Source organism: Roseburia zhanii (genome assembly GCF_014287635.1).
Classification (GTDB): domain Bacteria; phylum Bacillota; class Clostridia; order Lachnospirales; family Lachnospiraceae; genus Roseburia_B; species Roseburia_B zhanii.
The window spans coordinates 115,344-172,778 of the sequence record NZ_JACOPH010000007.1 but is presented as its reverse complement, the minus strand read 5'-3'; the positions used below and the strand labels follow the sequence as shown (position 1 = coordinate 172,778).

Sequence of the window (57,435 nt, the reverse complement as noted above, 5' to 3'; positions counted from 1 at the left end):
GGTCGGATTTTTCTCCGGCAGTTTCAGTTCCTTTGGCTCTTTCGGTTCTTTTCTTTCCTCTGTCTGTTCTTTTTCTACAGACTGCCGTCCTTTCTCCGCTCTTCCCGGTTTTCTTTTTGTCTCCTGTCCTTTTCCCCGTTCAATAAGCTGCCCCTGTTCTCCATCCAGCAGGTAGCTTACCGCCTCCGGGTAGGACATCCCAAAGAATTCCTGCATGAAATCAATGGCATGGCTTCCAACCTGTCTGCTGTGGCGATACCAACTGCTCCCCCGGAAAGTCACACTCCTGTGCCGTTTCCAGCGCCATTCATTCCCGGAACGCTCCACCTCCTCATGCTCCCGGCGAAGGATGTCCGCAATATGTACTGCATTGGCACGCTCCTTCTGTTCCTCTGTAAAGTAAATAAAATCTCCCAATCGTACCTCCTCTCATCATTTCTACCACTCCTCCAGTGATCACTGTGTCTGTACCATGTTCTCATGGTCATCCACGGCATGTCCCTGTGCAATCTTCTTCTGCCGGATTTTTCGTGCCAGCTTTCTGTCAATCCCCTGCCTGCGTCCTCCACTCTTTCTTCCAGCCACATTCTCTTCGATGATATGTTCCAGATGCCGCATGAGCCTTGTTGCCATTAAGAACAGATCGGGGTGTGGCATATCATTCCAGTGTTCTAAAAAATACGCTGCATAAATATTTCCCTGCTCTGCGGATTTTAAAAAATAATCGTATGCCAGTTCCTTGTCCTGCTGGACATCCTTTCCGATCAGATACACTTTCCCAAGGGCATATTGTGCATACTGGTTTCCGGTGTCTGCCGCCATCTTCAGATAATGCAGTGCCAGTTCCGTGTTCTTTGGCAGTTCTTCTCCGGCAAGATAAAGTTTCCCTAACCTGTATGCTGCAAATTGATTTTTCTGTTTCGCAGCCAGTGTCAGATACTGTATGGCTGCCGGAATGTTTTTAGTGTCCTCTTCCAGATATATTTTCCCAAGCTGATACTGTGCATAGCTGTTTCTGGCATCTGTGGCACGTTTCAGGTGGAACACTGCTTTTTCCATGTCCTCTGCTACCAGTGTGCCTTCCCTGTACAACCGTCCGATTGCATAATCCGCAAACGGATTTTCCTGTGCGGCTGATTCTTCCAGCCACTTTACCGCTTTTGCAATCTTTTCAACATCCAGCTCTGTCCCAGACTCCCCGCTTAACTTTTGGCTCTCCTGTCTGATATAGAGTCTGGCAAGCTGATAGGAGGCATGGGTGTTGCCATAATCAGATGCCTTTGTCAGATAATGTTCCGCTTTCGTTTCGTCTGCCTCTGTCCCGATCCCATGCAGATACATGCAGCCGATACGATACCAGAGCGTATCATCCTTTGATCTTTTCTCAAGATTCAGAAAACCTAGAAAGGCTGCACGATAACAATTTTCCGACTTTTCCTGATTTTTCTCTGTTCCGCATCCTGTCTCATACAGTTTTCCAAGTTCATACGCCGCATAGGGATTTCCCTTGCTGTAAGAACGGAACAGCAGACTATATGCGGTTTCCTCATCCTGCTCCACTCCTTTCCCCTGCAGATAGAGCATGCCAAGGGAATAGAGCGCATACTTATGTTCCTTTGCTGCCGCCTTGGAAAACCACTCCGCTGCCTGTTCCAGATTCTCGTCTGTGCCAAGTCCGTACTGATACATTTTTCCGATGCGGTATTCCAGATAGGTATTTCTTTTCTTCTGCTCTACATAATGCATTGCCGCTAATGCTTTTTTGTACCACACATCTGCCATTTCTTTATCTGCCTCACAGCCAATGCCCTGCGCATAAATCTTTCCCATGTCGTGCATGGCATACGCATTTCCCTGCTCTGCCTCTTCCAGCATAATCTCATGGGCTGCCTCCTCATCCGGTTCTTTTTCCATTGTGCCGTAGAGATATTCCCTCGCTTCTTTATACCGGTCCGTCCATCTGGCAAAATAAGAAGCGGATTCCCCATGCTCTTCTTCCTGCCTGTCTGGTTCCTGCTCCTCCATCTGTCCAGGCAGGATATCCGGCATGTCCTCCCCCTGCAATGTGGCAAGGCTTTCTGTCTGCTGTTCAGATATCTCTTCCAGCCGTTCCATTCCCGTTTCCGCTTCTTCCAGATACAGATACCCTTCTCCAAAACGGACTGCCTCACGGATGACCATATTTTTAACGCTCTTTAGCTCCTTCTGCTGTGACAGCGGTATCCTCTCTATTTCCGAATCTTTATAGTAATGCTGTATCTCCTCCCTGCTTTTTTGCCATGCCTGATAGCATTCTGCCACACGCTCTTCCTTTGCCAGTTCATCTACAATGTCATTTACGATGGCCTTCACATCTGCCTTTAAGTATCCATATACCTTTTTCCCTCCGGTATTTTTTAACCGTCTGGATAAAAGCTGCATCTGCTCTGCAATCTTGAGATTATGACAGACTCCCTCCTGCATTTGCTGCAACAAAAAAAGCAGACTTTTTTCTGCCTGCTCTTTTAACTGGTTTCTCTGTTCGGTTGCCTTCTCATAGATGCTTAGAAACTCCTGCCGGAAAATATCATGTGCGTATGCAGAACGCATGGCATCAATTCCCTTTGCCGTCAAGTATCCCTCGGACGGATCAGAAGAATAGACCACCAGATGCACATGGGGATGATGGGATTCATTGTGGAATGCCGCATACCATTTCAGGTTCCGGCTGTCTATCTTACAATTCTCACACAGCAACTGCACCCTGCTCCTCAACAGTGCCTGCCACTGGGCGGCACTGTCATAGCCTAACCGCTCGGCATCCTCCCTCCGCAGGCTGATGACATTCGTCCAGATCACACCGGGATGATTTGCCACCTCTTCTGCCACACGGGACAGCACCACTGGTTCTCCCTCATTTGAAAACAGACCGTGAGTACCTATGATTTCTACTCCCGGTCTGTTTGCCAGATAATCCATATAATTTTTCTTTTTCGCTATGATGTCAAGGTTATTTTCCAACGCCTGCGTAATAAACTCCGATGCATTTTCTCTGGTTGGTCTTTGGATATAATCGTGATACTCATGCATCCGGTTCGCATCGGGAATCTTTGCCAGAATATCTTCAATCAGACTTTTCTGCCGGTCGGTGGCTGGCAGTGAAGATGTCGTGCTGCCTACCTTCTCCACGCCCTCACGGGTGCCGATGTAATTGATGTAATTAGCAAGGTGTGCGGGCGGGGAGTTTTTGAGGTAGTTGCAGCGTAGGATAAGTTTTGGCATGGTGTCCTCCTTATTGGTCTGTCCCTAATTCCTTTTTCAGCTTTTCTGCTATTTTATTGAAATAATCTCTTTCTCCAATAAAGTGCATATCGCCAACTGCCTGATATATATTCAATATTTCCAGAACACTCTTATAGTCGTTGCCATCTCTTTTATTTCCAACAAGTGCTTTCACAACATCATCAAATCTGCTCTTATCCTTTTTATAGGCAGCCAGAAGCATCTCCAGATCATCTATTGTCATGATATAACATTCTGGGTCCTGCTCAAATATTTCCGGCAATGAAGCCATGATCATCTGCGTATTAGTCATACTCTCATACAAAAGAAAAACCTTTATTACTGGTTTCTCCCCTCTATATTCCTGCTCTGATACTTTCAACTGCTCATATGCCTCTTTTATGTTCCTGTTATAAAATGTATCAATCTGCCCAACATCCGGCACCTGCTGTTTTGCTCCCAGTCCAAGTAATCCTGATTTTAACTCAAACAAAAATACCGCTTCATCCACTTCAACATAATAATCTGCACTCTTTTTTCTTTCCTCTGGAATCTTATGCCATGAATTCTTGGGCAGATATAAACCTGCCAGTTCTTCAAAGTAATCCTCAAACATCTCTCCAAAAGCATTTATAAATTTTTGTCCCCAATGATTATTGTGATAGTAATCCCGAATCAGCCAGTACAATCCATCTGCTATCATCATCTGTACCAAATAGAAACTGACCGCAATCGTTTCTTTTGTCTTTTGCGTAATCACAAATGGTTTGTTGTAAAAAATCTGTTTTCCCAATGATGAGTTTCTCACCTGTTCATAGGTCACAGAATAATAACTTATAACCTGCTCCAGATTTTTCTTTGTCAGAATGCTATTTTCTTTTTCTCTATATAACTCTTCCGGTGCGCTTAATGGATCTGGATGAATAGAACACAGCCACCAGATAATACATTCTACTTCCAACAATTCCTCTGCTGTAAGTCCAAATAATTCATTTGTAATCACATTGATATCAACTATTTTTTCCCTGTTAATATTAGGCGAACCGATCAGCATATGGTAATTGCGGTTATAGTTCTGATATATCCATGCCGGATTTGCGTATTTAAATTGTTCATATGACATTCCCATCAAATATTTGAATATACTAGGCAGTCCATTATTTCCAATATATTCACTTCCTGAATGCTTATTTTCATACCCACGATACAGGTTGACCACTCTTCCTGCTAATTGTTCTGTCATAATATCATTTCTGTAATCATTGGAATTCGTGATAGAAAGATATGCCATGTTTGGAATATCCCATGCCGATAACATGACTTTTGCCTGCTTATGTATAAAACCATGCTGAATAATGTTTAAAGGAAATGTAATATTACATACCAAATGTTCATCTAATTTTTCTACTTGATTTTTATATATTTCAATAGATTTTTCTGCAAAAAAATAGATAAAATCTCTGGTAGCATAGTTCTTAATGAACCCTTCAAAATCTTTCAACTATGTTTCCTCCTCATAAATTCACAGCTTTTAAGAGTACAGAAAAGACCACTACCGAAGTAATGGTCCTGTATTCCCTTCTGATAATTAATTTTTTTCTAACTCTCTCAACAACTCGTCTGGGAGAATTACTTTTACTCTTGAATGCTTAAAATCAGCCGGATTTCGTGTAACAATATAATCTGCCATGGCCTCAACTGCACATTCTTCCTGCAGACCATCTTCAAAATCTGAAAATGCATTGTTTTCCAATGCAGCTACTATCTTCTTTTCATTCAAATCAGAAATCTGAAATATCTCACATAAATTTTTCAGAAGAAATCTTCTTTCTTCCTGACTGAAATTTTTTCTAAGAATATAAAACAAGTTTGGTATGCTATGTGCCGCAAGTATTCCTGTGATTTCCCTTGCCGCACATTTTTCCATAATTCTTTTTGCATCATCAGCATATGGTTCCCGATTGGCAAGTGCATCTATAATAATATTTGTGTCAACCAATATTACCATACTTTTCCTCCCTTGCCTCCTGTAATTCCTTATCTGCGTCAAAATCTTCCGGTAATCTTCCGCTGAACTTCAGCACATTCTGGAGTGCTTCCATTGCCTGTTTCTTATCTGCAGGTCTGTTGGATGACATTTCCTCAAGATTCTGAAGAATATTGATCACATAAAACATTTTTTCATCTGGAATACGTTCTATCAGCTCAACTGCCCGTTCCTTCATCTGTGTCATCATGCACCACTCCTTCCTTTTCTTTTATCATACTGTAAGTCTTACCGCATTTCAATAAATTATTTCTTAAAAACGATCCCCCTGCTGATATTGATATGCATCCTCAAATCTCACTGCTCCATTGATCCGTTTCACCTCTTCTGCACACTTTGCCTGCAGCTTTCCGAGTGCCTGCTCATCCACGCCATGGCTGTATGCAATCACATGGGACAGCTTGGAAGTTTCCACTGCAAGTTTATACATTGCACGAGCCATGCGGTTCTCGCTGTCCTTTACCGTTGCATGCATGACAGAGGAGATGGTTGTCAGCATATAATTTTCTATTTTTTCCGAAGTGAGATATCCGATATAAAACCGCAGTGCCTGATTGACAAATTCATTTCGTGAACGCACATCTGCCTGTGGTAACAGGGCATCTACCTGCCCCAGCAGTTCTTCTTCAACGTAAAATGCTTTTCTGACTTTTTCCATTCTCCTCCATCTCCTTACATCTGCTGGCTCATTCCTGTACTCTGCTCCTCAGTTTGTTTCTGCACAGCCTTTAATATCATGCTCCTGTATGCTTCTTCGTTTTCCGCACTGATCGACATTTCAATTCCGTCCATCATATTTTTGACTCTCAGATTATCCGCAGCATAATAAAAGGTTTCACCACTATACTCTCCCCTTTCTCCATGCCTTGGAAATCCTATGTCACAAAATTCCTGCAGTTCTTCCTCTCCCTCCCGGAAATGGAATGATACCGTATCCTGTTCCATATCGATTTCAATTCCAAATGATGCCTGTTCTTTCACTGCAAGTTGAAACATCTGCTCTTTTTTAACCGCAGTAAACAATTCTTTTCCCTCTATTTCTTCCGGGAACAAATAATTGCCTTTCGTCTGTTCCAGCATTGGTGCTGCACATAATCCTTTTTGTGGAGACATCGGGTCATTCAGCACACCTTTTAGACTATGCAGAAAATCAGCTACTGCAAAAGGGTAACTGAAACCTCCCGCATGTTCCGAAAAGAAATAGTGTTCCTTTCCGTTTTCGTGAACGGTATAAATTGCTTTTGTATTCATTTCATCCCTCCTCACAAATATCTACGATATGCTCACACAGTTTCTGCGGTATCACACTGCGCTCCCTCGAACCTTTCAGTCCCTGCGTTCCTGTCTTGCTTCCCCTCGGTGCCGGTACATGGCATGAATCACCGTTATGACACATCGGCAGAAATTCAGGGTTCGGATGATTCGTCCAGATATCAGTCGGTTTCATTCTGTTATCTCCATACTGGCAATAGGTCACTGTATATCTTGGCAGGTTCTTCATCCATTCCATCTTGCGCATGCCGCCTCTCGGATTCTCTATAAAATAATACTTTGGCTGTAGCTGCTCAATGAGTTCCAGCACATGTTTGTCTACCCTGTCACAGAATTTTGCATATGCACTGACCGGTTCAAGACTTCCTGTCTCTGGATTCTTTTTTCTGTGATGGCTGATCGCTGCAATACTAAAAGTAGCGCAGTCAGGACTCGCCCAGATGACATCCGGTTTTCCAAAAAGTTTTAAGATATCCTCCGCCGTCACCTTGCTGATGTCCTCATACAGATCAATGTTTTCAAAATCTTTCGACCATTCCACACTGAATACTTCATGTCCCCGTTGTTCAAAGGCTTTCCCGATACTCCTTGTTCCTGCAAATAATTCCAATACTTTCATCGTCCCATTCTGGTAGTGGTGCGCACCTCACCCCATGGGACTACTCATTTCCTCCTTCTTTTTCCTCTGTCTATAGACTTTTTTCCCTGTTTCCGCAAAAGGCATAACTTCTGCCGGCCTCTACTGCCTGATTGCGCTGTATCAAAAATAAAAATGGCATAACCTTTCCGAAGCTTCCCAAAAAGTTATGCCATGCTTAGAACTGCCCAACGGCTCTGCCGGTGGGCGTCTGACGGGTTAAGCCGCTCTTTTGCGGCATAACCCCTTTAACCTGCACTATTTTCGACCCTGTTTTACAGCCCCCTTTCATCCCCATTTTCGGAGTCTTATATGCCTCCGCACTCCGGGTTTTCTGTTAATTCCTCCAAATTGGCTCACACAGGGCAGAATACTGCCTAGTCGGTTACTTTATCCAGTTTTGCAGAATAACGGCACACGTTGCCACACGCAGGCTCACACGGCGGTGTCTGTTCCGTTTCCTTTCCATTGTCCTGCCACTTTCTCAAAAAGCGAGGATGGTCATATGCGGCTCCAGTTCCGGCTCCTGCCCTGTAAACTGCTCAATCCCTCCAAATCGTCTGGTATATTCCTCGATCTGCTGCTCTGTCAGGGAAATGAAATCACCGTCCGGGGTATCCCCACAGATAAAAAATGGACCGCAGATGATGTCAGCACCATTCCTGCGGTTCGGCTGCATTCCATTTAGTTTCCCTTCAGCGTTGATTACTGCCACACATCCATCTCCAAAACCAACGCACTCAATGTCCCCCTCCACCTCTGCCTGACTTGCCTTAAAGTCATTCGCAATCTCTTTCACACAGGGAGGTTCCCCCGGCTCTACTTTCAGAATCTTTATCTTGTCCATGCTTCCTCCGTTCCCTACTCATTCTCCGCAGCACTGCCGGATGCCACACTGTTTTTGCCCTGCTGGCGGTTTGCCTTTTTGATTGCAGGCGGCACATCCCCTCTGCTTTCAATGTACTCACGGACCGCCTGCGGCACATATTTCTCATACATTTTCCCAAGGACTTCCTTCAGCTCCGCATCAAAATCTGCGTCCTTTTTTCCCATATACTGTTTCACAGCATTTAACTTTTCCTCATCATATTTGATCGTAACGACTGCCTGTTTCATCACTTTACCTCCAAATTTAAACTCTCAGTTGAAATTATTTTCAGAAAAACACACTATTGATACAGCACCATTCCTGCCTGCTCTTCCTGCACGCTCCCCGGTATGACAGACAGCCTGTGCGTATCCCTGTCATATCGGTAAATCTCATCGGACAGATAGTCTGTCTCCGGGAACGCCCTGTTTGCTCCATATACCCCATCCCTCAGCCGTTCCATGTCCAGACCTTCCCTCTCCACCATAAGATACACATCGTGGATGGATGCCGGAAGGACGATCAGATTTCCATCCAGCTTTTCTGCTGATTTCTGCAGCGTTGCCTCGTCCATCATGTACACCGCCCCATGATCCATGTTGTTGGTAAGGACATAAAAGTCGGCATCCGTCCTCCAGATTCTCTCCGTTTTTTTCTCCATCGCAAGGATATTCTGGTCATAGTTATGCCCGTAGGCATCCTCAAAGTCCATAAGGACCGGCGGACGTTTTGCAAACATATTTGCCCATGCATCCTGAAAAAGCACCTCTTCTTCTATCCCCCAATGCTCCATCTGCTCTCTGGTGACAAGTCCGCAGTCCCTCTGAAACTTTTCGTCATACCCGCTGAGACGGCATACCAGCATGAGGTTTTCCTTCTGCTGATGCGCCAGTCCGTCCCATTCCTCTCTGCCTGCCGCATTGCACACTTCCAGAAACAGACGGTCTTTTATTTTCTCTTCATATCCGTTCACTGATCCGCCTCACATTCCCATGCTCATCGTATTTTCTGCTGTCTCTTCCACAGTTTCCGGCACCGGCTCTCTCGGCTGCTCTTCCTGATTCTGTGTCTCCCTGCTCCGTCTGCCGGATGCTCTCTGCTGTCTTGTGCCTCCCGTTCTCTGGGATTCCTCCTCCTGATTTGCTGTCTCCTGTGGAGTTTCCATTCTGCTCTCCACAAATTTTCTGACCTGTGCAGGAACATTTTTCTCATAAGATTTATCGAGATGGCTCTTCAACAGCTCCTCCACGGTTTTTCCTCCCTGCTCTGCCAGAAAGAAACTTAATGCCTCCAGTTTCTCCCCGGCAAATGTGATTTTTATTTCTTTTTCTGCCATATCGCTCCTCCTTCATTTCCATTTTCTGGCGGAAAACAGATGCCTGCGGCATCAAAAAATTTACTGCGGCCTGCCATACAGTACCTGCTTATCGTTATCAAACAGGGGACGGTACACCACCTTCCCTTTGGAATAGGACGCATCCACGACCATGCCGTCTCCGGCATAGATGCCCACATGCGTGATGTTCATGTATCTTCCGTTTGGTTTGTGGCTCCAGAACACAAGGTCCCCCGGCTGCAGTGATTCCTTTGCAACCGTCAGGTTATGCTCCACCATATATCTTCCCTGCTCTGCCGCCGTTCCCGGCAGGGAGATTCCTATCTGTCTGTAGCACCACAGCGTCAGGTAACTGCAGTCGACATAATTCCCGGTTCCGCGGAGTGCCTGCGAGTACGGATGCCCCAGTCTTGATAATGCAAGCTGTACGATATCACTTCCATTCCCGTTGGCCGGCAGATCATACACAGGGATATCTCCTGCCACGTTCCAGCCGCCCCAGTCGGAAAATTCATCCCCCTCTGTCGGGGCCACTGTGTCATACTTTGCCACATACCACACATTGACTGCATTGGACTGTTGTTCATAAGTTGCGGTAACTCCATAGTCAGATGCAAGTTTTTGGAAGATTTTTGTCTTATCCCCAATGGCAACTGCCACGGTATATTTTTCCAGCGTGACGGTCCCGTCCTCCTGCTCTATGTTTTGTATCCGTTCCTCATAATCCACAAAACAGTCTGCGAATTTTTTATAATCATCCGTCTCAAGCCGTACCCGGTCTGCGCCGAAATACAGAGAATAAAAAACGGATTTGACCAGATACCTGTCGCACAGTTCCCCTTCTGTCATGCCATCGATGTCATCTAATATGGCATCCAGCTCTGCAAAACTTTCCTGCATCTGGCGGACATAAGCCTGATAATCTGCAGGCATTCCATCCGGCATTTCCCCTCCATCGAATGCCAGATGCACTGCCGCCCGGTTATGTTCTGTTCCGCCGGAGGCAATGCTGATGTAGCACATGACGGCAAGGATGACCGGAAGGCACAGGGCTGCCAGTACAGAGGCAATCCCTGTCCACACTTTTTTATTGGTCCCGGCTGCTATGGCTGCCCTTGCGATCAGAGCGGCAGTTGCTGGCTCCATGGTGCTTCCTCCATTCTCTCTGCTTCCATCTCCTGTTTCATGCGCTCCCTGCTCTTTTCAACACCTGCCATCAGAACATCCTCATCAAATCCTGCCTCCTGATATCCGGTGCGGATGGTAGCAAGGTAATGTTCCGAAGGGACTCCCATGGCATACCCATCCGTCATGGTATATGCCATCATTTTCTCCCGTTTTCCATCCATCTCCACTTCCAGCATTTCTTTTCCATACAGTCTCGGATATCCCTCATAACGGTCCAGGTTAAACTCATCTCTCGGACTGATCTCCCAGATCAACACCGGCACACTCTCCCCTTTTTTCGGCTCCACCGTGGCTACCGCCCCGTTTCTGTTTCCACGGAACAACAGCTCATAGTCCTTGATTTCCCCGGTTCCTACCACCTTTGCATCGGGGCAGCGCAGTGCCATCTGCCCCCGGTTTAAGTTCGAGCCATATGCAATATATCTTCTTCCTGTCATGTTCATATTCTTGTTTCCTTTCTCTGCGTTTTGTTTTTACATGGTCATGTTCATTCCCTGTGCATCCTCCGGCACCTCTTCTTCCATGCTGTCTGCCTGCTGTGCATGTCCGGTTTCCAGTTCTTTCTTTTCTTTCATCGCACTCAGTCTTTCCTTCTGCCGCACTGCCTGTTCCGGGTCTTTCCATGCAATGCCGCCCTCCAGATTTTCCAGAAGAAACTTCCGCGCCGTCTTAAATTCATCCCCGATCATTCCCAGCCTTAACAGCCAGGTACGGAATGTATATTTTTCGTTGGTGCTGGCAGTCTTGATGCGGCTGGCACATTTCTGGTTCAATGCCTGCGCAGAAATGGCAAGGCAGAGCTGGATATATGCCTTTATTTTTCCTGCATGGGTGGTTGAGTTAAACAGCCGGAACTCAATCGTACCTTTCTGGAACACGCTGTGCAGATTCAGGCAGTGGTAACGGCTTTCATGGTAATGCCTGTGCCTTCCATCACCCCCCTTGTACCAGATCCTGCTCACTTCCTCCAGACTCTTTGGTTTCTTCCGGTTCAGTTCCTGCAAAAAGTCCTCTTCCACCTTCTGGCAGTAGCGGTGCTCCCTCTCTACATCTACCTGAAGTGCCTTATAGATCAAATCTTCCTTGCTGTACATGATGTTGGTGATGTTCCGCAGTGTCCTTGCATCATGGGGTGCCGCATTGATATGCACATGGATGCCTGTATTCTTTCCTGCCACTGCACCTGCATGCCGGAGCTGCCGGATGAGTTCCTGTATGACAGGGATATCCGCGTATTCACAGATAGGGGAAACAAATTCTACCTTGTACTCACTCCCCGCATAACCGCCGCCCTTTTTCTGCGCCTCAATGCTGGAATCATACATGACTTTCCATCTGCGGCCTGCCGCATCCCTGACACTGTACACTTCATAGCTTCCGCCGTCATAGCTGGCCGCAGAGGAAAAATAGGCTGCCATGACCTCCGCAGCACGCTGTCTGGTAATGCCTGTCATCTCGATCTCAATGCCGAATTTCTGCTCCCTCATGTCCATAGTCTGGCATCCCTCCTTCCTTCATCCCTGTCTTACCGTCCTCCGGCACTTCCGAACAGTTTCTCCTTGTACTCCGGTGCATGTACCATAAGGTTGTATCGTTCATTGCCGCATTTATAAAGGCACACGCCCCTCTGCGGATAGCGGATCAGGTTGTATTCGCTCTGCTCAAGCTGCAGGGTGTCGATATAAAATCTGGAATCGATGTTTCCCGCATTGAACAGGAATACATGGGTTGGGATGGAAAACAGCGGTTTCGTGTACTCCCGGATTCCATCGATATTGAAGTCCTCCAGATTCTGGCTGGCAAGGATGACGGCACTGTCCTTTTTACGCACACGTTTCATAAAGTTGCGGATATATTCCACGGCGGTCAGGTTGGTAAGGAACAGATAAAACTCATCGATGCAGGCTGCCGTATGCCCGTTGGTCAGAAGTTCATTAGACATGTAGGAAAGCACATTAAACAGCATGGCATCCTTCACATTTTTGCTCGCCTGAAGCAGTCCCTTGACACCGAAAGTCAGAAAACTGCTGTCTGTGATATTCGTATGTCCGTTAAAAAATTTGGACTCCGCTCCCTTACACATGGAGTGAAGTCCAAGACAGATTTCCTGCAGAAGCTCTGCGGTATACAGTTGTTTCTTCTTCGCATCGTAATGCTTATATTCCTCTTCCATCAGATCGTAAAGGTCAGACAGGACCGGGTAATCCTTTGGCGTAAGCCTGCCAAAGTCCGTATCATCCCCTATGTTCCACTTCTCATAAAGTTTCGCCAACATGATTTCTATCGTGTCAAGCTGGCTGTCCGTAAAATTCTTATAGCTTCGGAAAAAGTCTTTTAAGAAGGAGATATGCTGGCTTAATTTTGAGGAACAGCGGAACGCATAGGGTGCCTCCGTATCCTCCGGGCTGCCGTTTTCATCCCATGTTTTGGGTTCTAACACATTGATGATATACTCCCCGCTCATCAGATCCACAAAACAGCCTCCCAGATTTCCGGTCAGGTCAACATATTCATGCTCCGGGTCCAGGCAGATGACTTTCATCCCGGACTCACGCAGGATGGTCTGTATCAGTTTTAACAGGTAGGATTTTCCCTGCCCGGAGTTTCCAAGGATGAGGATATTGGCATTGGTCTTGTCATCCGCTCTCTGGTTGAAATCTACAATGACATTGCTTCCAAACTTATCCCTCCCGATATAAAATCCGTTCTTATCGGTCTTGCCGGAGTAGTTGAACGGGAACAGGTTCGCCACACTCGAAGCCGGAAGCGCACGTTCAAACTGTTCCAGAAAGACATTCCTGCCAGCCGGATGCACACATAGGAACCCCTGCTTCTGGCGCAGCAGCAGCTTATCCACGTTCAGTTTGGAACGGATGAGTTCTGTCAACACTTCGGTCTGCAACAGCTTCAACTTATCCATGTCCGCTGCGGATAACTCCAGATACACAGCCGTATGCAGCAACGGCTCCCTGTTGCGGTGCATGGTCGCAATGATGTTGGTCACATCCTGCAGGTTGCTCGCTGCCGTGACTGTCTCCTGTAAATTTTCTGTATTTCCCTGTTTCATGCGGTTCTTGTTTGCCGCATTGCTGATGATTTTTTTCTCCTCTGCCGGTGTGACCTGTCTGGTATAGATACGCAGTGTCACGCCATCCTTTTCCCCAAGATGGCACAGGATTGCCTGCTCATCCGTTGCAGTCGGATATTCCCTGAGTGCCCAGACACTGCGGAACGTATTCCCGCAGATATAATGATCCGTGTAAAACTGGATGACGGACGGTGCGATCATATCAAGGAAACTCTTAAGCCTCTCTTCCCCCGGTGTCTGTGTCTGTGTTTTTTTCTTTCTGTTGTTATTCATTTAAAATGATCCACCTCTCTCCATCAAATTCTTCAAATTTTTCCGTTGTGACATTCTGTTCAAAGTAAACAGCCAGTATCCTCTTCATGTCCTCCTCATCCGCTCTTTTGGATGTAAATCCCTGTTCCACCAGCATTTTTTCGATACGGTTTAAGTAAGCGAACACCTCATTCTCCTTCTGGTTTCTCAGCCGGATAATCAGTAAAAACTCCCTCGCCGTTGCCATCTGCACCTGCATCCGGTCAAGGTGTCCTGCATCCAGTTCCAGCAGTTTCCGCACAGTCGGGTTGGTTTCTTCCTCCGCGCGGTTCTTTAAATATCTTTTATTGTCCTCAAAGTTTTCACGGGAATTTAAACACATCATCTCAATTTCCGTGATGCCTTTTAAGACCGTCATGAGCCCATAGATTCTTGCGGAAAGGCTCTCCTCCGACAACACGGACAGGTTGCTCGGCTGGATCAGAAAATAGACCAGCTCGTCCTTCCGGTAGGTGCGGATGCTGTAATCCGACAGTTCTTTTGTCCCCATCAGCTCCCTTGTGGACTGTTCATTCTTCCGTTTCATTTGCGGTATACCTCCATTCATAATGCTGCTGTTCCACCAAAAAATACGCACATGCATAGCGGATAAATTTTAAGATGGTGGTATCCTCCACCTGTATCGTTAAAAATGCGTATACACCTGCTATCACCATCGGGAACCACAGTTTTGCATAGGCAAATGCAAACACGGATATCAGTACGATGATTCCTGTCACTGCAAGGTCTTTTAGCTCCCACAGCCACATGCTCGCTTTCGATTTCAGATTATCCGGGTATATGTACATCCCGTTCTCCCTCCTGTCTTTCTAAAAAATAAGCAATGCCACAGAGGATATATTCCACACACGGCACTGCCACGCTGTTTCCCAATGCCCGGTACCGGACACTGTCACTTGCTCCCGGAATGTCCGTCCAGTGGTCCGGGAATCCCATAAGTCTTTCACACTCAAGCGGTATGAGTTTCCTCACACGCTTTTTTCTCTGCAGGTCATCCGTGTATGCCACACAGTGCCTGTCCTCTGTTGTCAGCGTATAACTGACTCCCTGCTGATAGCCGCAGCCGTTTCCCCCGTTTTTATCCTGACGGTTGATGACATTTCCGGCGATGCAGTAGGGTTCTCCATGGACAGCAAGCGGCGTATTGTTGCCTCCCGTCCCCAGTGCAGAAGTAATGGTCTGTGCCACTTTCACCGGTCCGCTGTAGCGGGTGTCCGGTCCGTGATTGTCAAACAGGATCGGCTGGTTATTGCCTGCCATCCCTGCCGCTGCTGTAATGGTCGGACAGTATCCGATCCCGATTTCTGCATTTGCCTGACTGCTCGCCATGATAATGGGCGGTGTGCTTGAACTGTGTGCCAGAAGTGTACCGATAAGGTTCCGGTACACATCCATCCGCTGTCCTCCCTGATCCATCAGACACACTATGTCGGCTCCTGTGCCTGCATCAAAAGTGCCGCCTCCAAGATCGACGGCAGCTTTTTTCCTCTGTTCCCTGCTCTCCTGATAATGCCTCCACACGCTTTCGGACTCAAATAATATCTCTCCGGCACTGTGGCCTCCAAAATCTGCGATAAGGAAGATTCTTCGGCGTCTCTGGGGGACTCCCCAAAATTGAGCGTCCAGTACCCTCCAAGCAACAGAGAATTCCTGTCCCAGAATAATCCCGGCAGGAGTCCATGCCCCATCCGGCGGTCCAGGTAAAGATACGGACTCCTCCGATATACCACAGACTTCTTCGAGGACTCTCTTAAAATCTGCTCCTTTTGGTTCTCCGCTTGAGAAGGCTCCCGGCACATTTTCCCAGACCATATACCGAGGTCGAACAGGGACATCTGTTCTCCTTCCACTGCTGTTTTTCCTCCTTTCCTCCTGCCTGCGCATTTCTTTTATGATGCGTACCTGCTCTAAAAAGAGACCGGAACGCATCCCCGCAAGTCCTGCGCGTCTCCCGGCAATGGATAAGTCCTGACATGGCGAACCCCCGGCTATCACATCCACAACCGGGAGGTTTTCCCCATGCAGTTTTGTAATGTCTCCCATGTGTTTCATCTCCGTGAACCGGTGCATGGTAACTGCCATGGGAAACTTTTCTATCTCACTCGCCCACACAGGCCGTATGCCATTTCTTTTTGCTGCCAATGGAAATCCCCCGATCCCATCGAACAGACTCCCCAGCTTTTTCTCCATCCTTTCACCGCCTTATGCTGCCACTGCTTTGACAACCGTTTTTGAAATGTTGATGGCTGTCTGCGCTGCATAAACTCCGCTCATCAGGTTTGCCTTTGTGCTGGTGTCCAGTCCGAACTGTCCGGCAATCCTCGGCACCTCCGTGGAGGAAAGCATGACACCCAGACCAAGCAGAGGATGGTCCTTGAAGATCATGAGTCCTGCCGTGAGCATGGTGGACTGCAGGAAAGCGGTGAGACAGATTCCAATGACCTGCTTGCACCACTGGGTAAAACCGTCAATATATCCTCTTGGAACAGAAAACATATAAAGGCTTCCAACTGCGATCTGTATGAGCAGAATGCCTCCTCTTTTCAGGTTTCCGAAAAACACTTTTATCACGGCATACCCCATCATCACAGCACAGAATATCTGCAGGATCGGATTCCCCACTCCCGGCATGGCGGCTGACATAAGCACCTGCTGTGCAGTCATCCCGATGCTTTCCGCATCTGTAATGCCGGATAATGCCGATCCGAAGGAACTCTGCAGCGACACACTTAAGGAGTATAAGTTGACCGGAAGAATGGAAAACAGGCTGACCGCCATAAATCCCTTGACATAGTTTAAGGCAATATCCTTGATACTGCCCCTTCCTCCCTGATACTCTATGGCACATTCAAAAGCTCCGACCACCAGCCCTACCACAAACAATGCCCAGCCAAGCCATCCAAAAAAAGTGGTAATTGCATTCACCCACGGCAGGTCAAACAATTCCACTCCCATATTGTTCATCATTGCAAAAAAATCATTGAGAAATCCAATGATCTTCCCATACAGCCAGTCGATGATCTGGTCTAGTACGGTTTCCGCAACAAAATTAAATATAAACATCTGACACCTTCTTTCTCACCATCCCCTATATGCCAAGGATTTTCCAGATATAGGTCGGCGCCGTCAGCGTGAATACCAGACACGCAAACAGGATTGCGGGTGCCGCCCATTCAAACTGCCCGTGTTTTCGGTAATCGAAGTATGCCGTACCCAGCTTTGCAAAGAAGAATACGGCAAGTATCAGGTCGATTGCCGGGAACACCACCTTATTGACTACTGTCTTGATCTGTGCGGAGGCATCCTGCCATGTACCCTCGATTGCGCCTGCCACATCCCCTTTCCCTGACGCATATACCGTAGTTCCAAACATCATCGTAAGTGCAAGCACCATCACTGCCATCATCATCCATTTCTTTTTCTTCATCTGATCTTCCTTTCCTTTTTTCTGTTTTTTACTGCATTTTCATTTCACTGGTCTGTTCCGGTTCTTCCAAAAGGTCTGTCATCTCATAAATGACAGGATTCTCCCAGAACTTTAAATCTCCACGGTATCCGAGTTTTAAGTGGCTGAACTCTTCCGCAAGCTCCCTTACGGACTCCGGTGCATTGGGTGGAAGTTCCTGATTCCAGATCACCCATTCCCCGCTCTGGTAGCGCGGGGTAAGTTCTAAAACCACATAATCCTCCGGTACAAATGCCGGGTAACGCTGCAGCCTGCCCCTCGCATCATAATAAGCTGCTCCCTCCTGCATCACCGTGAGTGACATAAGCCGCAGCGTATCTGCAAGGGATTTTGTGAACCATGTTTCCCGGTCACAAAATTTCCGTATCCTTCCATCCCTTAAGATGGATTCCAGATTTTCTTTTCGAGTGTAATGGTAGAGCAGTCCTTCCGGCTTTTGGATTCTCTCATATCCCATTTCCTACCCCACATTCTGTGGTGCGATATGCCAGTCATCCCACAGGCTTCCCGATATCTGCACAGCGTCTGACAGGTTCATGGAAAGCATTCCATCCGGTGTCCAGCAGTCAAGCAGACAAGTATATACCCGGTACTCCCCGTCTGGCATCCAGACCGGTGTGAAATGTGTCCTCCGATAATAAGTGGAATACTCATTATTCTTAAATTCAAAGACCGCACTGTATCCATTTCTGGTTCTCTCTAAAAGCCGCCAGTAGGTTTCATAGTAAAATTCTGGAAAATAACTGACTGCTGTCTGCGGTGCTGTTGTTGCGGATGTCTGGCTGCTCGATGCCCTTGCACTCAGGGAAACATTCACACCATACCCGCTTTTGGTAACCATGCCGTCCGCTGTCGGTGCCTTTTCATCGGTGACCAGATGCATATCCGCAGTCAGGGATGCCGAATAATGTTTCTCTTCAAATTCCCACCAGCCTTCATCCACATACTCGCCATCATCCTCCCAGTGTCCATGGCTCTGTGTACATCCTGCCTCACAGCTTGCCGAATGGTCCTCTGACTCCCAGTTCCAGTCACTGTGCCATACCCATTTTTCCTTCCACTTGGCTTTCCAGACACTCCATGCCGCCTGTGTCTTTTCTGGATTTACAGGCATCACTGCATTTTCTTTCCGGTAGCTGTCATTTCTGTCATCTGCAACAGGATTGGGCGGTGGATTGTCATCCATATCCACAATGTTCGCCGTGATGGTTCCCCGGCTCACGGATGCACTGCCTCCGCTGGCGGTCACGCTAATCGTGATATGCTGTTCTGTGGACGGGGTATGCCATTTTACCCACACGAGCTGCTGTCCATCCTCCGGGTAATACACATTTTCAACCTTGTAGCTTCTTCCCAGGATAGAAAATGTCACGGTGACAGAGTTGTCCGGATCGCTCTGTCCCCCACTGACCGTGACCGCCGTTATCACATCCGTATCCACACGGTATTCATAGTCCGCTTCGATGACTTCCGGTGTGATCACCTCATTAAACCGCACGATGCCAAGTCCTAATGCGCGGATGATATCCTCATCATTTGCTTTCTCTGTCTTAGAACCGCTCCACGCCGGATACCCTAAATCCGATGTTTCTAGGAACATGGCAAGCGGCAAGTTTTTATGGGAAAGGGACGGCATTTTCTTTCGTAACATGCCGCCCCTTAACTGGTTGTATTTTGCCGCTTCCGTGGCGGTAAACGCAGTTCGGACTCCCTCAAACGTCACATATGCGATTGGCTCTAATAACAGCTTGTACTCTCCGTTTGTCAGCGTCTGGAAATCCATGCCGACATATCCTGCAATGGCTCTGATCACCTGCTCGTCCGTAAAGTACTGTTTGATGGCTGTAAGGTTTGCCCCGCCTCTTGAAGTGCTGATGATCTGTGGCAGGGACTGTGCAGGATTGATGTATTCATACGCACTGGTTTTTACCATCAAAGCCGTTCCGTTTTTATATGCTGTCTTAGATACTTTTCCAAACTGCACCACGATGTTATTTGGCTGCTTGTTTGTGAGGTCTATAGATTTGGATGCGACACTTCCATCACTGGCTCTGACTACCGTCACACGCACACCCTCATCGTGGCTGCTCCAAAAATTAGTTCCCGTTCCTGCTCCCATACCTCCACCGCCATTGTCGATGTTCCCTTCCCCGGCTGCATAAACCGATACCGGCATCGCCATGGCAAACAACAGCACAAAAAGCAGGATTTTCTGTTTGATATATTTCATCTTTTCTCCTTTAAACACAGACAGGCAGATATGGCACACTGCCCGTATCTGCCCGCAAAAAAAGCACAACATTTCTGCTGTGCCTTTTCCTTATGTTCCGTTTATTTAGTCCATGATCCCGATCTTATTGCCATTTTCATACATATCATCTGCGTAGGTTCCTTCTCCTCCACCGCCTTCATATGGAACCCAGCCAAATCCTTCCACGTACATCATTCCGTCTTTTATATCACCTGTCTTTGGTGTCTGGTTCTCTGCCGGAGCCAGTTCCTCCTGTTTTACCTCCTTGTAGGACGGCGGTGTATCCGGCTGGTCCGTGGCTGTTCCCTCCGACAGTGCAGGCGGCTCACTCGGTTTTTCCTCTTCTGTTTTCTTCGGGGTTTCCTGAATTTCCTGCTCCCTGTCATTTACGGAAGTCCCTGTCTCCGTCTCGATCACAAGCGGCTCTTCCGTCTCTGCTTCTGTGCTTTCTGCCTGCACAGGTTCCGGTGTTTCTGTCTCCACAAAAAGTTCTGTCTCCTCCGATTCTCTCTCCACGGCCTGTGCCTCCCTGTCCGGCTCATGGTAGAGCACCCTGCTGATTCCAAACACAAGCACCGCACATACTGCTAGAAGTCCTGCGACTGCCAGCCACTTTTTTGTCTTATCTTTCATGGCATTCCCTCCTTATGTTTTTTTGATTGATTTTCGTAGTTCACACGCTACCATAGAACGTCTGGAAAGTCTATGGAAATGTAATAAGTCTTACGATATCTGTAACATGTTACTAAAATTTCTCCCGGTAGGCTGCTCTCACCTTCAATCTGACCGACATATTCGACAAGATTTTTCCTGCGAAACGCACAGGCACTTCCATCGTGACCTCTGCATCCGCATAATAAGTGCCTCCCGGCGATGCCAGTGCCGTGTTATGGATGTCCACGGAAAGATTTTTGAGCCTGTACTCCAGCTCACCGCTGTTATTATAGCGGACATAACTGTTTCCATCCTCTTCCAGTCCAAGCAGGAAACACATCCTGCCATAGATATCCCCATGGTCCACGGATGCCGCAAATCCCGTATCGTCCGGCTCATATCCTGCGGCATATCCTTCCCTGACGCCATGGTAAACTTCATTGTAGTTGTCATTTACCACTGAAACCACGGCAGATTCCATGGCATCCTTAATCCCGGCTGCCGTGATGACAAGGCGCATGTATTCGGAAACTCCAAGGATGATAAGGAGCATGGCTATCGCTGCCGCCACAGCAGCCGGGGCCATGCTTCCCTCCTGCCCTGTCAGAAGTCTCTTGAAACTCTGATAGCATTTTCTCATTTCCAATACACCTCACTCTTTCCTGATGCCCTCGCCCTTATGGTTACCGGGAACGACCTTAACTTTCCAAAAAGTCCGAGGTCTTTCTGTAACGTCAGTGTTACCGTCACCTCTTCATTCAACTGGATTTTTCCGGTCCCTGACCAGCTTACGGCTGGATGTATCCCTGTTTTTTCCTCCAAGGTTCTCTGCCTTGCGGTTGTCTCACTCCCAACCCTGCCGCTGATCTCTGCCTCCCTCACCAGCTCATCTGCAAAATTGTCAAGCTGTATCTTCGTGATAAAAACCGGGAATATCCTGACGCCAAGGGCAATGACAAACATCACACAGAATACAACGACTGCCGCATCGATATATCCCTCTCCCTTTTTGTCCCTCATGATTTTATAAATCCGTTTCATTTTTTGCCTCATTTCTGCGCACGCTTTTTGCGCATAACGAGTTTGTGTCAAGTGCGCGCAGACACAAATCTCGCGATTGAAAAATTTTATTTTTCAATCTTTCTCCTTCCTGCGCTTTTATCAGAACAGTGTTCCCATGGACTTTACGATCTCATAGCCGATGATGGCAAAATAGGTTGCAAGGAAACATAAGAGCATGGCAAAAGAAAAGACACGGATTTTCGGCGGGATTTTTGCCGCCTTTGCCTTTAACCTCTGCAGTTCTGCCTGCTTGAAGTCGTGTGTGAGCATCTGGAAATACACTGCACCGTCATCTCCTCTTAACACACCGATCAGTCCGCGGACCACATCGGAGAGCTGCGGGGAATTGAGCCTTGCCTCGAAACGGGTGAGTGCTGCCTCATAGCTGCTGGAGCGCATGTCGGCACACACAATGTCCAGTTCCTTCTGGAACATCTCCCCGGCATTTTCCTTATAATGCTCCAGCATGGAAAGTACATCCCTGCTGTTTTTCAGCTCCTGTGTGATGGTGGAAACAAAACGGTACAGCTCTCCCTCGATCTGCTCTCTTTTTTCCCTTACCAGCTCTTCTGCTTTTCTTGTCTCCTTATAGTAGACCATGACTCCTAAAAGCACGAGCATGATGGCAAGCAGCGGAAATACATGCAGTGCCGGAAGGATCAGGAGAAAAATGCTCCCTGCCTTCAGATAGGCATACGCCATATATGTTTCCGGTGTCATCTTAAGTCCTGCCGCATTTAGGACATTCTGCATCCTGCTTTTTTTGTAGGCATTCATCCCGATGTATTTTCCTAAGTATGCCGCTCCGTCCATGTAGAACGCATCCAGTGTTTTCTGCAGTTTCTTTTCTTTCTTCCCTGACTGCATCATCGCCCTGCCGGTCCGCAGTGTCGGCAGCTTTAAGATGCCCGACAGCAGAAGGAACAGTCCGCATGCCGTCAGGATGAATACAACTATCAGTACGATTTTCAATTTATCCCTCCCCCTTATGTCCGGTATTCAATCGGCTTTGTCAGTTTTATGACGCATGCCGTGGAAACAAAAATAATTGCGCCGGTAACTGCCAGCATAATCTGTCCGGGGATGGTATGCATGAGCGTATCGTACCAGGACTGGTTCAGAAAATATAACAGCGGGATATTCCCCACTGCCAACACCACCATTGTGATAAATTCCTTTCTGGGTTCAAATACCAGATACTCCAGCTCTGCATTCACGATGCGCATGTCCGACAGTTTCGCCACGATCGGTGTCAGTGTTGTCTTTAATGACCGGTCATACAGGCAGGACTTTAAGGCATCCACCCATTCCATGAACACATCATTTTCAATCTTTCCCTTAAGCTCCTCCAAGGCTGCCTCAAGGTCTGGATCAATGATCCGGATTCTTGACACAAAATCTGCAAACACGGTCTTGACCGGCGGATTTAAATATTCAAGGTTTTCCTCCACCGAAGTCAGAATGTCCTCACTGCGCAGATACGCCGTTGTAATAATAGACAGTGCGGTTTCCAGTTCCGATGACACATCCTTTTTGAAATGGGATGCGGTCAGCCTGATGTACCAGAACGGCAGAAATAAAAATCCGCATGCCAGCACCGGAACCAGAAAAACATTTCCGATCATGACCGCAATGGCTGCTCCTGCGGCAAACAGCAGAAGGGATGCAGTGCATAAAAGCGGGAACAGCTCCTCCCTGTCCGTTGTTTTCAAAATTTCCTGTACTTCCTCGATCTCCCTGCGGAAATAGGATTTTTTCCTGCGCTTGGTTTCCTCCAGTATCTCCTCACGGATTCCTTTCGGTGCGTCCAAAAGCCTGTGGAAAATGTTCCCCGTAAAGTCATTTAACCGGATTTGGAACAGCAGGAATGCTCCTGTAATGATCCCGATGCAGGCAATGACCTGTAATGTCAGCATACTTTCTTCCCTCCTTTTTCAATTCTTTCCAGCACATCTTTTGGCATGCCGTTTTCCAAAAATCTCTTTTTGAGGCTCTCGGAAATTCCGCACACCTTCTTATGCGTGCCGTTAATGATAAAGCGGTCCCCTTCCATCCGGTTTTCGGTGATCTCATAGCGGTACAGCGGGTTGAACTTCCGCTTTCCGTCTGCCGTGATCTCACACTCCATGATTTCCATGAGTTTCCTCTTGCGGTTCTCAAGCTGCTTGGTGAACACCACGATAGGGAATGCCTCCGTTACAAGGTCCATCAACACCTCGTCATCCATGTCATATTTTCTCTTGCACAGTGTCCTCATTCGGCTGTAAGTGGATTCACAACTGTTGCTGTGGATCGTGGTAAGCACCGTGTGTCCGGTTCTTGCCGATTCCTGTGCCGTGTACGCCTCCGAACTACGCATCTCCCCGACACAGATGATCTCCGGGTTAAAACGCAGTGCCATATCAAGGAGCATGTCCTGATCAATGTTCTGCTTTTCATTTTCGCTGTATCTGGTCAGCGTATGGATGACACTGTTGGTCACTTTTCCATCCTTTTCCCTTACGAGTGCCAGCTCACGGCTGCCGTTTTCGATGGTAAAGATACGCTTTCCATCCGGTATGGTGGTAAGCAGCCAGCCTGCAAGTGTGGTCTTACCGGAACTGGTGGCTCCTGCGACACAGATGCTGATGCCATAACGCAGACACTCTGCCAGAAAGTCCAGCATTTCCCCCGTTGCGGTGCCGCCATCCACAAAGTTTTCCTTTTTCAGGCTCTGCGGATTGACAATACGGATGGATGCTGCAATCCCCACATCTTCATCCACGAGCGGCGTCTTTAACACGGCGATTCGGATATTCTTGCTCAGATGTCCTAACACCGCAGGGGAGGCATTGTCCAACACCATGCCCGACACATGGAGCATGCGCCTTATGACATTGACCGCATGCTCCGGGGACTCGAAGTGTTCCTCCAGCTTTTCACACCTGCCGTCATTGTACTGTATCTCGATATCCCGCCAGGAATTGATATCAATTTCCTCTATCCCTGTTCCAAAAATGTACTTGGTGAGGAAGGAAAACTCTGCCATTTCCGTGTAAAGGTCATCGATCAACTGTTCCTGTGTTTTTCCCTTTACCGTGATACGGTAGTCACAGATGTACTTTGTAATGTACCGCTTGACCTGCTGTTTTACTTCCTCGCTCCCGCCTTCCACCATGAGCGTGGAATATTTGCTGGAGATATACTCCTGCACCTCTTTTAAGACATCCGAAAATGCCCTTCCCTTTTCCTCCGGGGAAAAGAACAGATTCTGGTTATTTTTCATACCCCGAATACCTCCCTGCTGATTTTCTCTATCTCCCTGCGGAATGCCCGGCTCTCCTTCAGGCCGAGTTTCCCAAGCAGTTCCCCTTCTAAAAACTGTGCTTCCACCTCACTGCTGTGCGGAATCTGGAACGACACACTGCCAAGGATTTGTTCCATGTGGCTGCTTGCCTCCTGCTGTCTGATATTGGACACGGCCTTCAACTGCTTGTCGGCATCCCATTTGTGGTCTGATAGCAGTGGAAGCTGGGAGGATAAGTAACTGATGGATTTTAAGTCACACCCTGCCAGCCTTAACACCGTATCTGCCTCCATCAATGCGACCGCCGACAGGATATCCGATGCGATATTGCTGGTGCAGTCCACGATGACATACGGTGCGATCTGTGCTGCAAGCTGGAGCAGTTCTGCCGCCTGCTCTTTTTCATAGGGCGGATAGGTGAACACATTCTCCCCCTTTAACATCCCGACCATGGAAAGATAATCATTCTTCCGGTAGAACATGCAGTTCTTCTTGATGAGGTTTTCCGTCACATGGGATGCGGCAAGAATGCTCCCCAACGACCTTTCCTGTTCAATGTCTGACGGTGCGCATAAGTAAGGCAGCGGCGGAGTGACCATATCCGCAAGGATTAAAATGACATTTCTCTTTTTCTTTGCCAGATGCTCTGCCAGTTTCACAGACACCACCGTCTTGCCGGAGGAAGGGCTGCCCCACACGGCAAGCACGCCTCCCTCTTCCGGCATCTCTTCTTCCCTTTCCTGCTCCAAATTTCTCTGGAACAAAGAATTTTTCATGAAATTCAAACACTATTCCTCCATATCCGTATCATTTTTCTCGTCTGCCGAGGTTTCTTCTGCCGTCACTGCATCCGCTTCCCCTCCTGTCCTCGGCACCTCATTTTTTACAACAGATACCTCTTCTTCCTCTGTGGTTTCTTCCAGAAGCTCCTCCAGCACCAGATCCTGTGCTTCAATGAACTGTGCAGCTTTCTGGCTGTCTCCCCTGTATACCAGTGACAGATGGATTTCTCCCTCTGCTTCCAGCCTTGCCAGCAGTCTGCTCTGCTCCGGTCTGACTAACACCGTGACGGTGGACGGAAGCTCCTTCTCCTCTTCCTGCTCCTGTGTATTAGCATCATAGCCGGACTTTGCCGTCACTGCGATGACCTCCACATATTTTAATTCTGCCGGGATCACTGTCTCCCCACTGCCCAGGTAATCCGGTGCGATGACCGACACAATATCCCCGCTCTTTAATTTGCCGGAGAGTCCTTCCGCAAAAGAACTGATGGTGATGGAGATTGCCTGTTTCTCCCCGTTTAAGTTGTAAAGGTATTTATTTTCTGCAGCCGGCTCGTCTGCTACTTTTTCTGCTACGATATAATCCCCTGCATAAACATCCGCGGTCAGATATTTTCCTTCCGCCTCCGTGATGCTCCTTAACACATTTTCGGGCAGGTTGTAACCTCCCACCTCGACTTCCTGCAGCATTCCTTTTTTGATCTCTTCGCCTGCCTTAACGTCCTTTACAAAACGCACGATTGTGGTCTTTTGGGACAGTCCGGCATTGACAAGCGGTGTCACTGCAAAACAGATGAGCAGGGACACTGCAATGCAGAGTACCCCAAGAACAGTACGGTTTTTTAACAGTTTCATGATTCTCTTCTCCTCCTATCTCGATGTCTCCGTATATTTTTTCTTTCTTGCTGCCATGACAGTTCCTGCAAGCAGTGCCACAATCCCTGCCAGTAATAATTTCTTTTTCAATTCTTTAACCTCCTATCCAGATACCAATCAGCATTCCTGCAAAAAGAAACGGAACAAGCGGGTATGCCTGTTCCTTCTCCTCTTTTTGTTTCTTTCTGTTCTTTTTTCTGCCCATGTTCCCTGCCGCATGCCACAGCACCAGCAGGCACAATGCAAGAAACAGTCCCGTAAGCGCTTGGCTCGCTCCAAGAACCAGGCCGCATGCCCCCATGAGTTTCACATCCCCTCCGCCGATTCCTCCTATGGTAATCCCTGCGAGGAGCAGCGGCAGTCCTGCAAGAACTCCCAAAAGATTGGGCTGTCCCGGTGGCAGCATGCTGGTAAGTGCCACCAGAACGACCAGCCAGTCCGGGATGGTCCTTGTCCTCATATCCATGACCGCCGCCAAAGACAGGGCAGAAAAAAAGAAAGCCAGCCTGATCATGCTACATTCCCATGTTCATGCCACTTTCTTCCTGTTCCAGCTCCTCTGCCTCCTCCGGTTCCTCATCCAGATCCGTCTGCTGGTGCATAAAAGTTTCATATGCTTTCTGTACCGTCTGGTCAAATCTTTCCTTGATTCCCCTGTCGGCAAAGAACACCGTATCCTTGTACTGTTCATTTGCTCCTGCCTTTGTTTTCGGCATGGCAACCGTCAGCCCGTAGTCATCTTCCTTGATTCTGACATTTCGGATCGTCATGAAATCCCCGATTTTTACATCGGCAAGGGCAAGGACACCCTTTTCCGGCTGTGTTTTTGTGATGGCAGCCTCCATCTGCATGTCTGCCCCTGTATTTGCCTGCACTGCGGCATTTTCCTGTACTGCTTCCTGCTGTGTCTGTGTGTTTGCTCTTCTAGGCATCTGTTTTCCTCCATATCATTCTGTTATTTTTCCTGTTTCCCTGTCTTGGACCGGTGTTCCTTATCCTGCATAGTTGAACATGTCCTGAATCCTCTGGGTAAGGGTAGGCATCACCACATCCCCGAAGAGTGCATAAAGACCTGCCAGGAGCAGTGCGCCGAGAACGACTGCGATCAGGATTTTGACCGCCGTATCCACATAGTTCTCGCCCTTGGTATCCTTCATTAACATCCCTGCTCTCACGGCAACTGCCTTTACATTCTGTGCTGCTTTTTTCATCATATTTCTCATATTTTTTTCCTCCAATTTTTCTCATGATCTGCCGGACCGTTTCTGTGCGGTCTGCTCTATGTTCTCTGGTTTTATCCTGTTACATTCCTGCCATCTCCATCGGCTGTCCTTCCGGTGCCTGCATCCCATGATGCTTTGCTACCGTATCCTGCCCCTGCGAAATTGCCTGCTCATAAGCTCCGATGACTGCTTCATGGAGCTGTTTTCTGCATTCCTGCGTGATAGGAAAACAGATGTCCTTGTACTCATTCCCAGCCTTATAGCTTGGCATGGAAACAAACAGTCCATTGCTTCCCTCAATGATCTTGACACCCCGGATTGCAAATGCCCCGTTGATGTTTACGGATGCCGTTCCCTTGATGCTGTCCCCCGGACGGATGGACTGGATGCGCACATCAAACTGGAGCGGGGTGTTTTCTTTGTTCCCTGCTCCGGATGGCGCGTGCTGTTCTGTGGTTTCTGCCCGGCTCTGGGCAGTTTTTGCCTTTGGCATAATGATCCTCCTTGTTAAAATCTGATTTCCTCATACCCGGATGGTTCGATGTAGAAAAAGCGGCTGTTTTCCCCATCCGCAAACTCGATCACATCCGAAATGGACAATGCATGTCCCTGAAACCCTTCCGGTACTCTTCGTCCGTATTTTTCCCAGACTTCCTCCAGACTATAGTTTTCTATCTCCCCCTCATAGACTCTGACATATTCCTCCCTGCGCGGTCTGTCATACCCTCTCTTTTTTCTCTCTGCCAGACTGATAAACCGCATCATGATCGGACTGTCCTGTCCCAGTTGATAGATTCTAAGCCTCCTCCCTTCCCCGATGCTGGTCTCCGCTGTCTCTTTGACACCACCTCCCTCCGACAGCCGGTCATACACACCCTCACGGAATACGTGTTCCAAAAACCCCAGTTCTTTCACAAACGAAACCAGCTCCTCTTTCTGGAACATGCAGTCGATGACTGCTTTCCCATCTCCCAGATAGCCAGCCGGATTCCCATAAAAAAATACGATCCCGTTCTGAACATAAATTCTTTTCATACGCTTTCCCCACCCATGCTGCGCAGGTAAGGGATCAACTGCCTGTCTAAGAATGCCTTGTCTCCGCAGAATACAAACATCTTGGAGAGTCCGATCAAAAACGGTTCGCCCTCCATGGTGTGCAGGGTGATGATGCTTCCCTCACTGCAGTGCCGGATAAATTCTGCAATGGAGCAGAGATTCCCGTCCACCAGCGTCTGGCTGACCTGATCGTCCCTGATTTCAAATGCCCTGTACTTATTTCTTAACAATCCGTACCTCCCTCCTGCTGTGCGAATTTCAGAATCCTTGCCGCAAGTGCCACCTGTTTTGCCGGACTCATATGTTTTACCGCCGCATTTACATACGCTTCCACTGCCTGCGGGTCCTGACTCCCCATCTCCACGATATCTACTTTGGATACCATGATCTTTCCACTGCTCACGGACAGCTTTACGATATCCCCGCTCTCAAGCTCTGCCATCTGGCGGAATTCTTTCGGGATCAGGATGCGTCCTTTTTCGTCTAACAGCTTATACACCGGTTTTTTCATCCGTTCCCTCCTCTGTGGTCCGCAAGATGATGTTTACCTTATCCTCCGTGATGCCAAGCTCCCTGCAGATGGCAAGCAGTTCCTCCGGCACTTTCGTCCCCTGCACAAGTTCTGACGGCAGAATGATAATGCGTCCTTCCTGACACACAATATCAAGGTCTGCGTCCATCGGGATTCCGGCATCCCTTAATAATTCTTCCGGTATCTGGAACGCAATGTTTTCCTCCTTTGCCAGTTCCTCTGCCACATCCTGTCCTGCCCTTGCAAGCAGGAACTCCTTTGCCGTGTTCTTAAGTTCCCCGTCCTCTGCCATATACACAAGTTTCACGGTGTCACCTGTACAGATACCAGCCTGCTCTAACACCACTGCGGGAATCTCAATACATCCGTTTTCCGTCATCTTTCCTTCCATTTCTACTAACTGAAGCATGTTTTCCTCCTTCTTTCCTTTTTTATGTGTCCTGTGGCTCTTCCTCTGTCTCCTTTCCCTTCCACCGGACCGTTTTCTGTTCCCCGTACAGTTCAAACAGATTCATCTGCATCGGCATGCTTTTTTTTCTTTCCTCCATGTCATAGTTGGCAATCAGCACTTCCGGGAACTCACTTCCGTTGTCATACCTCTGTGCAAGGTTGTTGATTCTTGTCACCGCTTCAATCTGGAAGTCCTGATACAGCTCACGGATATAGGCACAGTCGTTATAGGAAACCATGAATTTTCCCTGTATGCCTTTTAAGGTATCCCTGAGCCTCACATGATCTTCCTTGCGGAACACCACCTCATAGTGTCCTTCGGTTTCAAAATACGGCGGATCGCAATAAAAAAAGGCATTCGGTCTGTCATATTGACGGATGAGTGCCTCAAAATCCTTATTCTCGATCACGGTATCCTTCAGCCTGCGGTTTGCCTCCCAGATGATGGTAAAGGTTTTGCGTATGTCAAAAGGCTGGCAGCCATAAGAGGTGCATCCGCTTCCATAGCTGTAACGGATAATCTTATAGAATGCCGCCGCCCTCTTCACATCCCCTACTGCGGCACGCTCCATGAGGATGTCACGGATTTCTGCCGCCTCCGGTTCTTTTAAGAAGTGCGTTGCAATCTCTAATTCTTCTGCAAGATGTTCACTCTTAAATTCTTCCATGGTCAGAAATTTCCGCAGCGTTGTAAATTCATCTCTGGAGTTGAGCGGCAGGAAGGACAATTCCCGAAGCAGTGCCATTGGTCTTTCCTTGACACAATAAAAGAGGTTTGCAAGATTTGAATTAAAATCATTGTAAACCTCCATGCATTTATCCGGCGGTTTCCCGAATAAAACCCAGCCGCCACCGCCAAATACTTCTATGTAGCGGTCATAGTTTTTCGGCATGCGCAAATAGATCAGATCGCGCAGTGCCTTCTTGCCGCCAACCCAGCTTATGATGCTGTTCAAATTTTTTTCCTCCTATTTTTGTTCATTCATATGGAAAGCCTCCCCTTCCACCAGCAGTTCGTCCACCATCCTGAGGATGTCTGCCACCTCTTCCGGCATCTGTGTAAAATCCACATGATGGTCCCTTTCCACAAGCGGCGTGTACCAGTAGTCGTATGGGATATAATACTCTGCCAGTGCCTGTTTCTGTTTTTCACTCAAAGAGCTGCTTCCCTGCTCCAGCAAGCCGCCCGGCGTCATGAAAATCGTTCCGAAGTGTTCCCCGGAAGACTCCAGATCAAGCGTGACAAGTGCCAGTGTGCGTATGCCGGAATCTCTTCCGCAGACCACTGCTGGCATCATCACCATCCCATACGCTTCATCCACATATCCTTCCCCGTACACGGTTTCAAATGCCTGATGCATGGCAAGCAGCTTTTCGGCAGCATAGGCGGTGTCCCCTCCATTGCATGACACATTCAGCCGATAGAAATCTGTTTCTTTTAATATCTCATTTACTTTCCCTAAAAACTCCCTGCATTTCTTTTCAGCTATGGTTTCCTTCTGCGGAACAACAGTAAAATCATCCTCTTCCACATTCAGAGCCAGCGTGCTTCCATTTTCCCATTCCACATGGATTTGTCCGATATCATCCACGCCGGTTACTTTTCCCTCCATGCCGGACGGCATCTGGTGTTCTCCCTCCATCTGCCCCAGCCTGACCACGGTACCCGCAGGATATCTTTCCTTCAGTCGTTCTATCTGTTCCCTTCTTAACATTCCTCACCTTCCTCGATTTCTTTTACCAGTTTTCTGATCCGTATCCCATCCTTTATTCCCTGTATATAAAGCTGTTCCTGTTTTATCTGGCTGATATCTAACATGCATCCAAAAAGTTCTGTCACCATCCTGTACGCTTGTGGGTTTGACAGCTCCAGTTCTTTTCTTAAGTCTGCCAGGAACTTTTTTTCCTTCTTTGAAAGTTCCCTTGCCTCTTCCTGATCCATGATCTGTTGGCGGTATGATTCGATAAGCTCCCCAAAAAACTGCACCATGACTGTATCATCCAATTTCATCTGTTTGCCTCCTTGGTTTCTTTGGGACACACAATACTACATACACCAGCACATATCCAGCAGAATATTATTTTTTTACAGAGTCTGAGTCATGCCATGATTCCAGACTCTGTCCAGTTCCTCCTCCGTCATGATGCCCCAGTATCTTTTATCTGCACAAAAACTGACATACAGTTCTCCCTCCCTCGTATAGATTGGTCTTTGTTCAAAGCCTTCTCCCCAGCCGTCACTCATCTGTCCGTCCCAGAAATTTTTCAGTTCATAGATTTCACTCTGCGTCAGAGGCTGGCAGATACTGCATTCCAGAACTCCGAACAGTTCTCCCCGGATGTTCTGCACTCTCGGAAATGCACTGATCACTTTTGCAGCCACCTGTCTGTTCCCGTCAAAATAATGCATGAGTCCCCTCGGCTCTTCTTCCACATGCCTTTCTTTGAGGATGGCTTTCTGGATTTGTTCCTCATAATCTGCCAGTTCACTCCGGTACAGCGTTTCCTGCTCCTCTCCATCCTGATACATCATCCCTGCCAGCGAACTGTAAAGGCAGAACGTTTCACAGGGTATCCCGTTTTTTTCAAGCAGATCGGCAAATTCCCCCTGATATTCCTGATACTCATGGATCGCCCTCTGCGTGCCAACAAAGCCCTCTGGAATAAATCCGCTGTCTGCCATCGTTGCCTGTCTTTTATCACGGGCAACCCCGGCATAATCAATATGCGGCAGGAGAAGTTCATCAACTTCAAACATCCCCGCTTCTTTAACCAGAAATTCCCCATACTCTTTATCCGTATGTATCTGCGGATGTATTTCAAATTCATCCAGATGCTTTGCGATGTAAGTGATATCAGTAAATTCACTTGTCCCCACGAATCCTGCCGCCATTGCAAGCCGGTCCATTTTTGCTTCATCAAAACAGCTGACGGTCTGGCACATCTCATTAAAAAGAGTCAGTTTCTGGACATCACCCTGCAGAGACATACACATATCTTCCGGGGAAGGAAGGATGCTTTCCGGCAGCCGGATATTTTCTATCCCGTTCACAATGCCTTCAGCAAATGCTGCGATGTTGAGTCTTTTCTTTACCTTATCCATGGCACTGATGTCCGTTGGAAGATAAAGGTATTCCTTATCCCCTGCCTCATTTTCAAGAGATAAAACCGCCACGGTTTCATCCGGTCTGTCGATGTATTCTGGAAAGGTTTTTCCGTTATAGACCTCCTCCATCTGGAATCCCTGATCTACCAGTATCCCATGTGGCAGGAACTTACATTTTCCTTCTGAAAAAATCTTCTGCGCATATGCGTTAAAATCCATTTTGCTCTTTTCTTCTTCTGAGATTGCAAGATGCCGGTCCAGATAAAGTCTCAGCCCGACACGGTTTCCATCCGTTAAGTCTGTGAGCAGGGACAGTCCCTGCAGGCTGTAAGTCAGGTTGATCAGTTGTTTCATTTCCCGGATGCCTGTTTCACTGCTGTAGACACCCACCACTCTTTTTTCGTATTCCGTCATTCCATCCAGCCTTCTGGCTAAGAAATTAAGTTCGTCCATGCTGACTGTCTGGCCTTTCAGGAACCCAAAATAGGACGGTTCATCCCACACCTCACTGATACAGCATACCGGTACAATATCTTCTATCCCGATACATTTCATGCAATACTGCATGTCCATGTCCGTTGCCGGCAGAGTTATATCTACAGTCTGTCCCCCATTTTTTGCTCTAATCTTCATTCCACACCTCCCGTTCTACGATGTCCACCCCATACCTTTCCATCACGAATGCATTGACGATGAGCCTTAAGATTTCATCCGGTATCAATTCCCTGTCGGTCAGCTCCGACAGCCGGATATGCTTTGTCCCCAGATACACATCCCTTGCCGCATGGAACAGGATATATTGTTCCAGCGCAACGCTGCCAAGCCGGATGCGGTCAAAATAAATCCCCGTATCCAGCACCTGCTTAGAAACTTTCTCCCACAGGTTTTCATCTGCAGACAGAAGAAATACTGCGGCGGCATAATTCGGAAGTCCGCACAGGTTCTTTTTCCGTCTGCCAAGCAGCAGGGAAGAAAAATCGTTTCTGTGCCTGCTGTCATAAAAAATCAGTTCCTTTTCTGCGTTTCCAAATACCTCCTGTATCCTTTTCTTTAAGTGTTCCATCTGCATCCGGCTGATGACACAGTCCACAATCTCCGAATAATTTCCCCTGCTTTTCCACTCTTCCATGTCAAACATCCACCCCTGCCCTCTGGGACGATATCCCGGCGGCTGGCGCATCTGCCGTTCTAATAACTGCAGTCTTGGACTGTTGCAAAAAAATCCCGACATCAAATCTGTCTCCTTTCTTTTTCCATAAAAAAAGACAGCACCCATTTCATTTCTAAAATAAGTACTGCCTTACATGTTCATCTGCATTCCCGCTTCCATCTCCCCTGCCTCTTCCCCGCCCTCCTGTACTTCCAGTTCCGGTATCATGTTTCTGTTTAAACTGATTTCCTCCTGCTTCATCTGTTCTGAAATTGCTGCAAGTGCAATGCTGTTCATCTTGTTCTGCAGGTAAGTTTCAAACTCCCCTTTCGCCTCTGTCACGGTTTTATCCATCTGTTCAGCAAACAGTTTCTGCAGATAGGGGATATTACTTTTTAACTCCTGCCGTACATTTTTCAATGTCGAGACGATATTTCTCCGGTCCTCCCTGCTCAGGACACGTTTCTCATCCAGAAGTTTTTCAATCTCCTCTGACCTCTTTTCCAGTTGCCGCACCAAGTCACGGGTTGCTTCATCCACTTCCCGGCGCATTACTTTCTGCCTGTCACTGTATGGGCATGGTTCAACGAATGTCCCATTCACTTTTGTAATGGTAACCGGTATCCCCTCTCCAATGTTAAGTGATGTGATTGCTTCGGCAAACTGTGTATAGGACATCTCCACCTCAACGATCATGTCATTGATGTCTGTCCCTGCCAAAAACCAGTCCTCGTTGCCCTCCCTTTCCATCATGCCTTTTGAAATGGACAGGCGTATGACATTATTATGCATGATGGAACTTCCAAACAATGCCGTTCCTGAACCACCGATTGAGGACCTTGCAAACCGAATCATTCCGTAACTTGGGTGCTGCTTTTTCTCCATCCCTGTTTCTTTTCCTTTCTCTGAATTTTGTCCCAAAATACTTAAAAATCTCTTTTTTGCCTCTATGCATCTATAAAAACGTGGAAAAAAATAGGGCAAAAACTGGTCATTTTTTGCTCCAATTTTTGCCCTCAAACCACAACATCTTGTGGTCTAACATGCCTATTTTTCTTATTTTCCACAATACTGCATCAGAACTACCGACTCCACATGCACCGTCATCCCAAACTGATCCACCGCCCGCACTCTCTTCACTTCATACCCACCGGCACACAGCACCTTGAGATCTCTGGCTAAGGTCGCCGAATCACAGCTTACATACACGATCTTCTCCGGCTGCATCTTTAGCATCGTGGCAAGGCATTTTTCATCACAGCCTTTTCGTGGTGGATCAACAACGATCACATCCGGATGGCACATATCTGCATTTACATCGGATGCAGTCTTTTCTTTTTCATAGAAAGCCGGTAAGACTTCTTCGGCTTTTCCGACAAAAAATACCGTATTGGAAATATGATTTAATCTGGCATTTTTCCTGGCATCTTCAATCGCCTGTGGAATGATCTCGACTCCATATACCTGTTTTGCATGACGGGCAAGGAATAACGAAATGGTTCCTATCCCGCAATAGAGATCCCAGACGGTTTCCTTTCCTGTCAAACCTGCATACGCAAGTGCAAGTGAATACAATTTTTCTGTCTGCACCGGATTGACCTGATAAAAAGACTGTGGTGAGATCTGGTAACTGGTATGTTCTTCCAAACGGCTAAAATCCTCTGTATTACGAAGATACAAAGTATCTGTGATCGTCGGCTCTCCCCAGATGGTTGTGGTTTCATTTCCTAAGATCACATTTGTTTTTTCCTGATTGCGATTGATGGAAATGCTTTTCATTCCATTAATTGTACACAATTTTCCAACAAGAACATCTGCTGATGGCAGCTTTCTTCCATTGATGATAAGACAGACCATGATCTCTTTGGAATCAAAACCATAGCGGATCAGAATGTGACGTACAAGTCCTTTTCCTGTTTTTTCATCATACGCAGATGTATTTGTTTCTTTCATATATGTAAGTACATTCTGCAAAATTTTCTCATTAACTGCTGCTCCTAGTGCACAATTTGTATTTGCAATGATCGTATGGGTTCTTCCTGCATAAAATCCGGTGACAATTTCACCTTTTGCATTTACCCCTACCGGAAACTGTGCTTTGTTCCGGTAGGCAAATGGATAGTCCATGCCTACGATCGGTTCCATCAGCTGATCGATCTCTGATTCCTTAAAACCGCCCAAACGGATCAGATTTCCCCGTACTTTCCGCTGCTTAAATTCCAACTGGCTCTGATAGTCCATTTCCTGGATCTGGCAGCCGCCACAGGAACGGGCATAAATACAACGGGGCTCCACCCGATAGGGGGAAGCCTCCTTAATTTCCATCAAACGTGCATAGCCGTATGTCTTTTTTAATTTTATGATCTTAGCAAGGATCCGATCTCCAATAATGGCATCTTTTATAAAAAATGTCATTCCATCATATTTACCGATCCCTGCTCCTTCCGTACTAATATCTTCAATGACTAATTCTATAAAATCATTCTTCTGCATAACTACTCCTATTTACTTGTTTTGCGGATGTTTGATTCTAAAAGCCTATTATATCCTAACCATTCTGTATTGCCATCCGGTACATTTGCAAATGCTTCTTTTAATGTTTCCATTTTTGCATCTACATTATCTGCAAAATTAAGCGCAACTGCTTCGATCAATGCCGGCTTTTTCGGAGAACCATACTCTAATTCTCCATGATGTGCCAAAATGCAGTGCTTTAACTCATTTCCTAATTTTCTTGGAAAATCCGGAATCAGACGCATATGCTCTGACACCCACTCTGCTCCTATCATGATATGACCTAACAGCTGTCCCTCATCGGTATAATCATTTTCCGGAAACGCAGATAATTCTTCTAGTTTTCCGATATCGTGGAATATAGCCGCTGTCAGTAAAAGATCACGGTTTAAGATCGGGTACTGTTTTGAAAATGCATCGCAAAGTTTTGTAACGCCTAAGGTATGCTCTAACAATCCTCCTACAAATCCATGATGTACACTTTTTGCGGCTGAATGAAATTTGAACCGGCTGATAAATTCTTCATCTTCTAAGAAAAATCCTGCTAAAAGTTTTTGCAGATATGGATTGGTAATGCCGGAGATATATCCTTTTAATTCTTCATACATTTCATCGACATCACGACTGCTGACCGGAAGATAGTCTTTTGGATCATACTCACCTTCCTGTGCTTTGCGGACACGTTTCACATTTAATTGCAATGCTCCCTGAAAACTGGTAACATCGCCCATGACAAGGATGTACTCTAATGCATCAAAATCTTCGATTCCTGAAGAATCCGGTTCCCAGATCTTAGCATCCAGCGTTCCTGTTTTATCCTGTAAGATCACTGTTTCATATGGTTTGCCATTTTTCGTGACTGCTGATTGTTTATGTTTGCAAAGAAAAATCTCGCTGATGCGCTCTCCCTCACGAAATGTTTCAATATACTTCATTCTGCTGCTCCTTTTTCTGTCTTTACTGCATTTTTGACCGTATTTTTAGTTACAGTTCACAGCTGCGGACTGTAACTACTTTCCCCCGTTATTGAAGTTTTCCTACGGTTACGTTACAGGTTACACCAAGATAATCGTTCATTCCCTGCCGTTTTACTGCTACTTCGATCGTACTTCCCGGCTCTAAGGACAATAATTTGGACTGATATGCCTCTACGGAAGTAATCTCTTCTCCATCCATCCCGACAATAACATCACCATTCTGCAGACCTGTTTCCCATGCCGGTGAATCCATCATCACTTCTTTGATATAAACACCTTTTGGAATGTCATAGTCATTTGCGATCTTATCTGTTACTGTTACTACTTTTAATCCAAAATAAGGAATATCTTTTCCATTTGACAACATTTCTATGATCTGCTTTAACTCTGAAATCGAGATTGCTGTCAGTGTATTATCTGCCCCATCATTACTGTACCCCTGCATAACCAGTCCGACAACTTCTCCGTTCAGGTTCAAAAGTACTCCGCTGCTGCTGCTGCTTCCCACAATATCTGTCGTAAATACGGTATATGTAGCATCTGCCGTATGGATCACATTTCCGACAGAAGTAATATTTCCTGTACCGATCGAATAATTTGTACCTAATGGACTTCCAATCGCAATTGCAATATTTCCCTGTGCAACAGACAATGAACTTCCTAATACTGCATAAGAAATGCTATTTTTGGTGTTTTCTTCTAACTGTTTGAGATCTATTGCAAGAATTGCGATTCCGGTATTTCCGTCATATTTTTTTAAAGATGCCTGTACTGTCACATCATCAATAAAAGTTACGTTGATCGTCCCGGCATCTTTTACTACTTTATGCTCTGTTAAAATCAGCAGTTCGTTTCCATTATCACCTATAATGATCCCTGCTGCCCGGCCTTCACTTTCATATGCATTATTATACCAGTCTGTATCACTGACTACCCCTGTCACTGTGACAACTGAGCGGTTTGCTTCTTTTCCGATCGCATAGATTTTATTCTGGAGCATCTGATAATCCGATAATTCTAATTCCTGTTTTCTTACTGTATCGGATGCCTGTGGTGCCTCTGCCAAAACAGGTGCCTGTTCTGTTTCCTCTGCCGGTTCTTTCTTTTCCTCTGTTTCTACTTCTGTTGACCATTCATCCCCCGGGATCGTGATCGTTGAGTCTGCCTTCGGATGCAGCCAGTTCTCCATGACCGGGCGCAGGCACGTAAATACGAAGCAGGATACTACTCCGAATATCACTGCAAACCCCACCGTATACATTCCATGCTTAAACAAACGCTTTTTATTCACTGGCTTTTCTTTGATCTTTTCTTTGATAAATGCAAACTCTTTCTTTTCCTGTTCAGCCATACCGTTACTTCTCCTTAACCGTATTCTCTTAGGTTTGAATTTGTTGCCTATCCTTTATTATACTTGTAATAGAAGGGGTATGCAAGATATTTCTTCGTACGAAAAAACTGCACCACTTTAAAAGTGACACAGTTCATTCCACCTACAGTTTCCACAAATTTCTTCCCTGGTCCCTATAGATAATATACAATCATATACTTTCTTTGCAAACTCTGAATATGGCATGACTTCTCCAGGCTGTATATGACATCTTAAAAGCACTTCCCTGTCATATGCCGCAGCTTTTCCATCTGCAACGCAGCTCATATCTTTATTCGGACACTCCTTACAGATATCATCTTCATCTGCTAAAACCTTAATCATCGGATTTTCCTCTAAAGCATATTTCACATTACCCATATGCTTTGTAAAACCACTGCTATAACCATTTCCTTTAAAAAATGCAAGGCACATACCATGATGTGCCCTGATCCGATACTGATATTCTTGTTTATCCATGCTTAGTCAGCCTTTATAATGCCGGCTAATCTTTTACAGATCACCAGTGCTAATACAATCTTGATGATATCCGGTATGATAAATGGGAATACGCACCAGCCGAGTGCTGTTAAAAGCCCTACAGCTCCTGCCTGTTTTGCATATACTACCATGAACCATGCGGTTCCGAATGCGTAGCAGACTAATAATCCAAGTACCATGGAAAGTGCTAACACCCATGTTTTTTTACCTAATAACTGTTCCATTGCCCACATGATAAGGCCGGAAAATAAAAATCCGATGATATATCCTCCTGTGGTTCCGAGTACGATTCCGATCCCGCCTGTAAATCCTGCAAAAACAGGTACTCCGATCACACCTAATAACAGATAGATCAAGATGGAAAGTGTTCCTCTTTTTCCACCTAATACTCCAACTGCTAAAAAGACTGCAAATGTCTGTAAAGTAAATGGTACTGTTGTTGGAATGGAGATCCATGAACAAATTGCAATCAGAACTGCAAAAATCGCAATATAGACCATATCCCGTGTTTTATTTCTTGTGATTTCCGGTGTTGCTGCTGTTGACATATCGTATGCCTCCCCTTTTCTTTTTTCATGTACTCTTAAAAGCTTCCAAACAAAGTATTTCAAAATTGATTTTTGATATACAACCTGGAAACGAAACCGTATATCGGAAATCCAGCCGATGAAATCTGTTTTCAGAAGATTACGGAGTACATCTCAGACTCATGATCGTCCGATAGAAAATATAGCATAGATACGCTTTGATTGTCAACCTCTTTTTTGATATGGTTGACAATTGTTCATTTTTCGTTACTGTTCTGTCGCAAGCTTGACACCGCGCTGTCAAGCTATGCACCATAGTGTTAATTATTGTGTAATTACAGCCCCTGCCTCGCAGAGGCATTTTAAATGGGCTGTAATCGTTGCTGGTCACACTGTCAGGTGTGGACAGTAACATTTTTCAAAAATTACGTATGTCAACGTTCTGCAATCAGTAATCTTTCCTGATATCCTGCCCGTTTTTCCCTGCGGATACATACAGCTACCGGAAGAAGTCTGTGATCCGTGATTTTTTCTAAACTTTTTAACCTTTTCCCGGAAATCTGTGTATCTGAACAACATTTCATATAATCCTCAGGATCCATGTGCCAGAATTCACACTCACCCTTGTAAAACATTGCTATCTTTTGGGCGATCAGAATACCTTCCGGATCAAAATCACCTCCATAATATACTTTTGCATTTGATTCTGCCAATAATTCCAAAACTTTCAATGCTGCCATTCTCGGCTGTCCATTGACACACATAACCGCAATGTCTTCTTGTCTGCATAACATGGCAAAAACGGAAGGATTTTCCACAACGTACATCACATTTCCGGGACAAATTACTTTTTTCCATTGCATGATCACTGACAATGGGATCTGCATCATCTCCCGATTTTCATAAAATCCCTGCACACCGGGATGTAATTTTCCATTTTGTAAAACTGCCTGTATACCATATACCATAACAGAGTTTGAAACATCATCCACCATAATTCCCGCACTCAGATAATAGTTTTTTCTTGTAAATGCCGGAAAGATCTGTTGATCAGGATGTAATTTTCCTCTTTTTTCTGCATAATACTGTACTACCTTATATAAAAGATCCCCATCTGCTTCTCCTCTGTCAAATGCATGTGGATTTCCGGTAAGCGCTGCAGCAAAAACAGCAAGGTAAAGATATTCCCCTTTTTTAACAGGCAGCGCCTGATAAATATCTGCTGCAAGATACAGCTGTCTTTTCCACTCTGCTAAGTCACTCGTCCGTTTTCCCCATATTATTTGTGTAAGATCTTCTAATACAGCTTCCATTTCTGTTTCTTCATAATCATTAAGAGCCTCTTGAAAAATTTTTCTTTTTGTATTTTCTTTTTCTTCCCTTACATCTTTTCTTGTCCTTATCTTCTCACCAAAATAGATTTCTAACAGCCGCAGCATATCTATCCCCTGAAAGCGGCTGTTATTTAATGCTTTTTCAAATTTTACAGCTGATATGGAAATACTTTTCTGCCCATGAAAATTCTGTCCAAAGAAACCTTCTAAGACCTCAACATCTTTTACCGGTATGTCCTTAAGTTTTAATGTCCCGGCAAATTTTCCAAATGAAATATATTTATTTTTAAAACCCTTTAAAATCTTTTCAAACACTGCATATTGCTTAAAATATGCTGCACATTCAGCTTCCATTTTCCCAGTTAAGTTTTCTTCCATGACTTTCAACCTCTGCCTCATTATCCAGCATCTGTTTTTTCTTTCCATTCCATATATAAGACATTACTGTTACAAATTTTGCATTCTGCGGACGGATCAACTGATAGATCGCCAGGGCATCTAAAGTGTCGCAAGCACTGCCTCTATGTATCTGCACACTACAGTCGAAATTTTTTTCAAGATCTTCAGCCAGTCGATGCCCATAATATTTCAAATAGGAAAAATCTTCTTCTGTTCCGGTATCATAAAACATCCCTGGTGCAAATACCAGTCGTTTATATACCCGGTGGCGTCTGGCGATCCCACGGTCTTCATTTATGTCAAACCAGTCACTTTCATGAAAATCCTCCGGTCTTGTATACTCCATGATATCTTTTGTAAAACTTCGCATAAAATATCTGGATGCACCTGTATTCTCATAAAGCACTTCCCCATAAGCATCATCCATAAACGCATCGTCACTTCCATCTGTGACTGCAACCATTCCCTGATCTACTGCATAACGAAGTACACGTATCAGCCTTCTGCGGTTGATATACATTGTCCAGTCTACGCCATTTGGCATATTTGCTGCAATATATTCTGTCAGCTGTGACAAAATAAACTGCTCCTGTGCATCCTTATCTTCAAGAAACATCAGCAGCATACATAAAAAAGCATATTCTTCGTTTGCACTAAATTCTCTGATTCCCATAAATGGTTCTGCTACGGCAGGTATTTTTTCCATCTTGATCAATAATGAATTTTCCGTGATCACACATCCCAATTTATCGGATGCGAATTTGCGGATCTCACCCAGTTCATCCCGAAGCTTATAATATAAGTCCTTATCTTCGGATTTTAAGATCCACCGACGGCTTAGCAAAATCTCTAATCCATTCACGCTTCTTCCTCCATAAATACAATTACCAGCTTCGGCATAGTAAATTTACCATCTTCACAGGTTACGGTACATGTCTGATCTGCCATACTCCGATCTAACGTATATTGCCGCCCATCATCTGTTCTTGCAGTATAATCTGCATCTTCAAAGGCATCAGACAGCCATTTTAAAAGAATTTCCCTTACTCTTGGCTCAATCACCGGAAGTTTTGAAAAATCTATCCGTCCATTTTCTTCAAGCTGTTTCATCTTCTGCATCTCTTCCTGATGTGCCTGCATCATCTGCTGCCTGGTCTGTATTTTTTCATTACTGCGGTCTTTAATGGTACTACGTGTCGTTTTTTCTTTATAATAGCGGATTCTTGGTTTTAATTTTATCTCTAATGGATCTTCTTCATAAACACCATAATTCATGCTATCGGTTTTACGCACCAGATTTCCCTGTAAATGATAAGGAGATTCTATTCCAAATACCATGGAAGACATCCGGTGTGCTTCTTTGATATCTTCACATTTCAAGAATATTTCTGCAACCTTGCGGTATTCTTCTCTCCGGTTTGCCCCTAACGCATTTTTTTCGCTTAATTGTGCGGCATATCTGGTAATACGGTGAATAATATCATTTGTCACATCAAATAATTTCCCAGCTTCATTCTCCTGTCCATTTTCAGGAACAAACCAGTGATAAATACTTTCATAACGTCCTTTTGTTTTTTCTTCAATCTGTTCCCTGGTAATTTCTACATCCATTCTGGGAATTGAAAATTCATATGTGATAATTTTGTCGAAAACTTCTGATAATGTATTTGAGGTAAGTAAACGAAGATATTCTTCAATTACACCTACATTCTTTTGCAGACCTTTGATAAAACTTCTTAAATATTCCACCAGACGATCCTTAAAGATCAGGAATTCTTTCGTCCGCATCATTTCTTCAGCCTTCACACTGTTTAAATCCCTGATGTAATCCTGATAATTTTGATTTAACCTTACAAAATCGTTATTCAGATCATTCCACCAGAGATATACACGTTCTGCATCCTGATTTGCCATATCACCGAATAAACTGATATTCTGCCGTATACGTTCCAGCAAAGTCGGTTCTAAAGATGCACCTTCTATCTGAAGGTTTTCAAGACGTAAGACTAATCTTTCAATCTCCACGCTATACTCGGACATCTGATAACGGAACTTTTTATTTTTGAATTCTTCAATAGATGATACCTTTCTTGTATCCTGTATAGTATTCAGATTTTTCCATTATGTCAGCATAGCGAGATCCTGCTGACACTGTTCGATTCGGTAATCTGCAAAATAGGAATTCTGTATCATCTCCTGATAAACATCCTCCTGATACATCCAATAATGCAATTTCTCATAATTATCAAAAAAAATGCGCATAATGCAACGATACCGGTCTACATTATCCGCATTTAAATATTTAGTCTCTGTTAAAGGCTTAATCAGTTTCTCTGTTATCTGCATCATCTTTCATCCGTTCTATCATGTATTATTTGTAACTATATGACACTTCATTATGCTATCTATCCTATGTCGACTGCATATTTTGGGATTGTACCCCTTTTTCATGAATACGTCAAATTCTGCCACTGTCATTCCAGCTTTGAAAGGTAAAAATAATTCGCACTAATAATACTAAAAAGCTAATTTCTTTGCGATAAGGTAAAAGAAAAACTTTATCGCAAAGGAAGAAACAACCACTTTTTATATATTTCTACTAATTTTTATAAAATCAAGTGTCCGTTTATCCAAATACGAACAAAAGCACCGGTACGCCGATGCTTTTGCAAAAAATATTCTATCATATATGGTTATTCGTAACCATTGATCATTCTGCCACTTCAAGAAGTTTCTTGCTAACTCGTGTCTGAACATCCAAATAATATGCTGTTTCCGCTGTATTCATTTCACCATCATCCCACGCTTCAAAATCTTCTACCACATCAGCATATTTACTCATATAACTTGCATAATCAGCCAATAGTCCTACATCCGATCCATCGGATTCTGCATATTTTTCCATGAACTCGCAATACTCATTCATAAATTCTTCGTAGCTGTCCATCGCCTTCTTAAACTCTGGACGCATACCATCTATCAATTCTGCACTGTCACTTGATTTTTCCGCAGATTCCGTCTGTTGCTCAGTTGCTGAAGAAGGTTCACTTTCCTGCTCTGTTGCAGGTGCATCCGCTTCAGTTTCATCTGGTTTTCTGATTTGAATAACCATTACATTATTTCCCTGATAAGATAACGAAAGTTTATTTCCAGCCTCATCTTTAGCATTATAGAACTTGTCACCTCTTTCATAATCAACAGAAAAGCCATTATTTGCACATTCATCAGCATACGCATTAAAATCATCTATGGAAGTTTCTCCAACATAGATATAGCATCCATTTTCTGTATCTGTAGAAACCTTGCCAACCGTAGACTTCGGCAACGGAAGTAAACCTGCAATTTCACTCTTAGGCCAATTTAGTGTTCCCATTTCAGTTGGAGCTTCAAGCTCAATATCCATAGATTCATTAAAATAACTTACTGATAATCCATATCCTTCCTCATCAAAAGCTTTGTAACTGTCTCCAGATTCTTCGCTTTCAATAGTATATCCCATTGCCTGAGATTCTTTTACATAATTTTTATATTCGCTTTTTGAAGTTTTTTCCACTTCAATACTCAAACGATCTGGCTCATTACTCCAAATCCTGCCAACATTTGACTTCGGTTTGGGAAGCCGATCACAAAGTTCCACTTCATTCCAATCAAATTTTTCTTTCTTGTTTCTGTTAATAGAACCAATCCCACCTAACACAAGTATCACAACAAGCAACACAAACCACCACCTCTTAAAAAATGGCTTTTTGTTCTTAGCTCCACATGACGGGCAAATCTTTGCATTTTTTGTTATTGGAGTATTGCAGTTTCTGCATAATACCATTTTCGGTTTCTTTGACATCTTTCCATCCTTCCTAAATTCCTTAGATTTTTATTTTAGTTTCCAATAATACGTTTCTTTTCTGCATCAAACTCTTCTTGCGTCAGTATTCCCTCATCCAATAAACCTTTTTAATTCCCTTAACTGTTCTATTTTGCCTTTCGCCTGATTATTTGGAGTTGATACATCTTGTACATTTTGAGCTATCGTGTTGCCAAACGCTAATCCGGCACCTAACCCAGCTACCCCTCCTTCCTGCTTTGCTGCATCTCTCATAGCCCTTGCAGTCTGATATTGCATAAATGATTCCATATCTCCTTGCTGTCTTTGTTCCTTTTCTGTCTGTTTAAAATCCGAATTTATTTTCCTGCAGCTACTTCTATAATATCATTCATTGCGTTCTCGTGCAATTATTTTCTTACAAATCACCATAAAATATTGCGTGGAGGTGCAATATAATGAAGAACCACGAGAGCGTTGACCGTATTATCCAAGTAAATGATATAAATATAGGCAACCACATTGCAAGGATGCGTAAATCCATGAATATAAAGCAAACGGACATGGTCGCAAGACTCCAGATCAACGGAATAGACATTTCTATTTACTCATATAACCGTATCGAAAAAGGCACGCAAAATCCTACCGTATCTTTCTTATTTGCCTGCTGTCATATTCTGGAATGTGACATGAATACAATATTTGATTTCAACGCAATTATGTAGCATTATGGCATAACCAAGACCATACGTTTCTTAGTTATGCCCTTTGTCACAATTCAGGAATAAATTATTTCTCTTTCCACAAAATTCAGCAAATCTTTGAGCTGCATAATCACAAAATGTACCTTCCGATGATTTATATACTTCCCTTTGTCAAATCTCTGTCTATCACACTCGCATATATGATAAACTTCATACATCCTATTTATAAAATCTTTATCTGCACCAAGTAACTTCTTGCGTTCACATATTTTTATGTTCATCAATAAATCGTCCATAGCATATCCTCTATTTTTATAGCGAAGCAATATTTTCATAGTTTCCCTCATAACACTATTTGCATCGTAAATTGCATAATGATATTGACCCTGCTGCATCTGCTGGTACGCTTCATCTAATAAATATCGTAATTTCTTAATATCCTCCGCATAATATTTTTTATCATTTATTTCCTTCTTTTTTGTAAATTGTTGTTTCTTTAAAATACAATTTGCATTCTCATTTGAAACCTCACCTTGTCTTGAATAGTTTCTATTACACCGATAGCAATTCTTTGATATCTGAGCCATAATACTTAAATTTATCACTGTTGTTATAACATCTACAAGTATCCTGACTGTACCTCTATAATCTGTATTCTTCATCAACACACCCTCTCCTAATTTCGGCAATCCTGCTTTTATATGTAACATCAGAGTTTTCATCCGGTATCTGAGGTAATCCTTTCGCTATGATTAGAGAAATAAATCTTTCCTGTCTCTCTAACTCTTTGATTTTTTCTTCAATTTGTTCAATATACGCTTTATAGAATCCTTTCTTCTCATTTTCTGACATCACTAGCAATTGTTTGATGTCTCCAAGTTTCAATCCCATTTCCTTATAGACCATAATCTCCCATAATTTTTCTAAAGTTTTTTCGTCATATAAACGATAGTTGTTCTCAGATCTTTCCACTTTAATCATCCCTTCATCATCATAAAATTGTAATGTACGCTTACTTACTCCAGCAATTTTACTTATCTCGCTTGTCCTCTTCACTACGGCCTTCCCTTTCCCCGTATCAAGAGCATAATCTATCACGCATACGTGATAGCAATACTCTTTTCGGAAACATTTACAGTTTGCTTCATAAAAGGCCATGTAAATTTTGCGAATGATTGCATTAAAAAAATCTTACCTCTCGCAGTAAGACCTTTCTCTTCTCTGTTTAGGATCTCCTAAATTGACCAAATCCCAATCATTCAGATGGGACTGTTCATGGATGGGGATGGGATTCCGCTTGCCTTTTCCCTTTTCCCGGGAAATGCAAATGAACAGACATCGCTAAAACCGCTGGAAAAAAAGTCCTTAGTGATTTCGGATGTCAGAAATTTATTTATTGCAGTGATGCCGGGTTGGGATCAGAATCCATCCGCGAATACAACCATCTGGGTGAACGTGCTTATATCGTAACCCAATCAATCAAAAAACTGAAAAAAGAGGAAAAAGAATGGGCTCTGGATCCACATGGCTTCAAACGTGTTTCCGATGATCTTCCGGTCGATATCACGAAATTACCAGAAGATGACAAAGGACTTTATTATAAGGACGAACCGTACACCACAAAAAAACTGTACCAGCGTTTAATCATTACTTATTCTCCTAAATATGCCCTTTATCAGAAGGCAGTCCGTGACAAACAGGTAGAGCGGGCACAAAGAAAGCTGTCACCAAGGATGGGGAAGCTGCAGATATAGAACAATACCCTGATGAGGCTAAGATTGAGGAAGAAGCACAGTATGATGATCTTTATGCAGTCTGTACAGATCTTTTGGATGATGATGTTAATGATATTTTAAAAGTAAGCGAAGGCAGATGGCAGATCGAAGAATGTTTTCGTATTATGAAAACTGATTTTTCTGCAAGACCAGTTTATTTACAGGATGAGAACAGGATAAAAGCTCATTTTCTGATCTGTTTTCTTTCATTAACAATTTACCGTTATCTTGAGAAAAAGTTAAATTTGCAATATACCTGTGAAGAATTATTGGACACTCTAAAGGCAATGAATTTTGCAGAAATACAGGAACAGGGATTCATCCCGCTGTATAAACGTGAAAAGATTACAGATGCCCTTCATGAAAGCTGTGGTTTTAGGACAGACTATCAATTTATAACAAAGAGCAAAATGAAAACCATACAGAAAAAAAGTAAAGGGAAGGAATAAATTACTATACTTCAAAACAACGGCAAAAATCGCTGAACCCCAGTAAAATCAAGGGATGCAGCGATCTTCTTTTCTTCTAACAACTGTCAAAGACAGGATTGTACCTCTCCAGTAATATCATACAAGTAAAGCTGGCATTCTGGCAGCTTTACTCATATATATCATTTTTCATTGTGATACGAATATTCTCCTGTTTTTCCTACACATGACAGTATCCGAAAATCACAGTGAATCCTTTCTGACGTCCTATCTTCAATCTTTAACATTTATTTTTTCTTCCACACCGTCTTAGAACTGAAACCTGCCTTTTTGAACAGCTTTCTGTATGCCTTATACTTACTCTTTGGCACTGTAACCTTTGCTTTTTTGTAGATCCCCTTAAATGCATTTTTACCGACTGATTTCAGTTTCCTGCTTTTGATCGTTACTGTTTTTAGCTTTTTGCAGTTATAGAATGCCTTGCTGCCGATTGATGTTACCTTGTAAGTCGTTCCTTTATACTTTACAGTTGCAGGAATCGTAACAGAACGGATGCTCTTTTTCGTCGGTCCTGTTACTTTTACTTCTTTGGCTGATGTAACGGTATATTTTATGTTCTTTGCCTGAAACGTCTTTATTGCTGTATCTGTTCCATTTCCCTGCTCCGGATCATTGGATGCTGTATTAGGATCACCTGTAGATGGTGTATGACTGCTTCCAGTATTATTTGATGGATTTTGGTTCTCGCCTGTTCCAGGTGTCGGATTGACTCCGGAAGGATTGCTCCTGCCATCAATGATATCAAAGTATGCATTCAATGTTTTCACTGTCCTTGCAAATGTTGTATTTAAACCATTGATACACATATATCCCTCTTGTTTACCAATAGCACAATTATCTCCATAATATACAACTTCATAATCTATACCTTCTGTCAAAATACGTTCATGATAACATACCACCGGCACAGGCTTTAACTGTTCTCCAAGATATGTCTGTGCCGGGATTGGATCAACTGTACAGTTCGTGATATAGTCAAATACTGAAACCTCTAATGTTTTTGATATCAGCTTTCCATTATCATTGACCGTTGCTGTCAAAGTCGTATATCCTGCTTCTAACCCGTTTATCTTTGCAGTCACTGTCCCATAAGCTTCTACTGTAGCAACTTCCGGGTTGGATGATGTCCATGTGACTTTGACATTGTTGGCATAACTGTATTCTGGTGTAATATCTGCATATACAACTGCTTCTTCTCCAGCCTTTACAGAAGGTCCACTTCTTCCCTTTACTTCAAATGTTTCCATCGGACTGTATACCGCCACATGCAGTATCAGTTCATGACCGCTTTCATCTGTTCCCTTTAAGACTGCATTTCCTCCCGCATAGGTGATGATCGTCCCTCCGGAAGTGACCTGACATACATACTTGTCTGGATTTTTCTCGTTTAAGATAGCTGGACAGGTATCGGCACTTACCAGACTCCATGTGACATTGTCTGTGGTATCATATGGCTCCTGCTGGTATAGCGACTGTAAATAAAAGTTATTGACCGGATCACCCGTATACCCTGTATCTGTATAGCTTGCCTGTACCCATGCCTCTGTTGTCCCATCGGAAAATGTCAGTGCTGTGGCAGGTGTAGGATTCATGACCTCTACTGCCATGGTATCGGTGCTGTCTTTGTATACACTTGTAGATGTCATTTTTTCCAGCAGCTTTGCTTTATATTCCTCTGTCTTTGTCAAATATCGTGTTCCGACAGGCATCTCCCAGCAGGCATTTTTTATGAAATTCAGCGCTGTGCTTGAAGTACCCTTAAGGATGATATCTATCGGCTGTTTACATTTTGCAAATGCACAGGTCCTGTAATATACCGCTGACGATGGTACAACGATCTTCTTTAAATCAGCACATCCAAAGAAAGCCCCATTTAATATGTCTGTTGTTCCTTCTGGAATAACATAGAGATCTCCCTGTTTTGCCGGTGGATAGGCAACTAACTGTTTTCCGTTAAAAAACACCCCATCTATCGTATGAAACCCTGCTTCTGTAGGATTTTCTATACTGATTTTCTCTAATGCATATGCCGTTTTGAATACCCCCTGTGATACAGTAACTATTGTTTTGGGAAGCGTAACCTCCCTGAGTGTTTCATTATTATAAAAAACAATGCTTCCCATACTGCATACCGTAATCCCATTAATCTTTGACGGCACAGCCAGGACTTCTTCATTGCCATTGTATTCATAGAGATCTATATATTTTTCTCCTTCATCTGTTTCAAGTATCTCATACTGCCACTGACCATCCTCACTCGTGAGACAGTCTTTCCCCACCACATCTATACTTTCCTGCACGTCTGCGATCTCCTGTGCCTGTACAGGTACTGATGTCATGATACCAAATATGATCAGCAGAACCGTTGTGATCTTCTTTCTTTTCTTCATATGCATCCCCCTCCGTAGTTTCTTCTTTTGTTTTATTATATCTATCACTTGGACAGAACACAAGTAAAGCAGCCAAAATGGCTGCTTTACCGGTCTGTATCATTTTTAATTATGATACAGATATCCTCCTGTTTTACTGTACACGGCAGTGTCCGAAAGTCGTAAGGAATCCTTCCTGACTTCCAAACAGTCCGTTTGCATCTATATATTCCTGTACTGCCAGCACTTCCTCATGCGTAAACCTCCATACCTGTTCCATATGCTTCCATGTCCCGCTTCCCGGTTTCTTCACCGGTTTTACTCCAAGTGCCTGCTGTAACGGACTGACGGTCGTATACTCTTCACCTATCTTGCTGTTGTTCAATACTTCGGCAAGTGTTTCTGCATACTCCCCGCTCCTCCAGATGGAGTTTTCCTCTAAGGTATCTTCATGCTCCTTTGATATGAAACGCACATATCCCGGTTCATACGGCTGTGGTGTCGTATCTGCAAGGTGGACCATGACCATCTTTTCTGTCACATTCCCAACGGCATCTTCGGCATGGTAAGTGATGCTCATTGCCATATCTGATCCTGCTCCTAAAAATTCGCTTGCCTGATAATCAAGGACTTTAAATGCTGTCCCGTTCACACTGTCTGTCCCGTGTTTTAAGATCCCTTTGGTATTGGATGTGCTCTTTAATTCTTCATCGGTTGCCACTGCATATCCCAGCAGATACTCCTCTGTGATGCGTCCTTCCTGTGCATAGGAGAGTGGCAGATAGATATCGCTGGCTGTGATCTGCGGGTATTCATCCCAGATCGCATACATGTTGACATACGGCATTTTCGTCACTTCTGCAAGATACCCTTTGACTGCATCGGCAAACAGGGCATTCTCATGGCTTTCGCCTTTTCCGCCCGCGATCAGATCATGGGTACTCATGTGTGGTGCGTTCGAAGTACCATATTCTTCTGCCGGATTTCCAAAGGTCAGACCTTTTCCAGTTTCCATCTGTGAAACCTTTGCTGCCTCAGATATCAGCTCAGAATTACTTTTTTCCTTATCTTCTAATGCATACTGTAGATTTTCATCCTGCATTTTCTTTTCATCATACATACTCCATCCCTGAAAACTATACGGTACTGTTTCCATGTATGGGTTTCCATCCTCATCTACATCATTGCCTGTTGCGATATCAATCGTTGGTCTTTCCACTGTTTTTATAAAATAGTCTACATCGTTTTCCAGTACTTCGATGGCCTCCTTATCATTTTTGGAAAACAGGTAATCCTCTGTCACATCCTCCACCTTATCCAGATAGTCATTTCCCTCTGTCTGTTCATTTCCCATATAAGTCACCATAAAACTGGTATCCCACTGTGCATAGAGGATGATATCCTTTTCCTCCGTCACATGATAAGTATCCTTTTCTTCGCTCAGGACAATCTCATCCTCGCTGGTTATCTCCGGTGTCAGGCTGTATCCCATCAGACGATAGATGGGTTTAAATGTTTCATTTGCAATGGAAACTGTCTCATATTTAATTGTGATATCTTTTCCCTTCTGTTTCCACTTGATCTCCGGTCCCGTAACCGGATTAGGGATCACATTTCCATCGTTGTCATGGCTTAAGATCTCCATGTCCTTATCGGTAAGGTTTAAGTCATACTGGATGGCATACATATCTTCCCATGCAGCATAGACTGTTGCATCAGATGTAAAATACCTGTAGTTTCCTTTCCCTGCCATGTCTGCGACCAGTGTACCATCAGGCTTTACCATCTGATCACCAAATGAATTCTTTTTTGTATAATATCCCAAAAAGAACTGTTTCCGCTGCTTCTTTAACAGTGTATCATCTGTTACTGTTTTTTCCGGAATATTGATTCTGCCATCCGGAAAAACCAAGATTCCTGTTTCATCCTGATAATAATCCTCAGTATATTTTTCATACACCGCTGGTGTATCCTTATCACTTTTATCTGCCCCTTGATTATCCAGTGTGATCTTATAAACATGTGGCTCCCAGATAGCATATAGCGTGATCGTTTCTCCATTTGTCGTTGACAGATCCTTACTTATTTTTGCCCCATCCTTCTTATATAGATTATGGTCATTTTTACCTTGACTCCAGTCCATAAAATCATAGCCAGTCTTCTTAAATCCATTCTTATTCAATGTAAATGTCTTCCCAACACATATATTTGTATGCCCTGCCGTAGATCCGCTGGTTGCACCGTTCCCATCAAATACCACATGGTAACGCTTTCTTGGGATATCCATCCTGATCGAATTTGCGGATACACTTACCATATAGCTTTCCACTGCATTCGATGCTGCCATAAATTCATTTCGCTGCATATCTGCAATCCATTTTTCCGTTCCACATTCCCCGATCAGTTCTCCCGGCAGACAATACTTGTTGTCCGCAGCTGTATAGTCTGCCGGATAATTTCCGTCCGTATCCATCAGACGGTAGCCTATATACTGATAATACTGAAAATCTTTCTGCCATGTTTCCCCATTGACATCCTTTCCTCTCCCACATTCTGCATCCGAACGTGTACATTCCTGATAACGCATTCCGTTTTCCACACCATTATTCTCCTGATAACGGTAAGTATAGGCATGAGCAAGCTGTGTGATGCTCTTTGTATCTGTTTCTGTTCTGGTAACCGCCCCACAGTTTTTACATGTTTTATAATGCGTACGGTATTTGCTTCCTGCCTGACTGCAGGTAACATTCTGTGTCACTGCATAATCACTCCAGCTGCTCCATTCTGATTCTCCATATTCTGTGATTTTAACAGTATAAACCTGTTTTCCTTTATCCTTTTTGTCCATCTCAAGATCTCCATATCCTATGGCAAGGTGGATCATTGTACTTTCTGCACTGCAGGTATTTTTTCCATAGTCTGTCACACCGCCTGACCATGTGCCGGCTATGCCATTTCCTAACAGGTCTGCCACGTTCTTGGCTCGCATATAGCCTGTTGCCTTGCTGTGTACCGGTTTTAAAACCTTGATCCCATTTAGATTGAGCTGTCCTATGGTATTGGCATGTCCATTGTCATCTACAAAAGTTTTCACGCCTTCGATCGTCATAGATGAAAAATCAATGGCTCCTGCATTTGTGGCACTCACGCTGACTTGTGGGTTGGTAAACGGATTTCCGCCGGAACCTCCATAAAACTTGACCTTAATATAGGCATTTGTCCCATTTTTACTGGTATCAAGGGCAGCTGTATAAAACTTGTTATCACGGATATACATATAATACGTCCCGCCTAATACATGCCCTGATATATCTTTCTGGATGTAGTATTCTGAAAAATCCTGACTGTACAGATACTCATATAAAGTCCCTGTTTCCCTGCTTACGGTCTTTTCCTCTGCCGGATCATATGCAATATTTGTGCTCTGATGTGTCAACAGGGTATCCCTTACTAAAAGCTCTGCCTTTTCTGCTTCTGTAAGTTGATCTAAAAAATAGCGGATCAGCATATTATCTGTACCGGCAAGTACTAAATTGAACGCTTCATCACTCATATTTTTCCAGTCACAGTTTAAAAGTTCATCGGTAAGTCCTTTCCATTCTTCCTCTGCATTTCCATTGATGCGGTCTGCATATATAGCTCCGATTCCATAGACATCATCCCTTCCGGTATCCCCGAGATCCTTTGCCTGTGCATTTAAGGATTCTATGACCGCATCATAGCCTGCACCCATGTCCTTAAGACATTCTTCTGCAATGACTGCAGAAACAATGGCTGCCGATACGGATGTACCGGATATGTTTTCTTCCTCTCCATCTAATGTTTTCGCATTGACGGAACCGTATGCACAGTAGTCCACCGTACTTCCATGGTTTGAATAAGCATCTGCCTCATCCTTTTCATTGATTGCAGACACAACAACTGCATCCGGCACATTTGCAGGCACGTAATCTGCCGTATCACCGCCATAATTTCCTGCGGCTGTGACCACAAAAATGCCCTGTTCCTTTAACCTTGTGATCTCCTCTGCCACAAGGCTGCCGTCCGCCGGTCTGTATGCACTCATGCTGATATTTACTACAGATGCTCCGTAATACAAAGCTTCTTCCATGCCAAGGTAAAGACGCAGGGAGGAACTCCGTCCATTTTCATCTGCCACTTTTACCGGAAATACACAGATATCCTCCCCTGTCGCAGTAAGGACAATATCTGCCACTGACGTTCCATGTCCGTTACCATCCTGTGCGTTCCCGCTGCCTGAAACATCCACACCACATTCCACCCGTTCTGACGATGCTCCTGCAAAGTCATATCCGGTATCAAGGACTGCGACTGTGACGGCATGTTTTTCCTCGATCTGCTGCTGTGTGGCTCTTATGATACGGTGCTTTTCCTGCCCTGCTGTGTTCAGATTCGCAGCAGTTTCTGCTGTTGCTGACTTTTCTGTTACGTTTTCTATCGTTACCGTTTTGTCCGTTACCGTATCTTCTGATCCCGACTTATCTGTCTGCCCATCTTCCACATCTGTCAATGAACTCCCATCAACAGCATCTGGTGCTGGTTCTTCCACCTGTGTTTCTGCCCCCTCACCAACTGACTCTTTTTCTGATGATTCTTCCAGTATTCTCTCCGGCTTCTGTTCCTGCGTTTTCTGTATTCCTCCGGTACTGCCATCCTCACTTTCCCCGACAATATCTGACACTTCTTCCGATGTCTGTTCTTCTTCCTTTTTCCGTTCTTCTCCTGCGTTATCCGCAGTTTCTCCTATCTCATCCTCTGTATCTGCCAAACTGCCATCGCCTGCTGCTGTTGCCGCTGCAAGCACGCTATCCGGCTCCACTGTCAGATATGGGATTGTCTGTAAAGATTCATATGCCGACTTTGTTTCTTCTTCTGTGGCGTATGTCAGGATAAACAGCTGTCCATATCCCTGTATGATGCTTTCTGCCCCATGGGGATCAAACCCCTGTGGGCTCTTTACGATCAGACGCTTATTCTGGAATGGATCGACAAGCTGTGCCGTCTGTTCTTCCCCGTTTGCGACTGCCGTTGCCGAATCTTTTGTAAAGGTACAGGCAGATGCCAGATCATCACTGCTGCTCACTTCCCCGACTGCCTGTACAAACGATGCCAGATCTCCTACCTCGATCACGTAAGGAGAGGTATCCTCCTGTTCCTTTACTTCCTCTGCAGCCGGAACCTCTCCTCTTTTATTTTCTCCTTTTAAAACCTCATCACTCAATGCCTGCCAGTCTGTTCCATGATCCCTTTTTATAAGGTCATCGGTACGATCTAAACCAAGTGCTGTTTCTGGTTCTTCTGTCTGCACCAGACTCATATCTGCTTCCATATTCCCCTTTATATCTTCCCCATGTATACCAACATCGAAAACCGTATTTCGTCCTGCTGCATAAACCATACTACTTCCTGCTTGTCCGTCCATAAATATGACTGCGGCTAAAACACAGGCAAAACATTTCTTTACATATTGCCCTATCAATCTATTATATTTCATAGTGCCCTCCATATTTTTGTACTCTGGAAATCTTCTTAAAATGAATCCAGCCAACCACTATTCAAACACCGCCACCAGCCTCGTATCTTCTCCCACTGTATAAGGAAGCCCTCCCGAAGCAAGCACTGTTTTCGTAACATTTCCATCTGCACAGACCACCGTTGTTCCCCCTGCGATTCCACTTCCGCCTATTACAAACTGCCAGCCTGCAAACTTTCTCCCATTCTGCTTTGGTACCGCCGGTATACTGCATACTTCCCCTTCTGTCAGTTCATATTTTTTGTACACCACTCCATCGGAAAGATAGAATTCCACCTGATGTTTTACCGCTTCTTTTTCTTCTTCCTTTTCAAAGATCACGGTTCTGACTTCGGATACATTTCCCCGACTGCCGTTCGGATGGGTATAATGTTCTGTCACCTCAATGGAAAGGATTCCTTTTTCCTCATCTGCATTTAAAACTGCTACTTCTACTTCCGAAGTGCTGTTCATCTGTATCAGCAGGCTCTCTAAAAAATCTGCAACTAATTCCTCTTTTGTTTCCACTGTATATATTTTTGTTTCCATTACAGTTGACATGGCAGCATCAATTGCTTCTCCCAATGCATGATCTGTTTCTGTCTGCCGTAAGGTTCTCCCATGGATCGTCATAAAAAGGACTGCAAGAAATGTCAGGACCAGCATACAGACTACCCCAAATACTGTCTGTTTCATCCTTCATCTCCTATCTGCATACTACTGGGATCGTAAAAATGTTTCGGGCAGCCTTCCCCTCTCTGTCAGTTGCCTGCACCCATATACGGTAATTTCCCTGTTGCATAAAATTGATTGTTCCGTTCATTACTTTCTGTTCCCCCACTCTAGAACCCTTGATCTCTAAAATCTTAAGTTCTGCCTCATTTCCATCTGCATCTTCTCCTAAAAAAAGATCTTGTATCGCATAACTTTTTCCTGTTACTACTTTTATATTCTGAAATGTGATCACCGGATTTGCCCGTTTTATGACCTCTGCTGTTTCTTTTGCATCTGCATAATCTGTATAATCTTTTTGTTCTAATACTGCCATTTTCTGCGAAATTTGCATCAGCCCATGCGTTCCCCCTGCATCTGCCTGCCAAAAGATATATACAAACAATAGTAATCCAGCCACTACGGTTATGGCGGCACTTCCATACTGCTGCATAACTTCTTTCATTTTTCACCTCAACATGCCATATTTCCCAATACAAACAATACTTTT

The 57,435-nt window shown here is 44.7% G+C and carries 62 protein-coding genes and 4 pseudogenes (2 of these 66 running past the window's edge); 2 read left to right on the top strand and 64 right to left on the bottom strand.

Annotated features, from left to right (window positions below; translation table 11 throughout):
* From H8S17_RS09960 to H8S17_RS09685, 57 genes and pseudogenes are all read right to left on the bottom strand, one after another.
* On the bottom strand, positions 1-417 hold the 5' end (the start) of the coding sequence (locus H8S17_RS09960; protein WP_117947344.1) for a DUF3991 and toprim domain-containing protein. 1,134 nt of this gene lie to the left of the window's left edge; only the first 417 of its 1,551 coding nucleotides appear in the window; its start codon is at positions 415-417; its stop codon lies beyond the left edge, outside the window.
* 39 nt (positions 418-456) lie between these two features.
* The gene (gene mobP3, locus H8S17_RS09955; protein WP_117947345.1) at positions 457-3,261 is read right to left on the bottom strand and encodes a MobP3 family relaxase; all 2,805 of its coding nucleotides are present in this window, start codon (positions 3,259-3,261) and stop codon (positions 457-459) included.
* Between the two features lie 10 nt (positions 3,262-3,271).
* Positions 3,272-4,762 carry a hypothetical protein gene (locus H8S17_RS09950; protein ID WP_243238043.1) on the bottom strand — a complete coding sequence of 497 codons (1,491 nt, stop codon included), beginning with the start codon at positions 4,760-4,762 and terminating at the stop codon, positions 3,272-3,274.
* Between the two features lie 87 nt (positions 4,763-4,849).
* The gene (locus tag H8S17_RS09945; RefSeq protein WP_118177352.1) at positions 4,850-5,269 is read right to left on the bottom strand and encodes a PIN domain-containing protein; all 420 of its coding nucleotides are present in this window, start codon (positions 5,267-5,269) and stop codon (positions 4,850-4,852) included.
* Positions 5,253-5,495, bottom strand: coding sequence for a hypothetical protein (locus H8S17_RS09940; RefSeq protein ID WP_015517141.1), 243 nt, complete (start codon positions 5,493-5,495; stop codon positions 5,253-5,255). Before H8S17_RS09940 ends, H8S17_RS09945 begins: the two co-directional genes overlap by 17 nt.
* A 66-nt stretch (positions 5,496-5,561) precedes the next feature.
* Complete coding sequence (locus H8S17_RS09935) at positions 5,562-5,966, bottom strand: hypothetical protein (RefSeq protein WP_186867188.1); 405 nt, start codon at positions 5,964-5,966, stop codon at positions 5,562-5,564.
* Between the two features lie 14 nt (positions 5,967-5,980).
* Entirely contained in the window at positions 5,981-6,559 is a 579-nt protein-coding gene (locus H8S17_RS09930) for a hypothetical protein (protein WP_117947347.1), read from the bottom strand.
* 1 nt (position 6,560) lies between these two features.
* Positions 6,561-7,199 (bottom strand): DNA cytosine methyltransferase, encoded by a 639-nt coding sequence (locus H8S17_RS09925; protein ID WP_006857340.1) that lies wholly within the window; start codon positions 7,197-7,199, stop codon positions 6,561-6,563.
* A gap of 502 nt (positions 7,200-7,701) precedes the next feature.
* Complete coding sequence (locus H8S17_RS09920; RefSeq protein WP_186867187.1) at positions 7,702-8,064, bottom strand: DUF3846 domain-containing protein; 363 nt, start codon at positions 8,062-8,064, stop codon at positions 7,702-7,704.
* Positions 8,065-8,078: 14 nt separating this feature from the next.
* Complete coding sequence (locus H8S17_RS09915; RefSeq protein ID WP_006857299.1) at positions 8,079-8,333, bottom strand: DUF6103 family protein; 255 nt, start codon at positions 8,331-8,333, stop codon at positions 8,079-8,081.
* 53 nt (positions 8,334-8,386) lie between these two features.
* Positions 8,387-9,058, bottom strand: coding sequence for a DUF5688 family protein (locus H8S17_RS09910; protein WP_186867186.1), 672 nt, complete (start codon positions 9,056-9,058; stop codon positions 8,387-8,389).
* 9 nt (positions 9,059-9,067) lie between these two features.
* Positions 9,068-9,421 (bottom strand): DUF6103 family protein, encoded by a 354-nt coding sequence (locus H8S17_RS09905; protein WP_055216309.1) that lies wholly within the window; start codon positions 9,419-9,421, stop codon positions 9,068-9,070.
* Positions 9,422-9,481: 60 nt separating this feature from the next.
* Complete coding sequence (locus H8S17_RS09900; protein WP_015519967.1) at positions 9,482-10,567, bottom strand: C40 family peptidase; 1,086 nt, start codon at positions 10,565-10,567, stop codon at positions 9,482-9,484.
* The gene (locus H8S17_RS09895) at positions 10,543-11,052 is read right to left on the bottom strand and encodes a gamma-glutamylcyclotransferase family protein (RefSeq protein WP_007884358.1); all 510 of its coding nucleotides are present in this window, start codon (positions 11,050-11,052) and stop codon (positions 10,543-10,545) included. Before H8S17_RS09895 ends, H8S17_RS09900 begins: the two co-directional genes overlap by 25 nt.
* Positions 11,053-11,082: 30 nt before the next feature.
* Complete coding sequence (locus H8S17_RS09890) at positions 11,083-12,102, bottom strand: amidoligase family protein (protein ID WP_186867185.1); 1,020 nt, start codon at positions 12,100-12,102, stop codon at positions 11,083-11,085.
* Between the two features lie 32 nt (positions 12,103-12,134).
* Entirely contained in the window at positions 12,135-13,970 is a 1,836-nt protein-coding gene (locus tag H8S17_RS09885) for a VirB4 family type IV secretion system protein (RefSeq protein WP_186867184.1), read from the bottom strand.
* Positions 13,963-14,535, bottom strand: a complete 573-nt coding sequence (locus H8S17_RS09880; RefSeq protein WP_015519970.1) for a hypothetical protein — start codon at positions 14,533-14,535, stop codon at positions 13,963-13,965. The genes H8S17_RS09885 and H8S17_RS09880 overlap by 8 nt, the downstream gene beginning before the upstream one ends.
* Positions 14,519-14,797, bottom strand: a complete 279-nt coding sequence (locus H8S17_RS09875; protein ID WP_015519971.1) for a hypothetical protein — start codon at positions 14,795-14,797, stop codon at positions 14,519-14,521. The genes H8S17_RS09880 and H8S17_RS09875 overlap by 17 nt, the downstream gene beginning before the upstream one ends.
* A complete protein-coding gene (locus tag H8S17_RS09870; RefSeq protein ID WP_186867183.1) occupies positions 14,778-16,199 on the bottom strand; it encodes a DNA cytosine methyltransferase in 1,422 nt (473 codons plus the stop codon). Before H8S17_RS09870 ends, H8S17_RS09875 begins: the two co-directional genes overlap by 20 nt.
* Positions 16,200-16,211: 12 nt before the next feature.
* Positions 16,212-17,072 (bottom strand): conjugal transfer protein TrbL family protein, encoded by an 861-nt coding sequence (locus tag H8S17_RS09865; protein WP_186867182.1) that lies wholly within the window; start codon positions 17,070-17,072, stop codon positions 16,212-16,214.
* Between the two features lie 25 nt (positions 17,073-17,097).
* Positions 17,098-17,436, bottom strand: coding sequence for a DUF3852 domain-containing protein (locus H8S17_RS09860; RefSeq protein ID WP_006857287.1), 339 nt, complete (start codon positions 17,434-17,436; stop codon positions 17,098-17,100).
* A 28-nt stretch (positions 17,437-17,464) separates the two neighbouring features.
* On the bottom strand, positions 17,465-17,932 hold the full coding sequence (locus H8S17_RS09855; RefSeq protein WP_007884370.1) for a hypothetical protein: 468 nt from the start codon (positions 17,930-17,932) through the stop codon (positions 17,465-17,467).
* A gap of 3 nt (positions 17,933-17,935) precedes the next feature.
* The gene (locus tag H8S17_RS09850) at positions 17,936-19,705 is read right to left on the bottom strand and encodes a hypothetical protein (RefSeq protein ID WP_186867181.1); all 1,770 of its coding nucleotides are present in this window, start codon (positions 19,703-19,705) and stop codon (positions 17,936-17,938) included.
* Positions 19,706-19,810: 105 nt separating this feature from the next.
* On the bottom strand, positions 19,811-20,359 hold the full coding sequence (locus tag H8S17_RS09845; protein ID WP_186867180.1) for a DUF6550 family protein: 549 nt from the start codon (positions 20,357-20,359) through the stop codon (positions 19,811-19,813).
* A 112-nt stretch (positions 20,360-20,471) separates the two neighbouring features.
* Positions 20,472-20,966, bottom strand: a complete 495-nt coding sequence (locus H8S17_RS09840; protein WP_243238042.1) for a hypothetical protein — start codon at positions 20,964-20,966, stop codon at positions 20,472-20,474.
* A 50-nt stretch (positions 20,967-21,016) separates the two neighbouring features.
* Positions 21,017-21,421 carry a DUF4320 family protein gene (locus H8S17_RS09835; protein WP_007884389.1) on the bottom strand — a complete coding sequence of 135 codons (405 nt, stop codon included), beginning with the start codon at positions 21,419-21,421 and terminating at the stop codon, positions 21,017-21,019.
* Positions 21,422-21,541: 120 nt separating this feature from the next.
* Positions 21,542-22,408, bottom strand: a complete 867-nt coding sequence (locus H8S17_RS09830; protein WP_456300144.1) for a secretion protein F — start codon at positions 22,406-22,408, stop codon at positions 21,542-21,544.
* Between the two features lie 20 nt (positions 22,409-22,428).
* Positions 22,429-23,358 (bottom strand): type II secretion system F family protein, encoded by a 930-nt coding sequence (locus tag H8S17_RS09825; RefSeq protein WP_186867178.1) that lies wholly within the window; start codon positions 23,356-23,358, stop codon positions 22,429-22,431.
* The gene (locus tag H8S17_RS09820; protein WP_117485255.1) at positions 23,352-24,707 is read right to left on the bottom strand and encodes an ATPase, T2SS/T4P/T4SS family; all 1,356 of its coding nucleotides are present in this window, start codon (positions 24,705-24,707) and stop codon (positions 23,352-23,354) included. Before H8S17_RS09820 ends, H8S17_RS09825 begins: the two co-directional genes overlap by 7 nt.
* Positions 24,704-25,504 carry a ParA family protein gene (locus tag H8S17_RS09815; RefSeq protein ID WP_186867194.1) on the bottom strand — a complete coding sequence of 267 codons (801 nt, stop codon included), beginning with the start codon at positions 25,502-25,504 and terminating at the stop codon, positions 24,704-24,706. The genes H8S17_RS09820 and H8S17_RS09815 overlap by 4 nt, the downstream gene beginning before the upstream one ends.
* Positions 25,505-25,516: 12 nt before the next feature.
* The gene (gene cpaB, locus H8S17_RS09810; RefSeq protein WP_118413061.1) at positions 25,517-26,365 is read right to left on the bottom strand and encodes a Flp pilus assembly protein CpaB; all 849 of its coding nucleotides are present in this window, start codon (positions 26,363-26,365) and stop codon (positions 25,517-25,519) included.
* Between the two features lie 115 nt (positions 26,366-26,480).
* Positions 26,481-26,900 carry a prepilin peptidase gene (locus H8S17_RS09805; protein ID WP_118413062.1) on the bottom strand — a complete coding sequence of 140 codons (420 nt, stop codon included), beginning with the start codon at positions 26,898-26,900 and terminating at the stop codon, positions 26,481-26,483.
* Between the two features lies 1 nt (position 26,901).
* Complete coding sequence (locus tag H8S17_RS09800; protein WP_118413063.1) at positions 26,902-27,318, bottom strand: septation protein SpoVG family protein; 417 nt, start codon at positions 27,316-27,318, stop codon at positions 26,902-26,904.
* 60 nt (positions 27,319-27,378) lie between these two features.
* The gene (locus H8S17_RS09795) at positions 27,379-27,609 is read right to left on the bottom strand and encodes a DUF6133 family protein (RefSeq protein WP_007886404.1); all 231 of its coding nucleotides are present in this window, start codon (positions 27,607-27,609) and stop codon (positions 27,379-27,381) included.
* A gap of 79 nt (positions 27,610-27,688) precedes the next feature.
* Positions 27,689-28,102 (bottom strand): SpoVG family protein, encoded by a 414-nt coding sequence (locus H8S17_RS09790; protein WP_118265897.1) that lies wholly within the window; start codon positions 28,100-28,102, stop codon positions 27,689-27,691.
* Between the two features lie 14 nt (positions 28,103-28,116).
* Positions 28,117-28,644: a YodL domain-containing protein gene (locus H8S17_RS09785; protein ID WP_118413064.1), complete on the bottom strand. Its 528-nt coding sequence runs from the start codon at positions 28,642-28,644 to the stop codon at positions 28,117-28,119.
* Complete coding sequence (locus tag H8S17_RS09780; RefSeq protein WP_118413065.1) at positions 28,641-28,895, bottom strand: hypothetical protein; 255 nt, start codon at positions 28,893-28,895, stop codon at positions 28,641-28,643. The genes H8S17_RS09785 and H8S17_RS09780 overlap by 4 nt, the downstream gene beginning before the upstream one ends.
* Positions 28,889-29,176, bottom strand: a complete 288-nt coding sequence (locus H8S17_RS09775) for an AbrB/MazE/SpoVT family DNA-binding domain-containing protein (protein ID WP_007886400.1) — start codon at positions 29,174-29,176, stop codon at positions 28,889-28,891. The genes H8S17_RS09780 and H8S17_RS09775 overlap by 7 nt, the downstream gene beginning before the upstream one ends.
* Positions 29,157-29,606 (bottom strand): hypothetical protein, encoded by a 450-nt coding sequence (locus H8S17_RS09770; protein ID WP_118265893.1) that lies wholly within the window; start codon positions 29,604-29,606, stop codon positions 29,157-29,159. Before H8S17_RS09770 ends, H8S17_RS09775 begins: the two co-directional genes overlap by 20 nt.
* A gap of 22 nt (positions 29,607-29,628) precedes the next feature.
* Positions 29,629-30,603 (bottom strand): DNA adenine methylase, encoded by a 975-nt coding sequence (locus H8S17_RS09765; protein WP_118413067.1) that lies wholly within the window; start codon positions 30,601-30,603, stop codon positions 29,629-29,631.
* A gap of 171 nt (positions 30,604-30,774) precedes the next feature.
* Positions 30,775-30,867 (bottom strand): annotated as a pseudogene (locus H8S17_RS17265) (DUF4314 domain-containing protein); the annotation flags it as partial.
* 297 nt (positions 30,868-31,164) lie between these two features.
* Positions 31,165-31,362: pseudogene (locus H8S17_RS17260) on the bottom strand (DUF4314 domain-containing protein); the annotation flags it as partial.
* Entirely contained in the window at positions 31,356-31,658 is a 303-nt protein-coding gene (locus H8S17_RS09755) for a hypothetical protein (protein WP_015522554.1), read from the bottom strand. The pseudogene H8S17_RS17260 and the gene H8S17_RS09755, both read right to left, overlap by 7 nt.
* 75 nt (positions 31,659-31,733) lie before the next feature.
* Complete coding sequence (locus tag H8S17_RS09750) at positions 31,734-33,386, bottom strand: hypothetical protein (RefSeq protein WP_186867177.1); 1,653 nt, start codon at positions 33,384-33,386, stop codon at positions 31,734-31,736.
* A complete protein-coding gene (locus tag H8S17_RS09745; protein WP_243238040.1) occupies positions 33,376-33,984 on the bottom strand; it encodes a hypothetical protein in 609 nt (202 codons plus the stop codon). The genes H8S17_RS09750 and H8S17_RS09745 overlap by 11 nt, the downstream gene beginning before the upstream one ends.
* A 69-nt stretch (positions 33,985-34,053) precedes the next feature.
* A complete protein-coding gene (locus H8S17_RS09740) occupies positions 34,054-34,788 on the bottom strand; it encodes a hypothetical protein (RefSeq protein WP_243238039.1) in 735 nt (244 codons plus the stop codon).
* Positions 34,789-34,959: 171 nt separating this feature from the next.
* Positions 34,960-36,396: a 23S rRNA (uracil(1939)-C(5))-methyltransferase RlmD gene (gene rlmD, locus H8S17_RS09735; RefSeq protein WP_186867175.1), complete on the bottom strand. Its 1,437-nt coding sequence runs from the start codon at positions 36,394-36,396 to the stop codon at positions 34,960-34,962.
* A gap of 8 nt (positions 36,397-36,404) precedes the next feature.
* Complete coding sequence (locus H8S17_RS09730) at positions 36,405-37,352, bottom strand: 3'-5' exoribonuclease YhaM family protein (protein ID WP_186867174.1); 948 nt, start codon at positions 37,350-37,352, stop codon at positions 36,405-36,407.
* 88 nt (positions 37,353-37,440) lie between these two features.
* Positions 37,441-38,745: a S1C family serine protease gene (locus H8S17_RS09725; RefSeq protein ID WP_186867173.1), complete on the bottom strand. Its 1,305-nt coding sequence runs from the start codon at positions 38,743-38,745 to the stop codon at positions 37,441-37,443.
* A 117-nt stretch (positions 38,746-38,862) separates the two neighbouring features.
* Positions 38,863-39,243: a DUF1284 domain-containing protein gene (locus H8S17_RS09720; RefSeq protein WP_186867172.1), complete on the bottom strand. Its 381-nt coding sequence runs from the start codon at positions 39,241-39,243 to the stop codon at positions 38,863-38,865.
* Positions 39,244-39,245: 2 nt separating this feature from the next.
* Positions 39,246-39,812, bottom strand: a complete 567-nt coding sequence (locus H8S17_RS09715) for a biotin transporter BioY (RefSeq protein ID WP_186867171.1) — start codon at positions 39,810-39,812, stop codon at positions 39,246-39,248.
* Positions 39,813-40,225: 413 nt separating this feature from the next.
* Positions 40,226-41,503: a TIGR02679 domain-containing protein gene (locus H8S17_RS09710; RefSeq protein ID WP_186867170.1), complete on the bottom strand. Its 1,278-nt coding sequence runs from the start codon at positions 41,501-41,503 to the stop codon at positions 40,226-40,228.
* Positions 41,469-42,386 (bottom strand): TIGR02678 family protein, encoded by a 918-nt coding sequence (locus tag H8S17_RS09705; RefSeq protein ID WP_186867169.1) that lies wholly within the window; start codon positions 42,384-42,386, stop codon positions 41,469-41,471. The genes H8S17_RS09710 and H8S17_RS09705 overlap by 35 nt, the downstream gene beginning before the upstream one ends.
* A pseudogene (locus H8S17_RS09700) lies at positions 42,383-43,870 on the bottom strand (TIGR02677 family protein). Before H8S17_RS09700 ends, H8S17_RS09705 begins: the two are co-directional and overlap by 4 nt.
* Positions 43,871-44,234: 364 nt before the next feature.
* Positions 44,235-45,347 (bottom strand): zinc ribbon domain-containing protein, encoded by a 1,113-nt coding sequence (locus H8S17_RS09695; protein ID WP_186867168.1) that lies wholly within the window; start codon positions 45,345-45,347, stop codon positions 44,235-44,237.
* Positions 45,348-45,400: 53 nt separating this feature from the next.
* Positions 45,401-45,466, bottom strand: coding sequence for a hypothetical protein (locus H8S17_RS17255; RefSeq protein WP_186867193.1), 66 nt, complete (start codon positions 45,464-45,466; stop codon positions 45,401-45,403).
* Positions 45,459-45,656, bottom strand: a complete 198-nt coding sequence (locus H8S17_RS09685; protein ID WP_186867167.1) for a hypothetical protein — start codon at positions 45,654-45,656, stop codon at positions 45,459-45,461. The genes H8S17_RS17255 and H8S17_RS09685 overlap by 8 nt, the downstream gene beginning before the upstream one ends.
* Before the next feature lie 146 nt (positions 45,657-45,802).
* Here H8S17_RS09685 and H8S17_RS09680 point away from each other — a divergent pair, with 146 nt between their 5' ends.
* Complete coding sequence (locus tag H8S17_RS09680) at positions 45,803-46,069, top strand: helix-turn-helix transcriptional regulator (protein ID WP_178051776.1); 267 nt, start codon at positions 45,803-45,805, stop codon at positions 46,067-46,069.
* Between the two features lie 53 nt (positions 46,070-46,122).
* Here H8S17_RS09680 and H8S17_RS09675 read toward each other — a convergent pair whose 3' ends face one another.
* The gene (locus H8S17_RS09675; RefSeq protein ID WP_186867166.1) at positions 46,123-46,710 is read right to left on the bottom strand and encodes a hypothetical protein; all 588 of its coding nucleotides are present in this window, start codon (positions 46,708-46,710) and stop codon (positions 46,123-46,125) included.
* A complete protein-coding gene (locus tag H8S17_RS09670) occupies positions 46,691-47,104 on the bottom strand; it encodes a MerR family transcriptional regulator (protein WP_186867165.1) in 414 nt (137 codons plus the stop codon). The genes H8S17_RS09675 and H8S17_RS09670 overlap by 20 nt, the downstream gene beginning before the upstream one ends.
* A 195-nt stretch (positions 47,105-47,299) precedes the next feature.
* Between H8S17_RS09670 and H8S17_RS17115 the strand changes: the two are divergent.
* Positions 47,300-48,272: pseudogene (locus H8S17_RS17115) on the top strand (IS1634 family transposase); the annotation flags it as partial.
* A 266-nt stretch (positions 48,273-48,538) separates the two neighbouring features.
* On the opposite strand, the gene H8S17_RS09660 reads toward H8S17_RS17115, so the two are convergent.
* The 5 genes from H8S17_RS09660 to H8S17_RS09640 all read right to left on the bottom strand — a co-directional run.
* Positions 48,539-50,701, bottom strand: a complete 2,163-nt coding sequence (locus H8S17_RS09660) for a leucine-rich repeat protein (RefSeq protein WP_186867164.1) — start codon at positions 50,699-50,701, stop codon at positions 48,539-48,541.
* Between the two features lie 133 nt (positions 50,702-50,834).
* Entirely contained in the window at positions 50,835-56,195 is a 5,361-nt protein-coding gene (locus tag H8S17_RS09655; RefSeq protein ID WP_186867163.1) for a S8 family serine peptidase, read from the bottom strand.
* 57 nt (positions 56,196-56,252) lie between these two features.
* The gene (locus H8S17_RS09650) at positions 56,253-56,909 is read right to left on the bottom strand and encodes a hypothetical protein (protein ID WP_186867162.1); all 657 of its coding nucleotides are present in this window, start codon (positions 56,907-56,909) and stop codon (positions 56,253-56,255) included.
* A 10-nt stretch (positions 56,910-56,919) separates the two neighbouring features.
* Positions 56,920-57,390 carry a hypothetical protein gene (locus H8S17_RS09645; RefSeq protein WP_186867161.1) on the bottom strand — a complete coding sequence of 157 codons (471 nt, stop codon included), beginning with the start codon at positions 57,388-57,390 and terminating at the stop codon, positions 56,920-56,922.
* 8 nt (positions 57,391-57,398) lie between these two features.
* Positions 57,399-57,435, bottom strand: partial view of a hypothetical protein gene (locus tag H8S17_RS09640; RefSeq protein ID WP_178051769.1) — the 3' end only. The gene runs 107 nt beyond the window's last position; only the last 37 of its 144 coding nucleotides appear in the window; the start codon falls outside the window, past its right edge; its stop codon occupies positions 57,399-57,401.

Excerpts from the sequence above, each read along its gene's own strand:
- H8S17_RS09820 (WP_117485255.1), bottom strand. The coding sequence starts at position 24,707 with ATGAAAAATAACCAGAATCTGTTCTTTTCCCCGGAGGAAAAGGGAAGG.
- H8S17_RS09685 (WP_186867167.1), bottom strand. The coding sequence starts at position 45,656 with ATGGAATCATTTATGCAATATCAGACTGCAAGGGCTATGAGAGATGCA.
- H8S17_RS09715 (WP_186867171.1), bottom strand. The coding sequence starts at position 39,812 with ATGTCAACAGCAGCAACACCGGAAATCACAAGAAATAAAACACGGGAT.
- H8S17_RS09895 (WP_007884358.1), bottom strand. The coding sequence starts at position 11,052 with ATGAACATGACAGGAAGAAGATATATTGCATATGGCTCGAACTTAAAC.
- H8S17_RS09775 (WP_007886400.1), bottom strand. The coding sequence starts at position 29,176 with ATGAAAAAACCGGTGTATAAGCTGTTAGACGAAAAAGGACGCATCCTG.
- H8S17_RS09930 (WP_117947347.1), bottom strand. The coding sequence starts at position 6,559 with ATGAATACAAAAGCAATTTATACCGTTCACGAAAACGGAAAGGAACAC.
- H8S17_RS09815 (WP_186867194.1), bottom strand. The coding sequence starts at position 25,504 with ATGAAAAATTCTTTGTTCCAGAGAAATTTGGAGCAGGAAAGGGAAGAA.
- H8S17_RS09940 (WP_015517141.1), bottom strand. The coding sequence starts at position 5,495 with ATGACACAGATGAAGGAACGGGCAGTTGAGCTGATAGAACGTATTCCA.
- H8S17_RS09860 (WP_006857287.1), bottom strand. The coding sequence starts at position 17,436 with ATGAAGAAAAAGAAATGGATGATGATGGCAGTGATGGTGCTTGCACTT.
- H8S17_RS09790 (WP_118265897.1), bottom strand. The coding sequence starts at position 28,102 with ATGCCAAAGGCAAAAACTGCCCAGAGCCGGGCAGAAACCACAGAACAG.
- H8S17_RS09865 (WP_186867182.1), bottom strand. The coding sequence starts at position 17,072 with ATGTTTATATTTAATTTTGTTGCGGAAACCGTACTAGACCAGATCATC.
- H8S17_RS09935 (WP_186867188.1), bottom strand. The coding sequence starts at position 5,966 with ATGGAAAAAGTCAGAAAAGCATTTTACGTTGAAGAAGAACTGCTGGGG.
- H8S17_RS09725 (WP_186867173.1), bottom strand. The coding sequence starts at position 38,745 with ATGGCTGAACAGGAAAAGAAAGAGTTTGCATTTATCAAAGAAAAGATC.
- H8S17_RS09835 (WP_007884389.1), bottom strand. The coding sequence starts at position 21,421 with ATGAAACGGATTTATAAAATCATGAGGGACAAAAAGGGAGAGGGATAT.
- H8S17_RS09750 (WP_186867177.1), bottom strand. The coding sequence starts at position 33,386 with ATGAAGATTAGAGCAAAAAATGGGGGACAGACTGTAGATATAACTCTG.
- H8S17_RS09870 (WP_186867183.1), bottom strand. The coding sequence starts at position 16,199 with ATGGAGAAAAAGCTGGGGAGTCTGTTCGATGGGATCGGGGGATTTCCA.
- H8S17_RS09740 (WP_243238039.1), bottom strand. The coding sequence starts at position 34,788 with ATGGAGAAAAAGCAGCACCCAAGTTACGGAATGATTCGGTTTGCAAGG.
- mobP3 (WP_117947345.1), bottom strand. The coding sequence starts at position 3,261 with ATGCCAAAACTTATCCTACGCTGCAACTACCTCAAAAACTCCCCGCCC.
- H8S17_RS09945 (WP_118177352.1), bottom strand. The coding sequence starts at position 5,269 with ATGGTAATATTGGTTGACACAAATATTATTATAGATGCACTTGCCAAT.
- H8S17_RS09660 (WP_186867164.1), bottom strand. The coding sequence starts at position 50,701 with ATGAAGAAAAGAAAGAAGATCACAACGGTTCTGCTGATCATATTTGGT.
- H8S17_RS09695 (WP_186867168.1), bottom strand. The coding sequence starts at position 45,347 with ATGGTATTATGCAGAAACTGCAATACTCCAATAACAAAAAATGCAAAG.
- H8S17_RS09845 (WP_186867180.1), bottom strand. The coding sequence starts at position 20,359 with ATGAAAGATAAGACAAAAAAGTGGCTGGCAGTCGCAGGACTTCTAGCA.
- H8S17_RS09785 (WP_118413064.1), bottom strand. The coding sequence starts at position 28,644 with ATGAAAAGAATTTATGTTCAGAACGGGATCGTATTTTTTTATGGGAAT.
- H8S17_RS09730 (WP_186867174.1), bottom strand. The coding sequence starts at position 37,352 with ATGAAGTATATTGAAACATTTCGTGAGGGAGAGCGCATCAGCGAGATT.
- H8S17_RS09890 (WP_186867185.1), bottom strand. The coding sequence starts at position 12,102 with ATGGACATGAGGGAGCAGAAATTCGGCATTGAGATCGAGATGACAGGC.
- H8S17_RS09650 (WP_186867162.1), bottom strand. The coding sequence starts at position 56,909 with ATGAAACAGACAGTATTTGGGGTAGTCTGTATGCTGGTCCTGACATTT.
- H8S17_RS09855 (WP_007884370.1), bottom strand. The coding sequence starts at position 17,932 with ATGGGATATGAGAGAATCCAAAAGCCGGAAGGACTGCTCTACCATTAC.
- H8S17_RS09880 (WP_015519970.1), bottom strand. The coding sequence starts at position 14,535 with ATGAAACGGAAGAATGAACAGTCCACAAGGGAGCTGATGGGGACAAAA.
- H8S17_RS09795 (WP_007886404.1), bottom strand. The coding sequence starts at position 27,609 with ATGAGAAATATGATGAAAAAAGCAGCACAGAATGTAAAGGCAGTTGCC.
- rlmD (WP_186867175.1), bottom strand. The coding sequence starts at position 36,396 with ATGCAGAAGAATGATTTTATAGAATTAGTCATTGAAGATATTAGTACG.
- H8S17_RS09825 (WP_186867178.1), bottom strand. The coding sequence starts at position 23,358 with ATGCTGACATTACAGGTCATTGCCTGCATCGGGATCATTACAGGAGCA.
- H8S17_RS09755 (WP_015522554.1), bottom strand. The coding sequence starts at position 31,658 with ATGAAATTGGATGATACAGTCATGGTGCAGTTTTTTGGGGAGCTTATC.
- H8S17_RS09850 (WP_186867181.1), bottom strand. The coding sequence starts at position 19,705 with ATGAAATATATCAAACAGAAAATCCTGCTTTTTGTGCTGTTGTTTGCC.
- H8S17_RS09720 (WP_186867172.1), bottom strand. The coding sequence starts at position 39,243 with ATGGATAAACAAGAATATCAGTATCGGATCAGGGCACATCATGGTATG.
- H8S17_RS09915 (WP_006857299.1), bottom strand. The coding sequence starts at position 8,333 with ATGAAACAGGCAGTCGTTACGATCAAATATGATGAGGAAAAGTTAAAT.
- H8S17_RS09900 (WP_015519967.1), bottom strand. The coding sequence starts at position 10,567 with ATGGAGCCAGCAACTGCCGCTCTGATCGCAAGGGCAGCCATAGCAGCC.
- H8S17_RS09800 (WP_118413063.1), bottom strand. The coding sequence starts at position 27,318 with ATGCCTAGAAGAGCAAACACACAGACACAGCAGGAAGCAGTACAGGAA.
- H8S17_RS09680 (WP_178051776.1), top strand. The coding sequence starts at position 45,803 with ATGAAGAACCACGAGAGCGTTGACCGTATTATCCAAGTAAATGATATA.
- H8S17_RS09905 (WP_055216309.1), bottom strand. The coding sequence starts at position 9,421 with ATGGCAGAAAAAGAAATAAAAATCACATTTGCCGGGGAGAAACTGGAG.
- H8S17_RS09745 (WP_243238040.1), bottom strand. The coding sequence starts at position 33,984 with ATGTCGGGATTTTTTTGCAACAGTCCAAGACTGCAGTTATTAGAACGG.
- H8S17_RS09675 (WP_186867166.1), bottom strand. The coding sequence starts at position 46,710 with ATGAAGAATACAGATTATAGAGGTACAGTCAGGATACTTGTAGATGTT.
- H8S17_RS09710 (WP_186867170.1), bottom strand. The coding sequence starts at position 41,503 with ATGGAAGAAAACTTAACTGGGAAAATGGAAGCTGAATGTGCAGCATAT.
- H8S17_RS09770 (WP_118265893.1), bottom strand. The coding sequence starts at position 29,606 with ATGCTTCAGTTAGTAGAAATGGAAGGAAAGATGACGGAAAACGGATGT.
- H8S17_RS09840 (WP_243238042.1), bottom strand. The coding sequence starts at position 20,966 with ATGGCCCCGGCTGCTGTGGCGGCAGCGATAGCCATGCTCCTTATCATC.
- H8S17_RS09920 (WP_186867187.1), bottom strand. The coding sequence starts at position 8,064 with ATGGACAAGATAAAGATTCTGAAAGTAGAGCCGGGGGAACCTCCCTGT.
- H8S17_RS09875 (WP_015519971.1), bottom strand. The coding sequence starts at position 14,797 with ATGTACATATACCCGGATAATCTGAAATCGAAAGCGAGCATGTGGCTG.
- H8S17_RS09645 (WP_186867161.1), bottom strand. The coding sequence starts at position 57,390 with ATGAAAGAAGTTATGCAGCAGTATGGAAGTGCCGCCATAACCGTAGTG.
- H8S17_RS09925 (WP_006857340.1), bottom strand. The coding sequence starts at position 7,199 with ATGAAAGTATTGGAATTATTTGCAGGAACAAGGAGTATCGGGAAAGCC.
- H8S17_RS09655 (WP_186867163.1), bottom strand. The coding sequence starts at position 56,195 with ATGAAATATAATAGATTGATAGGGCAATATGTAAAGAAATGTTTTGCC.
- H8S17_RS09805 (WP_118413062.1), bottom strand. The coding sequence starts at position 26,900 with ATGATCAGGCTGGCTTTCTTTTTTTCTGCCCTGTCTTTGGCGGCGGTC.
- cpaB (WP_118413061.1), bottom strand. The coding sequence starts at position 26,365 with ATGAAACTGTTAAAAAACCGTACTGTTCTTGGGGTACTCTGCATTGCA.
- H8S17_RS09885 (WP_186867184.1), bottom strand. The coding sequence starts at position 13,970 with ATGAATAACAACAGAAAGAAAAAAACACAGACACAGACACCGGGGGAA.